The sequence below is a fragment of the Acinetobacter sp. S-1 genome, from assembly GCF_059579785.1.
This window is the reverse complement of the sequence record NZ_CM184207.1, coordinates 3,341,966-3,399,636: the sequence shown is the minus strand read 5'-3', so window position 1 is coordinate 3,399,636 and position 57,671 is coordinate 3,341,966. Positions and strand designations below refer to the sequence as shown.

The window sequence follows — 57,671 nt, the reverse complement described above, 5'->3', positions numbered from 1 at the left end:
GTGAACACAGTTCGCTGCGTTAATCTGGAAGCGTTTAGTACCATCATCATTTTCCATGATTTCGTAAACACCAGCAGGGCAATAGCGCTGTGCAGGCTCATCCCATTTCGGTAAGTTCACATTCACTGGGATTGAAGGATCAGTAAGCTTCAAGTGAGCTGGCTGGTTTTCTTCATGTACAGTGTTTGAGATAAATACTGAAGATAAACGGTCAAATGTAAGTTTGCCATCTGGTTTTGGATAGTTTGGCTTAAAGCTTGTTGCATCAACAGTTTTCAATGCAGCAAAGTCTTGCTTCAAGTCATGTAAAGTGAATGGCACTTTAAAGACATTCTGGTCGATAAAGTTAAATGCTCCACCCATCCATTGACCAAATTTATGCATCGCTGGGCCAAAGTTACGAGAGTTATAAAGCTCTTCTTTTAACCAGCTGTTGTTAAATTTGTCAGTGTATGAAGTCAATTCTTTAACGAATAAATCTTCGCCTTCAGTAACACGTGCAATCGCAAGATCACCGCCTTTTTCTACACCCGCAGCAATCGCTTCAAATACAGCTTCACCACATAACATGCCTGATTTCATGGCAGTGTGTGAGCCTTTGATTTTTGCAAAGTTTAAGAAACCTGCATCATCACCAATCAAGCAACCGCCCGGGAAAGTTAATTTAGGAAGAGAGTTGAAACCGCCTTTCACTACCGCACGTGCGCCGTAAGAAATACGTTTACCACCTTCTAAATACTGTTTAATCAGTGGGTGAGTTTTCCAGCGCTGCATTTCCATAAATGGATACATGTGTGGATTTTCATAAGACAAGTCCACAATCATGCCCAAAGTAACTTGGTTGTTTTCAGCGTGGTATAACCACCAGCCACCTGAAGAAGCTGTTTCTGCTAAAGGCCAACCTGCACCGTGCATGACTAAGCCCGGTTTATGTTTTGCTGGGTCAATTTCCCAAAGCTCTTTAATCCCGATACCGTAGTGCTGAGGATCAGCATCTTTATCAAGGTTGTATTTCGCAATTAGGCGTTTTCCTAAGTGACCACGGCAACCTTCAGCGAAGAGGGTGTATTTAGCGTGAAGCTCATAGCCTGGAGTAAAGTTATGCGTTGGTTCGCCATCTTTACCAATACCCATGTCGCCTGTTTGAATACCTTTTACAGTACCGTCTTCATGGTAAAGTACTTCAGATGCAGCAAAGCCAGGGAAGATAGAAACTTCTAGCTCTTCAGCTTTTTGCCCTAACCAGCGAACTACGTTACCTAAAGAGATCACATAGTTACCATCGTTATGCATGGTTTTAGGAACCATCCAGTGAGGTACTTCTTTAGAAGTGGTGTCTGAAAGTAAGAAGAAAGTTTTGTCTTCAGTTACAGGGACATTAAGAGGCGCGCCTTCTTCTTTCCAGTTTGGGAAAAGTTCATTGATGGCACGTGGCTCAAGCACAGCACCAGACAAGATATGCGCACCTACTTCAGAGCCTTTTTCAACTACACAAACAGAAAGATCGGGTAAGTTTTTTTCAATCGCTAATTGACGGATCTTAATCGCAGCAGATAGACCTGCAGGTCCTGCACCTACGATGACAACGTCAAACTCCATCGATTCACGTTCGATGTGTTCCATGTAGGACTCCTCAATACTTAAAGGTGGCAACCGTCATATTCAGATAATTCGGTGCTGCCGTGAGTGTTTTAATCCATAGGCGCAAATATGCTATTGTGCCTTTTATCGTTTGGGCTAGTATAGTTTTAAACCATGATCTAGCCAATTGGCTGAGTCGTAACATTTTTTCGTCAGCAAGGCATAAACTATGGTAAATCAAAATAATTCACCATCGGATATGGGAAAAATACCGTTATCTGATGATAAAAACTTAATGAACATTGCACAATACTTAAAAGGTGTACAGCAAAGTCACAAAAGGTCAATTCCACCTTTAGAGCAGTGGCATCCAAAGCATTGCGGCAAAATGGATTTGACGGTGAAATCCAATGGAGAATGGTGGCACGAAGGTCAATTAATCAAGCGCCAAGCTCTATTAGATCTGTTTACCAAAGTCCTATGGAAAGAAGAAGGCAAATTCTACCTGAAAACCCCTGTAGAACAAATTGAAATCGAAGTTGAAGATGAACCTTTATTAGTCAATCAGGCAGATCAGGTCGAAATTTCAGGTGAGCAATTTTTACAACTGACCACCACTAACCAAGATGTAATTTTGGTTGATGCAGAACATCCTATTTTTATGCGTGAATATGCAGGAGAGTTGCGTCCTTATGTGCATGTCCGTTTTGGGATTAATGCGCTGATTCAACGTCAGGCTTTCTATCATTTGGTGAACTATGGAACACTGATTGAAAACGATAAAGGTGAAACCATTTTAGAGCTAAAAAGTGGTAATTTGCTCTTGCAATTAGGCACTTGAGGTTTAAGCTTTAGGGAGTGAAATTTTCTGACACTTCAGTACAGCTATGACCGCCATACAACCTTTATTTTCCGAGTTAGAACCTATGCCTAAAGCATCAGCAGATGCCCCCATTGGTATTTTTGATTCGGGAATTGGAGGGATGTCAGTTGCAGCAGAAATTGCCAAATATTTACCAAATGAACGTATTGTGTATTATGCCGATACTGCCTACGTGCCTTATGGTCCTCGTTCTGATGAAGAAATTAGAGAACTCACGGCTCGAGCAGTCGATTGGCTATATCGTCAAGGCTGTAAAATTGCAGTCGTAGCCTGCAATACGGCTTCCGCATTTAGCCTTGATCATTTGCGTGAGCATTATGGTGAACACTTTCCAATTGTTGGATTGGTTCCAGCATTAAAACCTGCTGTATTACAGACTCGTTCTAAAGTGGTTGCTGTATTGGCGACGCCTGCTACTTTTCGTGGCCAACTCATTAAAGATGTTGTCGAGAAGTTTGCTGTTCCGGCGGGTGTTAAAGTGATGACCTTAACCAGCCTTGAACTTGTTCCTTGTGTAGAGGCAGGTCAGCAAATGGGTGAGGCATGTTTAAAGGCATTAAAAGAAGTTTTACAGCCCGCCGCTGAGCAAGGTGCCGACTATTTAGTGCTCGGTTGCACGCATTATCCTTTCTTAAATCAAGCAATTCATCATCTTTTTGATAACCAATTCACACTGGTTGATTCTGGATTGGCAGTTGCCCGACAAACAGCCCGTATTTTAATAAAAAATGAGTTATTATGTGACCAAATAGGTCAGAATGTTGCACGTATTGAATGTTATGTCAGCGGTAATAATGCTGAGGCACTGCAACCTGTTTTACAACATATGATTCCACAAGAGTTAACTTGGACACTTCATAATCTAAACTGATCTTTTAGCATCATTTAGAAAGTAGTGTTTTTTAGATTTATTATTTTATTTGGGGCGGTTCATGATCTTGGCTGATATTAAGTCACGGACAGATCATGGGGCGAAAGGGTATTGTTATGCTCGATACACGCTATCAGATTTTTATTTCAACATCCGGCCGCGATATGCAGCCAGAGCGGATGGTTCTGTCTCAAACCTTGGTAGGGATGGGCTTCTTTGCTTGGGGATTAGAACAACGAACACCCCTAACCACTACGCTTGCTCGTCGACAAATTGATGAATGTGATTATGTAATCCTACTTTTAGGCAGTCAGTATGGAGAGCAGTCGATTGCTGGTGTGAGTTATTTATCTTTAGAATATGAATATGCGTTAAGTCAGGCTAAACCCGTTATTGTGTTCATGCATGAGCAGCCCGAAAGTCGTGAAATACATTTACAAGAAACACATCCACAGCTTAAAGATAAATTTCTCGCATTTAGAAAAAAGTTATTACTTGATGTGAATCATATTTTTTACTTTAAAACTCCACGTGAACTAGAGTTGGCTGTTCGTTTAAATATGCCTTTAATAGTTGAACAGCATATGGGACAAGGTTGGGTTCCTGCTCATCAGGCTCATCACTTAGAAGATGAAATTAAGTTATTAAAAAATAAAATTTTACAGTTAGAACAGCAATTAACAGAGTCATCAGCTCAAGTAAATGAGGTTGCTCCTCAAGATGTTTTTGCATTTGAATATCAAATTCAAGCATTTCAGGATGGCAATTTTAAAGAGCTTAAACGACAACGACAAATGACTTGGTCCCAGCTGTTAAGTATATTAGCAAAGCAGTTTGAAACAGCGACACCAGAAGAGAATTTTGGGATATGTTTAAATGAATATTTAAATCAGGTTGGCCTAGAAGATGCTCGTCAGGAGTTACCTCGCGCTCATGCTGTTGCCTGCGCTCAGATTAACCATAAGGCATTGTTTAGGATCAAAAAGCAAATGCAGTCACAGGGCTGGATTGTTCCAACTCAGATTGAACAATCCTATAGCTTATGGAAAGTCACAGCTAAAGCTCAAAAGTTATTACTCAGCTATAAATGGAGCCATCGGGGTACTCGATTAAAAGCTTAGAGCGATTCAATTTATATATGACAATAAAAGCTGTTACATTAATGCCATAAGATGAACTGAAAGGCATTTACACATGTCGTTTGAACAAAAACCGAAAGTTACTGTCATTTTAGCGAATTTAGGTACACCGGATGAGGCCACTGTTCCTGCGGTTCGCCGTTTTCTAAAGCAGTTTTTATCTGATTCACGTGTAATTGAAATACCGAAATTCATTTGGTGGATTATTTTAAATCTGTTTGTTTTACCTTTTCGCCCAAAAAGGGTAGCACATGCCTATGCTTCGGTATGGTCAAAAGATTCGCCCATGCGTGAAATTGTGTTTGAGCAAACTCAACGTATTCAGGCTTATTTGCAGCGAGAAAATAATCAGTTTGATTTAACCGTGTTACCAGCAATGACTTATGGTAATCCGGGTATTGATGCAGTTTTAGAAAAACTGGCCGCTAACCCGCAAGAGCATGTCATTCTATTGCCTTTGTTTCCTCAATATTCAGCCACTTCTACAGCACCGCTATACGATGCATTTGCCAAGTGGATTCCAGCCCAGCGAAACTTGCCGGGTCTAACAATTATTAAAGATTATTATCAACATCCAATGTTTATTCAGGCATTAGCAGAAAGTGTTTTAGCCTACCAAGAGCAGCATGGGAAACCTGAAAAACTGTTGATGTCATTTCACGGTATTCCACAGCCGTATGCAGACAAAGGCGATCCGTATGCAGACCGTTGTCGCATTACTGCAAAGTTAGTCGCTGAAGCTTTGCATTTAAAAGATGATGAATGGGCAATTAGCTTCCAGTCACGTTTTGGGAAACAAGAGTGGGTTAAGCCTTATACAGACCAACTTTTACAAGATTGGGCGAAGCAAGGCGTTAAGTCAGTACAGGTATTAAGCCCAGCTTTTTCTGCTGATTGCTTGGAAACACTTGAAGAGTTAGCCATCCAAAACGCTGAGTTGTTTCAAGAGGCGGGTGGTGGTAGCTATGCTTATATTCCTGCTTTAAATAGCGATCAAGCTCATATTGATTTGCTTGCAGGGTTAGTTCAGGCTAATCTTGATGCCCTTACTTATACCTTAGCCCACCGTTAATTGCGTTTTAGCCAGAGGTTCTTATGCTGCAAGTCAAAATTGTTCCAGTTACTGCATTTGCCCAAAATTGTTCTCTTGTTTGGGACAGTGAAACCAAAGAAGCAGTTTTGATTGATGCGGGTGGTGACGCTTCAGTTTTGAAGAAAGAAGTTGAAGCCTTAGGTTTAAAAGTGAAAGCTCTTTGGCTCACTCACGGACATTTAGACCATGCTGGAGCGGTGGGTGAACTTGCCAAAGAATGGAGCGTTCCAGTTATTGGTCCCCATAAAGAAGATCAGTTCTGGCTAGATATGATTCAGGAAGTTTCAGCACGTTATGGCTTTCCAATTCCACAGCCTGTTAAAGTCGATCAATGGCTTGAAGGCGGTGAAGTACTAAAACTTGGTGAAGATGAGTTTGAGGTACGTTTTGCGCCGGGTCATACACCCGGACATGTTATTTTCTATAATAAAAATCATGGCTTGCTTTGGACTGGTGATGTCTTGTTTAAAGGCTCAATTGGCAGAACAGACTTCCCGCGTGGAAACCATGATCAGTTGATTGAATCGATTAAACGAGAGTGTTTTAGTTTGCCAGATGATACTCAGTTTATTTCTGGACATGGTCCAATGAGTACCATTGGCTATGAAAAACAATTTAACCCGTTTGTCGCGGGTAAAGCAGGTTAATCCTCGTAATCATCTTCATTTTGACTACCCTTGTTATGCTGAGGCGCATCTTGGGTAGGCAGTCTATACTCATCATTTGCCCACGCACCTAAATCAATTAATTTACAGCGTTCAGAGCAAAATGGACGAAATTCGTTACCTTCCCAAACACTTGGTTCACCACAACGTGGGCAGGGAAATGTACGTGGCATAAAGCGATATCCTCAAAGTGAAGAGAAATAGATTAGGCAAAAGTCAGGTGACTTGTTAGACTTATGCCGATTTTTATTTAGTTTGATGTGATTATGCAGATTCGTCAATTTCAAGCACAACGTATGCAAGCGCCTCGCGATTTTACCCCAATTGAAAATACCCCGATTTGTGTAGAAATTGGAGCGGGCAAGGGTAAACATGCTTTGCTTTTTAGCGGGCAACAGCCGCAGCACACATTGTATGCAATTGAACGAACCCGAGAAAAATTCTTGGCAATGCAAAAACAGCATGGTCTGGAACCAAGAGATAATTTAATCCCTGTGCATGCAGATGCTTTGCCGTGGGTGGTACATGCCCTACATCCTGCTCAAGTTGAACATTTCTTTATTCTCTATCCAAACCCAGAACCCCATAATCCAGCACAGCGCTGGTTGAATATGCCATTTTTTGAGTTCTTAATCTCTCGTCTGCAAACAGGTGGAACCATTACTTTGGCAAGTAATATTCCTGAATATATTGAAGAAGCTGAACAACAATTAATTAATGTCTGGAAGCTGCCTTACCAAAAAGAAAAAATTGCTCAAACATCTGCACGTACTCATTTTGAAATTAAGTATTTAGAACGTGGAGAACTTTGCCAACAGCTTGTGATCACTAAACCTGAAGGTTACAGCACACGTTTTGATGAGTTTGCCCCATTACAAGGTCAAGTGCATGGCGAATAAGCGGGTTGCCATTATTGGTGCGGGTCCGGCTGGTTTAATGGCAGCTGAGGTGTTGAGCCAATATGCTTATGAGATTGATGTATACGAGCAAAAGCCTTCAGCTGCACGTAAGTTTCTGATGGCAGGTAAAACGGGGTTAAACATCTCGCATGCTGAACCATTAGCGCAGTTTATTGAGCGCTATGACCATGCAGAATGGCTCAAACCGTGGGTTGAAAAGTGGGATGCAGTCTGGATTCAAAACTGGATGGAAAATCTGGGAATTGAATCTTATGTGGGTACTTCAGGTCGTATTTTTCCTGTCGAAATGAAAGCGGCACCTCTATTACGTGCTTGGCTAAAACGTTTGGCAGAACAGCAGGTTAAATTCTTTTATCGTCATCGTTGTATTAATTTGCAAGGCACAACGGTAACTTTAGAAAACCAAAATAATCAAAGCACTGAAAACTTTACCCAGCAATACGATGCAGTAGTATTGGCTTGTGGTGCTGTGTCTTGGTCACAATTAGGTAGTGATGGTGCTTGGCAGCAATGGGTTGATCAATCTGATATTGAGCCTTTCCAGCCAAGTAATGCAGGTGTACTTCACACTTGGACAGCCTTTATGGAAAGCTGTTTTGGTGAGCCTTTAAAACGTATCAATGCGTGGGTTGAACCCAGCCAAGTTACTCATGGTGATATTGTGATTACTCACTATGGTTTAGAAAGTGGTGTTATTTATAAACTTCGACGTGCCTTAAGAGAACAACAAAAACAAGGGCAAAGCTTAAATTTGTTTTTAGATTTATTGCCTGATGTAGAGTTCTCACAGTTAATTAAAAAATTGCAGGCTGGTAAAAAACAATCGCTCACTAATATCTGGCGTAAAGCAGGCTTAGACACGGCCAAAATTAACTTAATTCGAGAAGTTGTTGATAAAGCACTATGGAACCAACCAGAGGCTATGGCTCAGCGCATCAAAGCGCTTCAAATTAAGCTAGAGGGGTTTAGACCCATTGAAGAAGCGATTAGCTGTGCTGGTGGTGTTAAGCAGAATGCATTAACTGAAAGCTTAGAGCTTAAACAAACCTCAGGTGTATTCTGTTGTGGCGAAATGCTGGATTGGGACGCACCTACAGGTGGATATTTGCTTACAGCATGCTTTGCTACGGGACGAGCAGCTGGTGAAGGTGTGCATTCATTCTTAGAGAAATAACTGGATAATTTGGTGCTATGTTTGATATGTGAAAAGTGTTATTTTTGAGCGATCAATAATAATAGGAGTCGGAATAACATGTCTCAAGCATCACCAGTCTATCAGGGAAGTTGTTTATGTCAGGGGATTCGCTATGAAATTAAAGGCGATATCGGAGATATTGTTCAATGTCACTGTCAACGCTGCCGGAAAGCCAATGGAACAGCATTTGCAACGAATGCTCCTATTAAAAGTACAGATTTTAAAATTACTCAAGGTGAAGACCTCGTCAAAAAATTTGCTGTGAACGGTGTGTATCGCTGGTTTTGTAGCGAATGTGGTTCACCGCTTATTAGCTCGCGTGATGCCCAGCCTGAATTATATCGTTTAAGAATTGGGACACTTGATACAGCACTGGCCCAAAAACCAACGATGCATATTTTTGCTGCTTCAAAAGCAGAGTGGGAAAGCATTTGTGACAATTTACCGCAATACGATGAACGTCCATGATTTTAAAAAGTATGTTTAAATCAAATTCAAGATGATCTAATATACTTAAAACAGGGAGATGGCATTCCTCCCTTGAAAAACCGCCGTATTGGCTAATGATGCCTACGTTACCCTCATGTATTTATATCGCTGGGTACGTAGGTTGTTGCGTATTCTGGTTATTTTTTTGGAGTACGCCGTGTCATATTTTCCTTCATTATTTTTTGCTCTTTTAGCGTCTATCTAAAGGGGTGGTCCCATGTATTACTCTCTACTTTCAATTGCTTTAGGCTCAGTTCTAGGGGCATGGTTGCGTTGGTTTTTAGGTTTAAAACTCAATCCGATTTACCCGCAGATTCCACTCGGTACTGTCACTGTTAATTTGGTCGGTGGTTTTATTATTGGTTTTGCAATTGCCTATTTTGCTCAAAGTGATTTAAGTCCGAACTATAAGCTTTTTGTGATTACTGGTTTTTGTGGTGCTTTAACTACCTTTTCAACGTTCTCGATTGAGATCGTCACTTTATTACAAAGCGGTAAGTTGGGTATGGCGATGTTGGGGATTTCCATTCATTTAATTGGATCGTTAATTTTTACGTGTTTGGGGTTGGCGGCTTATCATTGGGTAGCGGGGCATTGAGTATTTGTTCTGGCTGAAATGTTTACTGCGGAGTCTTTTCAATAAAGTTTTATGTCTGGATTAGCCGTCGGCTCGACCTACTTTTGTTTCGGCAAAAGTAGGCAAAACCATTTTCATCAACAAAACCTGTTATCTGTTTACAATTATCAAATATGTCGCAGAAATATTATATTGCTGATTTGAGTTAGGCTGTTGATGACTTCCCGAGTATCCAATTTAAGAGATTAACTAAATAATTTAATTAATAATTAGTCATTCACTATCGTGACAGACGGCATGGATGCCGTCGTTTCGCTGTGCTACATGGATGTAGCATCAGCGTAACAAAGGGTTTTGTCACTTTTGCCCTCAAAAGTGAGGCATTGCCTATTAATAGGCTTTAGAAAATCTCATAATTTGAGGCTGTGCTAAAAAAATGATTAAGCTTTTTTAGTTAAAGCCTGACCTTCAAACTTCACACCATCCCAACCATTTTGCATAAACTGACGAATATTTTGATGGTCAGTTCCTTCTGGGGTAGCTAATACAGATGCGTAGTGCTCTGCAAATAAACTTAAAGTTTGTGCTTGGTCTAAACCTTGTAACTTGGCAAAAGAGAAAACTTTTGCACTGCCTTGATTTTCAGTAGCAGCGTTATGTTGCGCACCATTTTGAAAAGCCGTTGGAGTATGTTGGTAACGTGCCTCAATATGAGCTAAAACGTCTGAAAATTTTGCTGTGCCTGCTTGTAATTGGGCAAGTAACTCTTGTGCCATAATCTTAAACTTCCTATCAAATGGGGCTTAAGCATAGCATTGAATACATGCTTTGAAAGCTTGGCAATTATAAAAATTGAGGAGTTATTGAAAAAAATCAGAAGAGTTTTTAGACAACTTGTGGATAAGTTTTCTTTTATACACAGTTTAAAAATGATGAAAAAATACACATAAAAAAAGAAGCCTAAGTGGAGGAGATAGTCTTAGGCTTCCAATGATTTAAGTGTATTGGTCAAATCTTAACGCAAGATTAACTCTTACGATTAAAGCGAGCGAAGCGTTTATTGAAGCTCGCTACACGGCCTTCGTTACTTGCTTGACGTACTTCACCTGTGTAGAAAGGGTGTGATGCACTTGAAATATCAAGAGTGACATAAGGGTAGACTTTCCCTTGATATTCTTTGGTTTGTTTAGACTGAACAGTACTACCAATTAAGAAGTATACGTCTGCATTGGTGTCATGAAATAACACTTGTTGATAAGCAGGATGAATATCTTTACGCATGAGAGATTGTCCTAAATTATTTTTGATTAAAGAAATGTTATAACATAACAATTAAAAAGTCAATGTAACCCATAAAAGGCTACACTGATCAGTAAATTAAGTTAGTTAGAAGGTGGAACAAGCTCTTCAAATAGATCGTTTAGATTGTCATGAACTTTTAAGTGAATCAGGTTCCAGTAATGTCCTGAAATGGTTCTGTTGACCATTAAAGTATCTGGTGATGGTTTGAAAACATCCCAATACTTCAAAGATTTTTTCACAAGTAACATGCCATCATGATGTGATGAGTTCTCTGCAAAATTATAAGTGGTGGTAAGCGGACGTAACAATACTTCAATCCAGAGTTTATATAGATCACTCGGGAATTTGCCTTTTTCAGCAAGTGAATGTAGTTCAAATAATTCTGTTTCGATCAAATCGATATTTTCATGGCGAGCTGCATTTACTAAGCGTTTAAAGTGCTGCACGATTTCATTTGAAAGCGTTTTAACACTGCCATAGTCATAAATAATGACACTGCCATCTTGGCGGAAAGCAAAGTTACCCGGATGAGGGTCACAGTGAAAACGTTTTAAAAAGAACATTTCCTGACCTAAAGCACGAATCAAGCGGCGCCCAATGGTATTTCGAATTTCGATAGGCCAAGCGCTAGCAGTTTCAATGCTGTCACCTTGTTCGAGACTCAAGGTTAAAATACGTCTCGAAGAGTAATCTTTATAAACAGTCGGGATGATAATTTTGTCATCTAATTGGCTATGGAATGTTTTGAAAACTTCAAGGTTTTGAGCCTCGATTTCATAGTTAAGCTCTGCTGACAGACTATCTTGAATCTCTGCAAAAAGCTGATCTTGTAGCTTTTTATCAATTTTAAGTACACCCATTAAGCGAAGGGCTAAACGTACTTGTTTTAAGTCACTTTCACAGGCTTCATCAACACCGGGATATTGAACTTTAACAACAACTTGCTCGCCACTTGGCAGGACAGCTTTGTGAACTTGTCCAATTGAAGCAGCCGCAAAAGGTTCTTGATCAAAAGATTTAAAGGCAACATTCAGCGGCTTTCCAAGCTCACGTTCAACTTGTTGTTGAATAGCAGCAAAGGGCATAGGTGGAGCTTGGCGCTGTAACTTAGAAATTGCTTTAGCGACCTCGGGTGGGAAAATATCTTTATATTGTGATGCAATTTGGCCGACCTTCATGACGGCACCTTTCATTTCGCCTAAGGTGTCGGCAATTTGCAAACCAATATCCTGAAATAACTTGGTTTTTGAAGCCAGCTTTTGTTCTTCATCTGCGGTCAAGTTTCGAATCGAGTTAGAAACGGTTTTCGTTGCAATGCTCGCGGTCATTCCTGCAAGTTTCATAAATCGTTTGCCGGGTGAACTTGCATTCTTTGCCATATCTTCGATACCTCATTGACTACAACATAATATTGCCTAGTTTTGATCATAGGTGACAAAGCTTAAAAAGCCTATATGAAATTGTTTATCTCATGTAAGAAAATTTTCGGAAAACAAAATGTTATTTTTATAGTAAAAAATATGAAAAGCTTGTGAAAATCCATTTCATAAACAAAGCTTTAATATCTATAAAGTGCCTGTTTTTTTGGTGGTAATGTGAATGACAGGTTAAATAAAAATAGAGATAACAAAAGTTATGACAAGTTTAAGTTCGGCCCATGGGCGGTCTCAGGCGGTTCCTTTATCTGTGTTTGAGCAGTCAAAAGATGCGCATATTATTCGTTCTGATGAAGAAGCAATTGAGCTTGCCAAACAACTTGCTCAAGAGTTTGCACAAGAAGCATCTGAGCGAGACAGAGAGCGGCGTTTACCTCTAAACGAAATTCAACAGTTCTCACAAAGCGGCTTATGGGCTATTACGGTTCCCAAGCAATTTGGTGGTGCCCAAGTTAAATATCGAACCTTGGCTGAGGTCATCAAAACAATTGCGAGTGTTGATCCATCTCTTGCACAGTTGCCTCAAAACCACTTAGCTTTTATTGAGCATTTACGTCTTGATGCAGGCCCAGAACAACAACAATTTTTCTTTAACTTAGTGTTGAGAGGGATTCGTTTTGGCAATGCCTTTTCAGAAAAACATAGCAAAACGGTGGCTGACCTCACTACCACATTACGAAAGACCGAGCACGGTTATGAAATTAATGGCAAGAAGTTTTTTGCAACTGGTGCATTGCTTGCGCATTGGGTTCCTATTGTCGCTGTAAATGAAGAGGGGCAGCCTTACGCGGCACTTGTCCCTCGGGAAACTTCAGGAGTTAATATTATTAATGACTGGTCTGGCTTTGGACAACGAACTACGGCCAGTGGAACTGTTGAACTTAATCAGGTTCCAGTACGTGAAGAATATCTAATCCCGATTTATCAGGCTTTTGAACGTCCTACCCCAGCAGGTGCAATTTCACAATTTATTCAAGCTGCTGTTGATGCTGGTATTGCACGTGGCGCAATTGAAGAAACAATTCACTATGTCAAAAATCATAGCCGTGCATGGGTTGATTCAGGTTTAGAAAAAGCGAGTGATGATCCATATACGATTGCAAATATTGGTGATTTAAAAATAAAACTGCGTGCAGCAGAAGCGGTATTAGATTTAGCAGGAGATGCGATCGATCAAGCGATTGCCGACACGACAGAAGAACATGTAAATCAAGCGACATTATTAGTTGCTGAAGCAAAAGTACTCACTACAGAAGTTGCGATTTTAGCAGCGAATAAGCTTTTTGAATTGTCGGGAACACGATCAACCTTGTCTGAGCTTAATCTGGATCGCCATTGGCGTAATGCGCGTACTCACACCTTGCATGATCCAGTGCGTTGGAAATATCACATTGTCGGTAATTACTACCTCAATGGCATCCATCCACCTCGTCATGCATGGAGCTAAAGTGAAGAAAAAATAAGATTAGGAGAATAAAGATGACGATTACCCAAATTGAATTAGAAGAACTGTCTGTAGGCGCCGATTATGAAAAGGTCGCAAGTAGATTTCGCCCAGTTTTTGAAAAAATTGCCCAAGGTGCAATTCAGCGAGAAAAAGAACGAATCTTGCCTTTTGAACCGATTCAGTGGTTAAAAGAACTCAAGTTAGGTGCGGTACGTGTTCCGGTTAAATATGGTGGAGATGGGGTGTCATTACCGCAACTTTTCCAGCTTTTAGCAGAATTGGCGCAAGCAGACTCGAATATTGTTCAAGCTTTGCGTGGACACTTCGCTTTTGTTGAAGACCGCTTAGTTGCCCATAAAGAGCATTCGCAGGAGGTTTGGTTTCAGCGTTTTGTACAAGGTGATTTAGTTGGGAATGCATGGACTGAAGTTGGAAATGTGCAAATCGGTGATGTCGTTACACGAGTAACCAAAGATGCTTCGGGCAACTTGGTAGTGAATGGTGAAAAGTACTATTCAACCGGAAGTATCTTTGCAGACTGGATCGATTTATTTGCTTACGATGAAGTAAATGACCGCCACGTGATTGCTGCTATTTATCGCCATGAAACGGGCGTGAGTGTGATTGATGATTGGGATGGCTTTGGTCAAAAGACAACGGGTAGCGGTACTTTAAAAGTACATCAGGTTCACTTGCCGGCTTCGCACCTTATTCCATTTGACCAGCGTTTTAAATATCAAACTGCTTTTTATCAAGTCGTCCATCTTGCAACTTTAACGGGTATTGCCCATGCGGCAGTAGAAACTTTTAGTCAGGAGATTCGTGAGCGAAAACGTATTTTTAGTCATGGTAATGGCGACCTTGTTCGTCACGATCCACAAGTTTTACAAGTGGTGGGTAAAGCCTCTGCTCAAGCCTATGCAAGTCTGGCAATTACGATTAAAACAGCTGAAGCATTGCAGAAGGCTTATGAAAGTCACTTTAGTGAGTTAGAGGTGAAAGAACATCAGTTTAATGTAGATGCAGAGCTTGAGTCGGCGCAAGGACAGGTGGTGATTTCTAATTTGGTACTCGATTTAACCAGCCAATTATTTAATGCTTTGGGCGCGTCAGCAAGTAGTCAGGTCAAACAACTCGACCGTTTCTGGCGTAATGCTCGAACGGTGTCTTCACATAATCCGCTCATCTATAAAGAAAAGGTGATTGGAGATTGGGAAGTAAACCGTACCGATTTGCCCTTTGTCTGGCAAATTGGAGCAAGCCCGCGAGCCAAGTCTGCATAAAATAAAAAAGCCGATGAATAATCGGCTTTTTTATTAGGTTTTGCTTAAACGTTTGGTATTTAAATAAAGCCTTGAAAGTAATAAAACACAAGCAATGCTTAAACCAATAATTAAGCCTAACCATACGCCAGCTACACCCCAATGGGTATAACGTGCTAAATAAAGTCCGATAGGAAAAGCAATCACCCAATATGCCATGAGTGTAATCCACATCGGTGCTTGCGTATCTTGCATCCCTCTTAAACAGCCTGCGGCACTCACTTGCAATGCATCCATCAGCTGATAACCCATTGCAAACCAGAGTAAATACATGGCAACAGGAACTACATCTATATCTTGAGTATAAACCGAGACAATTTGTTCACGACCTAGAGCAATAAAAGACATGGTCAATAAGGCAAAAAATATTGCCGTGCTTAGACCAATCTTTTGGACTTGGTACATCGAAGCCCAGTTCTTTTCACCATAATAGGTTCCCACACGAATGGTCAGGGCAATCGCAAGTGAAAGCGGGATCATAAACAGCACAGAGGTAACTGAAATTGCAACTTGATGCGCTGCAATAAAGACTTCACCTAGTGGGCTAAGTACCAATGCACCTGTACTAAAAATACTGACTTCAAAGAACACGGCTAAACCGATGGGTAGGCCAAGCTGTAAGATTCTTTTTACCCAAGTCAGGTTAATTTTATCGAATCTGCTAAAAATAGACGTGTTACGGTAAGCCGAAGCTTTATAAATATAGCCAGCTAAAGTAATTAGCATGAGCCACTGTAAAATGGAGGTTGCAAAACCACAGCCTGCGCTACCTAATGCAGGTATTGGCCCTAATCCATGCATAAAAATCATGTTTAAAGGGATTAAAACCACTAAGGCCAGTAAGCTAATGACCGTTACAGGACGTGGATGGCCTAAAGCCTCAGAATAACCGCGTAGGGCTGCGTACATGGTCACAGCTGGCATGCCTAAACCAATCGCATGTAAAAATAAACTTGCTTTAGGCTGTAAGCTTTTTGGTACGCCAAACACATGTAAGAAAAACGGCATAAGCTGCAAAATGAGCATAGCCATTACGCCTAAAATGATGGCGACCCATAAGGATTGACGAACAATGACAGGAATTTGTTCTGTATTTCTTGCGCCCTTTGCTTCAGCGACCAAAGGTGTAGTTGCAATCATAATGCCACTGAACAGGAGCATGACTGGGATCCATAAGCCCACACCTACCGCAATTGCTGCTAAATCGGTTGCAGATAAATGCCCAGCCATAATAGTGTCAATTAACCCAAATCCCGCTTGAGCAAACTGGGTAATTAAAATCGGTAGCATTAAGTGGAAGAGTTGTTTTAATTCAGACCGAAAAGATGTGACATTCGACACAAAAGGTACTCTTTTTAAATATAAAAATGAAGCTAACGTTGCAAAGTGAGTAACACACCGACAAAGATGATCACGCCACCCAGAAACCGTTGCCATGTAACAGGTGTCTTTTCTGTACCTAACCAACCAAAATGGTCAAGCAACATTGAAATGAGCAATTGCCCAAAAACGACTAGCCCTGTAAAGGTTAAAAAACCAAGTTTAGGTGCAGTATAAATGCTCATGCTAATTGCATAAACCCCAAGGAATCCTCCTGTCCAAAGAAGCCATGGAATATTTGATATTTCACTTAAAGAGGGCTTTTCGGCACTTTGGAAAAAAACCATAACGGCTAAAACAATAGTACCTATGAAAAATGATAATAAAGCTGCCTGCAACGGTGAGTGTAGTTGCTCGCGCAGTTGAGCATTGATTGCAGTTTGAAAAGCCATGGCAACACCGATTCCCATAGCTAGAGGTAAGATCAGGAAAAGTTGACTAGAGAATTTCATCATTTTTATCAATATTTAAGTATGTTTAAAAACAGTCTAAAGCAATTAAGGTATGTTTTCATAAGCCCATTGATGCAGTCATGTTAAAATAGAAATATTGTGTAAATTGGACCTGCTCCTTGGCCGTATTAAACCCTGCTTCTGTTCCTTTATCTTTATATATCCATATGCCTTGGTGCGTGCGTAAATGTCCATATTGTGACTTTAACTCGCATGCCGTACCAGATGGAGCGCTTTCGGCAGAACTCGAGCAAACCTATTTAAAAGCATTGGTGGCCGACTTTGAAACTCAAGTTGAGATGGCTCAGGGACGTTCAATTCATAGTGTATTTATTGGTGGTGGAACACCTTCACTTATTTCTGCTAAAGGCTATGCGTGGCTGTTTGAACAGCTTAAGTCATTGCTCAAATTTGAAGATGGCTGTGAAATCACCCTAGAGGCAAATCCTGGAACACTAGAGCATGACCCATTTGCAGGCTATTTAGAAGCAGGTATTAACCGTTTATCGATTGGTGTGCAGACTTTTAATACAGAGCACTTGCAAAAGCTTGGGCGTATTCATTCAGCCAACAATGCTATGGATGCAATAGAGCAGGCACGACAAGCAGGCTTTAAGCGAGTTAATGTCGATTTAATGCATGGCCTACCTGAGCAAACGCTAGAGCAAGCACTTTATGATTTAAAGATGGCTGTAGAGCATGGCGCGACACATATCAGTTGGTATCAACTGACTATTGAGCCAAACACAGTATTCTTCCGTACGCAGCCCGTTTTACCTCAAGATGAAGTGCTAGAAGATATTCAAGAGCAGGGTGAGGCTTATCTAAAAGCCAATGGTTTTATAAATTATGAAGTGTCGGCTTGGCGTAAAGAGCAGCCTTCAGCTCATAATTTAAATTATTGGGAATTTGGTGATTACCTTGCAATTGGTGCTGGGGCACATGGCAAAGTCACACAACCAGATGGTGTGTACCGTTTCCAAAAAACTCGTTTGCCGAAAGACTATTTGGCTAAGGTTCCAGCCGAACATTTGCAAATGAAAAAGATTGAGGCAGAAGAGTTACCTTTTGAGTTCATGATGAATGCTTTACGTCTAAATGATGGCGTAAAAGCTGAGTTATATGAGCAGCGCACAGGTTTAAGCCTAGATCACTTAAATGGGGTACTCACTTCACTACGTGCTAGAAAGCTATTGGTAGAGGATGACACTCGTTTGGCTTGTACTGAGCAGGGACATATTTTCTTAAATTCGGTACTAGAAGAGTTCTTATAAAGAAGCAAATCAAAAAGCCGCACATTGAGATGCGGCTTTTTGATTTTAGCGAGTGGTATAGCCGCCGTTTGCAAAAATTGTTTGACCTGTAATCCACCAACCTTCGGTTACCAGAAAGCGAACTAAAGGTTCGATATCTTCAATTTTGGTGAGTCCACCTAAAGCTGAAGCTGATTTATGGTAAGCAACTGCTTCGGCAGATTCCTGGCCATAAAAGAAAGGTGTATCCATTGGGCCTGGTGCAACAGCAGTCACGGAAATCTGGCGATCACCAAATTCTTTTGATGCAGCACGTGTGTAATGCTCAACAGGTGCTTTTAAACCTTCATAGGTTGAATAGAGTCCAGTGTAGGCTGCTAGAAGAGAAGTCACGATTGAACAGATCTTGCCGCCATCATTTAAATGACGACCCGCCGATTGAATAAAGAAGTAGGCAATTTTTGAGTTGATATCGCTCATGCTATCAAACTCTTGTTCTGTGGTGTCTAAAAAAGATTTCTTTAAAACCTTTCCAACTGTATTAATGGCAATATCAATTCCGCCAAAATGCTGCTTAGTATCTAAGAAGAGTTTTTCAATATTATCAATATCAGTTAAGTCTGCTTGAATTAAAACAGCGTCTACACCGAATGCTCTTACATCTGCGAGCGTCTGTTCAGCATCTGCTTGAGTTTCAGCGCTATTGTAGTGAATCGCGATTTTGGCGCCTTGTTCTGCAAACCTGCGGCTAATCAGTCCACCTAAGTTTTTTGCACCGCCTGTAATCAATACAACTTTATCTTTAAGAGTATGAGTTGTCATGATGGTTGTTCCTATGCTGACTTGTTTTAATGTGTTTTTAGTCTAGATTGGCGGTAATTTTTGATCAATTATGCTAGTTTGGTTTAACTATTCAAAAAATACGAACAATTAAATGGATCGGTTGCAGCAATTTTTTATTTTTACAGAAGTCGCTAAACGACAAAGCTTTAGTGAAGTGGCAAATCAGCTTGATTTACCTCGCTCGACAGTAACGAGTGCTATTCAACAGTTAGAAACTCACTATGGAGTACGCTTATTTCATCGTACTACGCGTAAAGTAAGTCTCACTCAAGATGGACAACGAATATTACCTGAGTGTCAAAATCTATTATTTGATTATGAACAGCTCGAACAGCTTATACAGGCACAAAAGCAGCATTACCGTGGCACGCTAAAAATTTCAATGCCCAGCCGAATCGTACACCAAGTGATTATTCCTGAACTTCCCGATTTTTATAGTCGCTATCCAGATATCCATTTACAACTTCATAGCTCTGATGACATCACTGACTTAATCGAGAAAGGAATCGATTGTGTTGTTCGGGTGGGGCAGCTAGATAATAGTAGTTTAATTGCGAAGTTCGTTGGTAACTTGATTATGGTGAACTGTGCAAGTGCTGACTATTTAGAACAGTACGGTATTCCTGAACAATTAGAAGATCTATCTCAACACAAACTCATTAACTATGCGGGAGCAGTAGGAGAAAAACAGGGCGTATTTTTATATCAAGATGGAACTGTGATGATGGATAGTGCTTTAAGCGTAAATAATACGGAAGCCTATATTGCAGCGGCTATTGCAGGTTTGGGAATTATTCAACTTCCATACTACGATGTTCAGGATAAAATCGAGCAGAGAACTTTAGTTGAAGTACTAAGTGCCTACACTGCTCAATCACTTCCACTTAATATTTTATATCCGAATAGAAGCTATATTCCTAAACGTTTGGAAATCTTTATGGAATGGGCTAGGGATGTTCTATATAAGAAGTGCATCGTCATCTTTTAGTCATAAAACTAAAATACATTAACAATAAAAAAAGCCTCTCGAACTGAGAGGCTTTTTAGAATTTGGTGGGTCGTCCGCGACTCGAACGCGGGACCAACGGATTAAAAGTCCGCTGCTCTACCAACTGAGCTAACGACCCAAATAGGTTCAAAACAGATAAGTGGTGGGTCGTCCGCGACTCGAACGCGGGACCAACGGATTAAAAGTCCGCTGCTCTACCAACTGAGCTAACGACCCTGAACAAACATTCAAATATCATTTGAATGTGAAGTGCAAGATAACTAAAAGTTTTCTAACACCACCTTTGTTTTGATGTGGCGTATTTTAGCAAGTTATTCAACTAACACAAGAGGAAATTTAAAAACATTTGCATGATTGCCTATAAAAAGCACGATTTCCTCTTGTTTAGCTAAAAAATGAACTAAAAACGGTATTTATATGCCTGAATGTTGTCAAAAATTTCAGTTGTGATGTCACAGTAACTGCTTGCACCAGGTAATAAAGCGAGTAAACGTTCAGAAGTTTTGCTTGGATTAAACGCATCTTCCTTCAATTTATTCTTTTGGTACTTAAAAGTACCTGTAGTTTCAACTTTAGCTTGTATACGTAAAAACACTGGTACCGCATAAGCAGGTAAGCATTTTTTAAATACAGTCACCATTTCTGTTAAGTCAGTGTCATTTAACTCGGCACCATCAGCAAGTGTGATTGCTGCCATACCTGCACGACCATTGGTATTTGGAATTTCTACACCGTAAACCACAGCTTCAGCGATCTTGTCATATTCACACACCATGTTTTCAACTTCGGTGGTAGATACATTTTCGCCTTTCCAGCGGAAGGTATCACCTAAGCGGTCAACAAACTGGGCATGACGGAAACCAATATTACGAACAAGATCACCTGTATTGAAATATGAGTCACCTTTTTTGAAGACATCTTGCATAATCACAGATTTATTCTTTTCTGGGTCGGTATAGCCGTCAAACGGAGAGCGACTGGTGATTTTGCCTACCAATAACCCGACTTCACCAGCTTTAACTTTTTTGCACCAGCCATTTTTATCGCGTATCGGTTCGTTTTTCTCTTTATCAAATTCAATAATTGCGTATGGCGTAGGGGAGAAGCCTACTGTGTTGTCAAAGTTGAAAATATTACTAAAGCCGACATTGCCTTCACTTGAAGCATAGAGCTCTAGAACCTCTTCAACACCAAAACGCTGTTTGAATTTATCCCAGATGTTTGGACGCATGCCGTTACCAATCATTTTGGTTACACGGTGAGCACGGTCAAGTTCTGTAGTTGGGGCATCCATTAAGTAACGGCAAAGTTCACCTACGTAGCCGATTGCAGACGCATTAAACTTCTGAACATCTTTCCAGAATGCACTGGTCGAATATTTACGTCGAATGGCAAGGGTAGAGCTTCCTGCGATCACACCACACCAGCAAACCACCACACCTGTTGCATGGTACAGCGGTAAAGTGACATACATCACATCATCTGGGCCAAGGTTTAAAATATGGCCGTAAGTGCCATAGGCAAGTGTCCAGCGGCTATGTTTAAAAATAACTGCTTTTGGTAAGCCTGTTGTACCCGAAGTATAAATATAAAACAGACCATCATTTCCATGAACAGAATGTGTGGTCGATGGATTGAATTTCGGGAATTGATCAATTTCTATTGCGAGATTGGCATAACCTTGAGGTGCTGTTCCGGCATCTTGACGAGTAGCCTGATCTTCAAACCAGTGGAAACGGTCTTTAGGAACATTTAAGTCTTGACGAATTTCATCGATTGCAGCACGGACTTCTTCGCCCGCAATGACTGCAATTGGTTTTACAAGATTGATACTATGAGCGAGGACTTTACCGACTTGAGATGTATTCACAAGCGCAATCGTTACCCCAATTTTAGCTAAGCCCACAATAGTGGCAATAAGCTCAGAACGGTTCTCAACCATTACGGCAATCACATCACCTTTACGTGCGCCGAGAGATAAATAATAGTGAGAAATCTGGTTAGCCCATTCATTTAAAGCTTCGTATGAGTAACTTTGATCTTCAAATAATAAAGCAATACCTTTCGGATTCCGCTTAACAGCTTTCTCAAAAGCTACACCTAATCCAGTTGGTGTATTTGCTGTTCTTAAATAAGCCTGTTTAAGACCATTCAGGATATGGGGTACTTTGGGAATGAAGCTAGGAAGTCTGGTGGCAACATCCCCAAGCGTAATGATATCGGTCTGTGTTGTCTGGCTCATATCAATCCTATTTATTTTTCGATCAATCCAAAAAAGGTTGCGTTGGCAAAAGTACAGTATTTTTCATGGTTCACCATGCTTTTAAAACTTTTCTTCTAGTGCAATCAACCTAATTGGCTAAAAATAACAAAAAAAACCTAGTCATCGAAATGACTAGGTTTGTTTAAATTAGCTGCAATTGAGCAAATGATTTACTCAGCTACAGGATTTGCTTTCTTTGGTGGACGACCGCGAGGGCGACGAGGACGACTTGGTTTGTCCTTATCCGCTTTAGAATCTTCTGATTCACTCTCGGCAGGGGCTTCAGTTGGCTCTACAGCTTGTTCTGTAGCTGCTTTGGCTTTTGCAGCTGCTTTTGGCTGTTTTGCAACCGGAGCTTCTACTGCAGGTTCAGCTGGTGTCTCTTCTACATTAGCTGCTACTTCAACTTGCTGATCAAGCTCAAGCGGTTGTTGTTTTGATTCAACAGGTGCTTGTGTTTCAGTAGTAGGAGCAACAACGGCTTCTTCCACAGTCTCAGCTACAGGGGCAGCTTCTTCTGGTGCAGAATGTTGTTGTTTAACTTGCTCAAAAGCTTGTTCAGCTGCAAGTTTCGCTAAACGACGGCGTTCACGCGGATCATTAGCAACACGTGGTGTCGCTTCTTTTGGTGGCGTCAACGGAAGTACTGGCGCAGGTTCTGCTTCTTGTGAAGGCTTATTGCTTGGAAGCTCGGCATCACGAGTAACAGGCTTTTTGTCTTCAGCTTCAGTTGCGACTTCAGTCACTAGAGTACTTGCGTATTGCTCTGCAAATTTTTGCAATGCACGATTGAATGTTGGAACTAAACCAAACTGCTCAATCAATACTGTGCAGTCTTCACCGTAAACATGACGGATCAAGCTACCAATTGTATATTGCGCCAACGTTGGAATTTGCGATGGGGCAATTGATGGTGCAGCAGCTTTAGCACGTTTTGCATTGCGTTGTTCACGGCGACGCATACGAGGATCATTACTTGCACGTTGAACTTGCGGTTGAGTTTTCTCAGCCTTTGGTTGAGGAGCTTCTGCTTCAGCAGTTACCGTCTCTTCCACTGCCACAACTGGTGCTGGAGCTGATTCTTGAGTAGCTTCAGCAACAGGTGCTTTTTCAGTGCGTTCAACAGGTTGCTCAGGCGTTAAAGCAATAATTTCGCTTTGTGCTTGATCAACATTGATGACTAAGGCTGTATTCATGACTTCATGCTGTGGAGCATCAATCAAATCAACCTTAATTTGTTTTTCATCAACAACTGCTGGTGCCGGCGTATTTTGATTTTCATTTAATACGCTTGGATCGCGGTGGCGATTCGGGCGGTTTGGACGTTGTTGATTATTACGATCACGACGTGGTACAGCATGTTCAGCTTGTTGCCCATCATTTTGATGTTGTTGCGCATGCGGCTGATCTTGTTGCTGACGCTTTTGTTGACGTTTTAATTCACGTTGCTCTTGGCGTGATAACTGTACAACTTCTTCATGAACCTGTTGTTGCTGTGGTTCTTGATTGTGGTGGTGCTGATGTTGTTCACGTTGCTCTTTGTGCTTACGTTTTTTGTTGTTTGGACGTTGCTGTTGTACTTTATCGTCTTTTTCAACATTCTCACGTGCTTCCTGCTTAACAGGAGATTGAGAAATATAAGCATTGTTAGATGGAGCCGAAGTAACTTCAGCAACTGCTGGTGCTACAACTTGTCCAAACTGCCCACGGCTAACAGCGCCAGTATTCACCATTTGTTCAATTGCGGCAGCAGCATTTTGTGCTGAGCGAGATTGATCAACCGTTTGAGCTTGTTTTTGAACAAAAAGGTTTTCTAACCATGCACATGGGCTTGCTGCTTTTTGAGCGCTTGCCTGAGCAGCAGGTTGAGCCGCTTGATTTGCTTTCTTTTGATTAGCTGCGTTATTGGCAGCAGGGGCTGCATGAGTATGGCCATGATCAGCTTCTTCTAAATGCCATTCAGAAGATTCATAACCTAACTCTTTTTCACTTGAACGAGTTGCTTCAGTACGTTCGTAGCTAGATGGGGCAAATCCATCTGGATTGTACTGAATTTCGTAGTGAGGTGTTTCTAAGTGCGGGTGAGGCAAAACAGTCACACGAACACTAGAAGTTTGTTCTAAATAAACAAGACTATGACGTTTTTCATTGAGCAAGAATGCCGCAATTTCAACAGGTACTTCTACTTGTACTTCACCATGACGTTCACGAAGCGCGATCTCTTCTACTTTACGCATAATAGAAAGCGAAAGTGAGCGTAAGTCACGAACCATGCCTGTACCATGACAGCGAGGGCACACATAACCTGTTGCTTCTTCAAGAGATGGACGTAAGCGTTGACGGCTCATTTCCATTAAGCCAAAACGAGAAAGTTGGCCAAACTGAATACGTGCGCGATCGCTTTGAGTTGCTTCACGAAGTTTTGCTTCAACCATGCGTTGGTTGCGCTCTTTAGTCATATCGATGAAGTCGATTACAACTAAACCACCAATGTCACGAAGACGAAGTTGGCGAGCAATTTCTTCTGCTGCTTCTAAATTAGTATTAAGCGCAGTTTCTTCAACGTCATGTCCACGAGTCGATTTCGCAGAGTTAATATCAATTGAAACTAAAGCTTCGGTCTGGTCAATCACGATTGAACCGCCAGAAGGAAGTTTTACTTCACGTTCATAAGCAGTTTGAATTTGGCTTTCAATACCAAAATGAGCAAATAATGGCTCGTTTAAAGTATAAGTTTTGAGTTTGTCTAATTGACGAGGCATCACTGCTTTAACAAAGTTGTAAGCTTCGTTATAAGCCTGTTCGCTATCAATTAAAATTTCTGCAACATCATCACGTAAATAATCGCGGATAGCACGAGTAACAACACCAGCTTCTTGATGAACTAGCATTGGAGAAGGGCCAGAGCTCGCTGTGCCTTGGATTTGTGCCCAAAGGTCAAGCAAATGCTGTAAGTCTAACTGTAATTCTTCTTGGGTACGGCCAATACCAGCGGTACGTACAATAACGCTCATACCACGTGGTAAATTTAAAGAAGCTAGAATTTCTTTTAATTCTTCACGTACAGAACCTGAAATTTGACGACTAATACCGCCGCCTTTCGGGTTGTTTGGCATAAGAACCAAATAACGTCCTGCAAGTGAAATAAAGGTAGAAAGGGCTGCACCTTTATTGCCACGTTCTTCTTTTTCGACTTGAACAAGTAATTCAGTACCTTCAGTGATAAGTTCACGAATGTTTGAAGTTTGTCGTGGGTCTGCTTGGAAATAACTGTTAGCAATTTCGCGCATAGACAAGAAGCCTTGACGGCCTGCGCCGTATTCAACAAAAACAGCTTCTAAAGAGGGTTCTACGCGGGTTACATGGCCTTTATAGATATTGGATTTTTTCTGTTCTCGGGTACGATTCTCTAAATCAAAATCGTAAAGACGATTACCAGTGATAAGTGCAACGCGGACTTCTTCTGCGTGAGTTGCATTAATCAACATACGTTTCATGGGTGTGACACCTAATAGTGACCCACACAAACATATCGCACAAACTTAAAGGTTCTGAACGAACATCGAACATGACGGATCATTTCCCAGATCTCAAAATATTTGTGGTCTGAGTCATCTGTTACCGGCTACATTTAGCCTTAGCTTCGATTCTCGTCTGTGATGTAGGCAATACTGCTTCAACCTTTAAATCGGACTTCCTTAGTGCTTCACTGGCGGGTGAGCGGTGCATTGGTTAATGACTTTCACTGTCATTGGGCGCGAAGTGACTTCTTTTTGGAAGTTTGATACGGAATGCTCATCGTATCGGTGCTTTCGGCAGTTCCAATGCATCAACGCTTTAGCCTGAAGGCAACATTAAGGAGCGATTTGTCTGATGTGTATCAGTTTACGTTCCATAACCAACTAGAGTTGGTAACATATTTTTTTGAACAAACTGAATTAAACGCAACAGTTTGTCATTTTGCCGATATAATAAGCCTTCGGCGTCGGCATAATTCTTTAGGACCAATCCGAGCTGGTGATGAAAGCATCATTTTGATTGAGGTTTCAATCAGGGAAATTCCCTATTAGATGTTCACTTACGGCGGTATCCGTGCGCTGACTATATCAAACCTTGCAGCATCTGCCTATGGGCTAAGCTTAGATTTCTTGTGAAAAAACTAAGCTAATCGGTCATTTATTAATCAAATTTAGCAAAATTTCAGGTTTAAATATTAGTATGAATTCTACACAGCAATGGCAAAGTGTCACTTGGTTTGAGGTGGATGAACATCAAGCAGGACAGCGAATTGATAATTTCCTGTTTTCGCGTTTAAAGGGTGTACCTAAGAGTCGTATTTATCGTTTGATTCGTGAAGGTCAGGTTCGAGTAAACAAAAAACGTATTAAAGCTGAGACCAAATTAGAGATTGGAGATCAGATTCGTGTTGCACCTATTCGCTATGAACAAAAGGATGAAACCGCTGCTCCTGTGAGTGATAGTGTAGCACAGAGCCTGCTCAGCCGTGTGGTCTATGAAGATGAAGGACTGTTAGTCATCAATAAACCATCAGGTATTGCTGTACATGGTGGTAGTGGTGTGGCGTATGGTTTGATTGAGGCTTTACGCGCCGCGACAGGTAAAAAATATTTAGAACTAATTCACCGCATCGACCGTGACACCTCTGGGCTGGTCATGATTAGCAAGAAACGTAGTACTTTAAAGCTGCTACAAGATATGTTGCGTGAGCACAAAATTCGTAAGACTTATGCGGCAATTGTAAAAGGTCAGGTGAGTCTCGATAAACAACTCATTGATGCTCCTTTATTTCGTTACGAGTTAGCCAATGGCGAGCGTCGTGTACGTGTGTCCAAAGAAGGTAAGCCAAGTAAAACCGAATGGGTGGTTGCAGAGCGTTTTAAAAATGCCACTTTGGTTCATGCATCACCTTTATCAGGCCGTACTCATCAAATTCGTGTCCATGGTTTAAGTATTGGACATCCGTTGTTGGGTGATGATAAATATGGACACACCACTGAGTACGCAGGTCCGCAGGCACGACGTTTATGTTTACACGCGATGCGTTTAGATATTCCGGGTTATCCACCGATTGAAGCGCCGTTACCAGAAGACATGACCCAGTTATTAAAGGCTTTGAGAGTAGCAAAATGAGTCTGAAAACCGAATTAGTTATTTTTGACTGGGATGGAACTTTATATAACTCTGTTGGCCAGATTGTTGCCAGCTTACAACATGCAGCAGAGCAACATGAACTGCCTCTAAGCGATGAAGCCGCAAAAAGTATTATCGGTTTAGGCTTGCCTGAGGTGATGCAGACCTTATTTCCAGAAGCGCCAGAATTGCATGACTCGATCTTAAAGGCATATGGTGATCACTATATCGCAAACTCGACTAGTGATGCATGGTTTGAGGGTATTTCTGAACTACTCCATGATTTAAAAGCCCAAGGTTTAAAACTTGCAGTTGCGACGGGTAAAAATCGCCGTGGGTTAGACCGTGTAATCGCAAAAACACAAAGTACTCATCTTTTTGATGTGACTCGGGCAGCCAACGAAACACGTTCAAAACCAGATCCGCTCATGCTGCAAGAAATCTTAACAGCCACTGGAGTGAGTGTTGAGCAAGCAGTCATGATTGGTGACAGCAGCTATGATCTTGAGATGGCACAGCGTTTAGGAATGCCGCGTATTGGTGTTGGCTATGGCGTACATTCGGTTGACGTTCTGCAAAAGTTCCAACCTTTAACGATTGCTAAAGATGTACAAGAGCTTCACAGCTTTTTGAGAGGGTATGCTCAGTTATCTACTGTAGATGTCGCTTAAATTGAAATAGTATTAAAGAGGGAATACGTTCCCTCTTTTTTTAAGCTGAATAACAAAACAATAAGAAGAGAAAAATGAGCCGTTCAATTCGTCTATTAAATCTTTTACAACAGCTCCGTGAAGCCCGTTACCCAATCACAGCACAAGTCTTGGCTGAAAGCCTAAACATTAGTGTTCGAAGTGTCTATCGAGATATTGATAGCTTACGTGAGCAAGGTGTAAGAATTGATGCCTCAGCAGGCTTAGGTTTTCAGCTTAAAGAAGACATTGTATTGCCGCCAATGACACTCAATGAAAATGAAGTTGAAGCTATTTTTCTGGCATTGTATTGGTTAAAGAGTGTGCCTGATCAATCCTTACAATCGGCATCTACATCGATCTTAGCTAAATTAAATTCTGTTTTGCCTGAACATCGCCAATATTTGTTACAGCAAACGACTCTAAGAGCTTTTAACACATGGCTACCTGTGGATGAAAATCAAGTCGAACAAGTGCGCTTAGCTATTCGGCAGCAAGTCAAAATTTCGTTGCATTATCATGATGAGCAGCAACGAAGTAGTATTCGAACTTTGTGGCCTTTTGCCTTGGGATATTTTAATGACAAAATTGTGTTGGCTGCATGGTGTGAACTAAGACAAGACTTTCGACATTTTAGAATCGATCGCATTCAACAGTTGAGTTTAACTCAAGAATTATACCCATCATTTAAGCAACAACTATTTCAGCAATGGTGGGCACAGGAATCGAAGATTACTGACAAAAACTGACAAAAGTTATTTGTAAACTAGGAACTACGATAAACAAGGAGCAATAAGAATGAGCCTTAAACTTTATACTAACAAAGAGTCACGTGGTGTCGTTATTGACTGGCTTTTGGTCGAGTTAGGTGTTGAATGTGAAAGAATTGAGGTCGCATATAAGACCGAAATGAAATCGCCTGAATATCTAAAACTTAATCCTTTTGGAAAAGTACCGGTATTGGTAGATGGCGATGTGGTTATTTATGAGTTGGGTGCAATCTGTGCTTATTTGGCTGATAAGTTTAGTGATAAAGGTTTGGCACCAGCCTTGAATGATCCGAAACGTGGTTTGTACTACCGTTGGTTATTTGTGATGGCGGGCCCTTGGGAAGCTGCGGGTGTTGATAAAGCTTTAGGAATAGAAGTATCACCTGAGCAAAAAATGTTTGTTGGCTATGGCGATTACAACGATGCTTATCAAGCTTTAGTTCAGGGATTGAGTGAAGCGAATCCGTATGTATGTGGTGAGCAATTTACCGCAGCAGATGTAAGTGTGGGAGCAATGCTTTTATGGCAGTTAAAAATGAATGCGATTGAATCACATCCTGCTATTACCCGTTATGTTGAAACGATCAAACAGCGTGAAGGCTTAAAACAAAGTACTATGGGGCAACTGCTGTAAACCTAATATTCTTAAAAGTCATCCAAAAGGGTGGCTTTTTTGTTTTCAAATAAAGATTTTAATTGGTAAGAAAGCCAGCAGCAACGTTAATACAAATCGCTAAAATGGTGGTATTAAATCCAAAAGACAACACCGCGTGAAATAAATTTAAAAGACGCATGTGCTTGGTGGTAATTGACACATCCGCAGTTTGAGCAGAAGTACCAATAATATAACTAAAATATAGAAAATCAGGATAAGTTGGCTGTTTTGTGCCAGGGAAATCTAACCCTCCATTTTCTTCATTTCTAGATAAAGCTATATAAAAATCATGAGCATAATGTAGAGCAAAAACGGTATGCATAAAAAGCCATGCAGACACAATGGTGAGTAAAGCTAAAGCCACATGGCCTAACTTTGCAGAACTTTCGGAAGGGAGCTGTGACAGTTGAATTAGAATAGCAACCAGACACATGATTAATGCCAATAAAACAATCAGCATAATGACCCATTTGCTTTCATCTTGTTTTTTAGCTTGCTGTTGCATTTGTGAATGGTCGGCACTTTTCATGAGTTGCCAAACATGGAGTAAATATATGCTAACGGAAGCATTCCAGCTGACTAATAAAATAGTTGACCACTTCCATGATGTTAACCATGTCAAAATACCGGCTGTGACAATACCTATGAATAAAGCAATAAAGAAATGTGGGCGGTTTTGTACACTACGTCCTAGATGTTGAAATACGCCAACCATTTTCCTAGTCTCCTTTATTACACGGGAAATATATTATTTTTTATTAAATGGTGAAAATAATATATGGTTTTATATAGATTTTATTTCAATTCTTTTCATTTATATTCATGAGATTTTTAATTTTACCTATTAGGTAAAATAGGACATTACCGTGGATTAAACTGTTTATAAAAAGTATAAAATAAATAAAAGGAATATTTATTTATACTTTTTATAAAGATGATCTTATTAATCATGCGCTTAATAATAAAATTATTCGTAATAATTAAGCGTGGTTTAAGTTTTTATCTAAATGAAATACTTTAGTGAGCTGGTCAATGAATTTTTGAACGCCTAAAGACTGTGAGTTTTTACGATAGTTTACGAATAAATCAAGTGTTGGTAAGTCGACATCAAGTGGACGAACTATCGTGTTTTTGATGCCTAAAGGCGCAACATAGGCAGGTAAAATTGTACAGCCTAATCCAGAACCAAGAGAGTTAATGTTGAACAATATGCTGTCTGCTTTTTGAACAATATTCAGTTCGATGTTATGAGTTTTAGCGAAATCTAAAATGGTGTTATGTAAGGTTTGTGATTGTTCGGCTGCCGGAATGATAAAGTCAATACCTTGTAAAGCATGGACTGGGATTCGATCATATTGAGCAAGTGGATGATTTTTAGGAAGTAAGAAAATCAGGGGTTCAGTTAAAACAAATTGGCTTTGTATTTCATCACTATCTGTATTTTCACGGGTAAACGTAATGTCCAGCTCTCCTTTTTTTAAGGCTTTAAGCTGTTCAGTATTGTTTAAATTAGATAGTTCAATAGTAAGGTCGGGGTGTTGTAGTCGCAGATTAGGAAGTACATAAGGGAAAATTTTCATTTCTGCGATGGGAACGAAACCGATACGTAACAATTGCTGTTTAGCCTTAGAAACTTGTCGTGCCATAGCGACCGCTTTTTCAGCCTGAGCGAGGGTGAGTCGAGCATGTTCTAAAAATACTTCGCCTTCTTCTGTTAACTCAACTTTGCGTTTTGTGCGGTTTAAAAGTCGTACACCAACGTCTTCTTCTAAATCTTTAATTTGTTGGCTAAGAGAGGGCTGTGCAGTAAAAAGTTTAAGAGCGGCTTTACTAAAATTTAATTCTTCAGCAACGGTAATGAAATATCGGAGATGGCGTAGTTCCATAAGACTAATCCAAAAAATGTCTTACTATGATTTAAGTGAAGTATAAAGCATAAATAGATATAGCGTGAAGGTGATTTAGGTATTTATAAAATAAATGGAATTTTAATTTTCATTAAAGATTTAATATGGGAATATAAGCTCTAATAATTCATAAAATATATTAATAATTAAATAATAAATACATTATTTATAATTAATCAAAGAATTTTCTAAAGGATTTAAATATTCATTTAAGAAATTCTCATATTATGCAAAAACTAGAATAATAAAATAAATTTATAACCTAGAGGTCACTAAGATCTACCTAAATGTAATTGTTACTAAATATATTGTTTTCATTGCACAGAAGAATCTTAAGTTAAAAATTACGGGCGACAAAGATGAAATAGACAGGTTCTATGGCGGCTTTTCGTCATCTTCTAATTGTTATGTTATACAAGAAGTCTTAGTAAGAATGGTAATTATTGACGCATAAACTCAACACATCTAAGTGTTTTTTATGGCACTCTAATTTAACGTAGGTTGGCTATGACCACGATAAAATGGATATTTATATGATAAATAAGTGTAAGTGCCATAGCTTAATTTGTTTTAATCGTTAAGATAGAAACCTGATCACATCCATTCTGCTGATGCTAAAACATAGAAAAGCCCATGAAAGACAAGCCGACATTAACATATCAATTGCCGACTCAGTCCTGTTGGACGCATACATGGATAAAACCTCCTTTTTGTCATCCCGAGTCTGGGCATGAAACGGATACACGTTTTTATAATCAACAACCTAAATCACCTGCTCGTGGCTCAAAAGAGTTATTGCGTTGGTTGGTTACGCGTGAGTCTTTTACATGGAAAGTGGATATTCAAAATGAATATGAAACCCGTGTAAATACGGCTGTAGCTTTGCCGCAAAATCGACCTCAGGCAGATCTGGATGATTGGCAAGTCTGGTTTGTTGGGCATGCAACGGTATTGGTTCAGATTGGTCCTTATAACTTTATTACCGACCCAGTGTGGTGTGATTATGCAAGTCCTTCACAAGGGCGTGGCCCACGCCGTGTATGCCCGGCAGGTTTTGCACTAGAACAATTACCGACGATTCATGGAGTTTTGCTCAGCCATAATCATTATGACCATATGGACTTGGCGACGCTTGAATGGCTACATAAAAAATTCGCAATGCCAATTTACACTGGACTCGGGAATGGTTTTTATCTACCTAAAGAGTTCCATGTCATTGAGATGGATTGGTGGCAAGAAATACCTTATCACGAATTAAGAATAATCTATACACCTGCACAGCATGGTTCAGGTCGTGGTTTGCGCGACCAGAATAAGGCACTTTGGGGCGGCTTTTCGGTTGTGGCTAAAACAGGTCATTGTTTCTTTGCGGGTGATACCGGTTATGCGGGTCATTTTAAGCAAATACATGCCCGTTATGGCGCACCGCGAGTTGCCTTGCTTCCAATAGGTGCGTATGAGCCACGTGAACTGATGAGCTATGTTCATATGAACCCGCAAGATGCGCTACATGCGCACTTCGATTTACAGGCTCATCGTTCTATTGCGATTCACTATCGAACTTTCCAGTTGACTGATGAAGACCGAGAAGATCCAGAGCATGCTCTAGCACATGCAATTAAAGCTTCGTCAAAGCTTGCAAATCCTTTTTATTGCATTCGGGAAGGACACAAACTGACTGTTTAAAAAACGATGCTTGATATTAAAAAAGCCAGTTCAAATTGAACTGGCTTTTTACTATTTTGACTTAAATTAAGCTAAGTCAAAACGGTCAAGATTCATGACTTTGGTCCATGCAGCAACAAAGTCTTGAACAAATTTTTCTTTACCATCTGCCTGAGCATAAACTTCGGCTAATGCACGTAAGATTGAGTTTGAACCGAAGGCTAAATCATTACGTGTTGCGGTAAATTTTACTGCGCCTGTTTTACGATCTTTGCCTTCAAATACTTCGCTTGTTGAATCAACAGGTGCCCATACATTCGACATGTCGAGTAAGTTTGTGAAGAAGTCTGTGCTGAGTACACCAACTTGCTGAGTGAATACACCGTGTTGAGAGCCATCCCAGTTGGTATCCAGTACACGTAAACCACCAATCAATGCAGTTAATTCTGGTGCAGTCAAAGTCAGTTGTTGTGCTTTATCAATTAATAATGCCTCAGTTGTTGCGCTGACGCCCTCTTTTTTCCAGTTTCTAAAACCATCGGCAAGGCCGAGCAATAATTGGAAAGATTCGACATCAGTTTGACTTTGTATTGCATCAACACGACCAGGGGCAAATGGAACGCTAATGTTGAAACCTGCCGCTTGAGCAGCTTGTTCTACACCAACATTACCTGCAAGCACGATTAAATCAGCTAATGATAATTGAGTAGATGCTTTGAGTTCTTCAATTTTAGTTAAAGTCTCAACTGCTTTTTTATTTACGTCCCATTCACGTTGTGGCGATAAAGCAATACGTGCACCATTTGCACCGCCACGCTTGTCTCCACCACGGAAAGTTGATGCCGAAGCCCAACCAAGGGAAACTAGCTCACCAGCAGATAATCCCAATGCAACAATTTTTGCTTTTGCATCATCTATGCTAGCAGCAGATGGTATAGCGCTGGCAGCAGGTAATGGGTCTTGCCAGATTAAATCTTCAGCCGGAACCTCAGGACCTAAGTAACGTGCTTTAGGCCCCATATCACGGTGAGTTAATTTGAACCAAGCGCGAGCAAAAGCATTGGCAAATGCTTGTGGATCGTTAAGGAAACGACGAGAGATCTTTTCAAACTCAGGATCAAAACGTAAGGTCAAATCTGTAGTAAGCATTGTTGGCTTACGTTTAACTGATGGGTCGAATGGATCTGGAATGATCGCCTCAGCATCTGCTGCTACCCATTGAATTGCACCAGCAGGTGAGCGCTCTTGTACCCACTCGTATTTGAATAGGTTTTCAAAGAAGTAGTTGCTCCATTGTGTTGGTGTTTGTGACCAAATCACTTCTAAACCTGAAGTGATCGCATCTTTACCAACACCAGTGCCAAAACTGTTTGACCAGCCAAAGCCCATTTGTTCAATTGAAGCTCCCTCAGGATCAGCCTGAACATGGTCAGCAGAGGCAGCGCCGTGAGTTTTACCTAAAGTATGACCGCCTGCGATTAAGGCAACAATTTCTTCATCATCCATTGCCATATTGCCGAAAGTCGCGCGAATAAATGGTGCAGCTGATTTAGGGTCACCGCTGGCTTGTGGGCCTTCAGGGTTTACATAAATTAGACCCATTTCGGTTGCAGCTAGATTGCTGCCTTCCAATGCTTCAGAGTTGCGATGAGCTAACCATTCTTTTTCATCGCCCCAGTTTACATCGTTGTCTGGTTCCCAAACATCTTCACGACCTGCACCAAAACCGAAGGTGCGGAAACCTGAAGATTCAAGTGCGATGTTTCCAGCAAGAATAAATAAATCTGCCCACGATATTTTTTGACCGTATTTTTGTTTAACTGGCCATAATAAGCGGCGCGCTTTATCTAAGCTTGCATTGTCAGGCCAACTATTTAATGGCGCAAAACGTTGTTGACCACGACCAGCACCACCACGACCATCACCCATGCGATATGTACCGGCAGCATGCCATGCTAATCGAATAAATAAGCCTGTATAATTTCCCCAATCGGCTGGCCACCAATCTTGAGAATCGGTTAATACATTTTTGATATCAGCTTTGAGGGTGTAGTAGTCGAGTTTTTTAAATTCTTGACGGTAATTAAATTCTTTACCGAGTGGGTTAGAGCGTTCTGAATGTTGGTTGAGTAGGTCGACGCGTAGTTGTTTTGGCCACCAATGTAAACTAGGCGTGCCACCACCGACCGTTACCTCTGGTTTTGATTTATGGCCTGAAAAAGGGCATTTTGATTCGTCAGACATGGTTATATTCTCTCTGGGTAATAATTATTGAGCTCTTCGTAAAAATGTTAGGGCTCATTTTCCTGGACTTCTGGTTTAAAAACTCATGTTTACTAAATAAAGAAATGGGAGAACAAATGGTGAGGGAAACCGTTTAAAAAGTCTTTTCACTGAGATGTCGGCCATTATTTTTTATTTAATAATGCATCAGATTCCTTTACTTGTTATTCCTCCAATTTACTGCATGAAGGTTAAAAAACAAGAGGAAAAATAAGATGAAACTTGTAAATAACGATGCATAGAATTACCTCTTCAATTGTTGGAACAACGTAAGATCTTTTAATAACGCTCTGTAAATATACTAGGAGTAGAAGTCTTATTTTTCAAATGGATTAAACTGTCAATATTAATTTAAAAAACCGATTATATGTTTATTTAAAAGATTAAGATGGCGGCAATAGTGAGATGAAATTTTTTATATTTAGTTGTAGTAGACGTGATCTCAAATGAATAAAGGAGAGCATTGCTCTCCTTTATTTTTTATATATTAAACATTTACGATTCTATTTGATTTAACCATATCAGCTAAACCGTGAGTTTTAAAATAGTACTCAAGCCAACTTTTCACGATGAGTGGATTATTCATTTTCATGACATCTTCCAGCAATTTTTGTGCATCTGTCATAGGTACATGACAAATTGCTTTTCTTACTCGCAAAATGTTACTCGAACTCATCGAAAGGGTATTAAAGCCCATTGCCATGAGCAAAATTGCCGATAATGGATCACCTGCCATTTCACCACAAATACTGATTGGTTTTTTGTATTCATGGCATTCTTTAACTAAACGGCTTAGCGCACGTAGAATGGATGGGTGAAAGTGTGAGTAAACGTTTGCTACATGTGGATTATTACGGTCAACTGCAAGTAAATACTGGGTTAAGTCATTTGAACCGACCGAGAAGAAATCGACGAGTTCAGCAAACTCATCAATTTGTAGCAGTACGCTCGGCACCTCAACCATAATCCCAATTTTTGGTTTGGTAATTTTAACTTGCTCTTCTTCTTGCACTGCAATCCAGTCACGCTCAAGTAAATAAAGTACTTCTTCTACTTCACTGACTGTAGTGACCATTGGCAATAAAATATGCAAATTATTTAAACCAATACTGGCTTTGAGCATAGCGCGAATTTGCGAAGAAAAAATCTCGGGATGATCGAGCGTGAAACGAATACCACGCCAGCCTAATGCCGAGTTTTCTTCTTCAATACTGAAATACGGCAAGTCTTTATCGGCACCAATATCCAGAGTTCGCATCACTACAGGTTTATTGGCGAAATGGCTCAATTGTTGACGGTAGATTGCGCGTTGTTCTTCTTCACCTGGGAAGCGTTCCCGTAACATGAATGGAATTTCACTTCGGTATAGACCGACGCCTTGAGCACCGCGTTGTACTCCGCGTACTACGTCAATCATGAGGCCCGTATTCACATAGAGCTGAACAGACACACCATCTGGCGTAATCGCTTCTTTGGTCTCGTATTGTTTGAGATCTTTTGCGATTTGCTCATCTTCTTTTTGAATTTCTTTATAGCGTTGACGTAAACGACGTGGAGGGTTTACAAAAACACGGCCTTGATAGGCATCCACAATCATTTCTGCATCATCAAGTGTGTTCACTGGCAGTTCAGTTACACCAACTACGGTTGGAATACCTAATGCACGAGCCACAATCACCATATGTGAGTTGGCTGCACCTTCGGATGTCACAATCGCTGCAATATTGTCTACTGGCAACTCAACGAGAGCAGCAGTACTAATTTCTTCACCAATTAAAATACTGTCCGGACTCAGGTCACGATGGCTAGAGTCTTCTTCTTGCAGCGAGGCTAAAATGCGTCGTCCTAAATCTTTAAGATCAGAAACTCGCTCACGAAGATAGTCGTCTTCCATTTGTGCAAAAAGGGCAGTGTGTTTTTCAATGACACGACGTACTGCACCTTGTGCCCAATGTCCATCACGAATCAGTTCTTTAATTTCTGCAGGTAATGCATTTTCATCAAGCATTCTTAAGAAAACACTAAATAAAGCGCGCTCTTCGGCCATGAGTGAATCATGCATTTTTTCATCCAGAGAACGAATCTCTGAACGTACTGATGAAATGGCTTGATCTAAAATTCGAAGTTCATCGCTAATATCTTCTGCTTCACGATCAGGCACAGAACCCAAATCGGCAGGTGGATATAAAATAATAGCGCGACCTAAAGCAACACCGCCTGCACCTGAAGCGCCTTGAAAGGTTTTGTAGGCAGGTCCATTACTCGGCTTACGAAATACGTCAATATTACCCACTGCATGAGCATGAGCAATAACGCCAGAAAGCTGAGCACACAGCGTAACTAAAAAAGACTCGGCAGCTTCACTAAAATCTTGAGGAAGTTTGTTTTGGACAACCAAAACACCCATAACCTTACGACGGTACATGACAGGTACGCCGAGGAAAGAGTTATAAATTTCTTCGCCTGTTTCAGGTAAATACAAGAAACGCTCATGTTTTGGCGCATTGTCAAGGTTAACGATTTCTTCACGTTGCCCGACCAGACCAACCAAGCCTTCACCGAGTTGCAAAGATACGTGGCCTACAGATTCTGGATTTAAGCCTTTAGAGGCCATCAATACATAGCGCTGGTTACGTTCATCGAGTAAATAAATAGAGCAAACATCCACTTTCATGGCCTCAGCAACCTGATTAACCATGATGTCTAATGATTCATGCAAACTGACGGACGCATTAACCTCTTGGACAATGCGCCGTAGAGTGTCGAGTTGCATGTTTGACATGGATGTATACTCCAGTATTTTTTTAGACTATGAATGTATTTATAACAGCACTTTTAATAAAAATCATTTGCTAGATAAATGATTTTTAGGGTAATTGTTGCATCGGCAACTGTGTACACAACTCCACCATGGCTTTACGATAAACATCACGCTTGAAGTTCACCACTTGTCCAAGAGGATACCAATAGCTAACCCACTGCCATTCATCGAATTCGGGCGGGTCGGAAAGGTTTAACTGAATATTTTTTGCAGGCGCAGTTAACTTCAGTAAAAACCATTTTTGTTTCTGTCCGATACATACGGGGTCAGAGTCTGACCGAATGTACCGATGTGGCAAACGATAACGTAGCCATCCTTTGGTTTGCGCAATAATCTGGACATGTTCGGGCAATAAGCCGATTTCTTCTCTCAGTTCTCGAAAAAGTGCCTGTTCAGGGGTTTCTCCAAACTGGATGCCTCCTTGTGGAAATTGCCAAGCATTGTGACCAATGCGCTTTGCCCATAAAACCTGTCCATCATCGTTTGCCAAAATGATCCCGACATTCGGTCGGAAACCTTCTGAATCGATCATTTGGCTACCTAAATATTGTCTATATCGTTGACTTTAATCGCGGGGACAAACACTTTTTTATGTCCAGCTCGAAAAGATCAAAGTAAAATGTTTAAATTGCTACGATCTTAACGAATTTCTATCGACTAGCGGAGATAGATTTACATTTTTTTTCTTAAATTTCAGTTTAAACGAGAATTTTCATGAAACTGGCGTTGTTTGATTTAGACCATACCTTGTTAAATACCGATTCAGACCATTCTTGGGGTGAATTTTTAGTCAATGAAGGTTTGGTTGATCCGGTTCATCATCGTCAGATGAATGATAAATTTTATGAAGATTACAAAGCAGGCCAACTTGACCCATATGCTTATAATGAATTTGTTTTTGGATTTTTAACGCAGCATGACAATGACTACTTAACTGAGCTCCACCAATTGTTCATGCAAAAAGTCATTCGTCCGCAAATGCGTCCAAAAGGTTTTGATGCAATCAAAAAACATCAAGATTTAGGCCATACCATTGTGGGTATTACGGCAACAAGTGATTTTATTACTGCACCGATTTTTCGTGAATTTGGGATTACCGAAATTTTAGCAACCAATGCTGAAGTGGCTGACGGAAAATATACGGGTAAAGTTGCTGGTTTAGCATGTTATCAAAAAGGCAAACTTGCACGTCTAGATGCATGGTTGGAAGGCCGTAACGTGTCTGAGTCCTGGGCGTATTCCGATTCAATTAATGACCGTTTTTTACTTGAATATGCAACGCATGCAATTGCAGTAAACCCTGATGATCGTCTTGAAAAACTGGCTCAAGAACACAATTGGGACATTCAGGACTGGTCGATTTAAAATTGTGGAGTTGGAAGAACAATTTGAAAAGTTTTGAGGTCTTCCAACTCTTAACTATATTTAAAATCATTTTTTAATATCTCTTATAAATCTTAGCTAAAAAAAATATTGCTATGATTAATAAAATAAATTTTATCTTGGCAAAGATTTCAGAATATAAAAAAATTTAATTTAAAAATGAGGAAATAATGTCAAAAACAGCACAAATTAAATTACCAAAACAACTTTGGAATGATGAAAGTATTGATTTAACACGTCATAGCTATCAGGGGAAATTACTAAATAAAAGCGAAGGCTTCAAATTAGGTAAGGCTCAACGTAAAAAAGTTCCACGTGAACACCTATCAAAGCTTTCTGAACGACCAAAAGGTACAACTGCTTTAACGATCTATGATTGGAGTAACCAAGGTCGTTTAGAAAAACTCAAACCGATTCGTGCAAAACGGATGAGTGTTTCTCCATTTACATTTTATCGTGGCATGCCTTCTTTGATGCTATTTGACCAAGCGTGGGAGCAGGCAAATTCAGGGTTGTTTCAACAGATTTGTGGTGATTGTCATTTAAGTAATTTTGGTGGTTTTGCAAGTCCAGAACGTAACCTGTTATTTGGAATTAATGATTTTGATGAAACTTTAGTTGCCCCGTTTGAATGGGATGTAAAGCGTTTAGCAACCAGTTTTGTGATTGCGGCACGTGATATTAATCTTGCAGAGAAAGTCGGGTTAAAAGCAATTAAAATAATGCTGAATAGTTATCGTCAGCACTTATTAGAAATTACAGAACTTTCACCCCTCCAAGTTTGGTATGAAAAAGTTGATGCCAGTACATTATTAGAAAATACTGAGTGTCGAAAACTAAGAAAGAAACGCGAGAAGCATCTCGATTCAGCACACAAAAGAACGGCGTACTCTGTTTTGCCGAAGCTTACCCAGCAAGATCAAGATACAGGATTTCGTCGTTTTGTGGATGATGCGCCGTTATTATGGCATCCAAGTGCAAATGAGCCATTTGCTAAAGATGTTGATGTATTCTTTCAACAATACCGTGATTCTTTGAAATACGATCGCCAAGTACTTTTTGATCGTTATCAACGTACAGATGTAGCTTTGAAAGTGGTGGGTGTCGGAAGTGTTGGTACTCGATCAGCGATTGCATTATTTCAGGATGCAGATCGGGAACCGTTAATTTTACAAATGAAAGAAGCGAATCCATCAATTCTCAGCCCCTTATTTGTAGACAAGGTAAATCACGAAGGTGAGCGCGTAGTGCATGGTCAGCAGCTCATGCAGGCCGCAAGTGATATATTTCTTGGGTTCTCTTCTATATCAAATCAACATTTTCATGTACGCCAGTTACGTGATATGAAAATTTCGGTTGATCTTAGTGACATGGATGATGAGTATTTCTATGAGTATGCTGAAAGTTGTGGTTTAGCCTTGGCTCATGCCCATGCTAAATCTGGAAATGCAGATGTACTTATGGGATATCTTGGCGAAGGTAATACGATAGTAGAAGTATTACAAACGTATGCAGAAGAATATGCAGAACGTAATCTAAATGACTATCAGCAATTTATGAATGAAGTTGCAGATGGTAAGATTCAGCTCGCTGGAGATGATGCACTTTAATAATAAGTATGCTGCTACAGATGACATGAAATAATTCGAAAGGTTAGAGAAAAAATGTTTAGTAAAATTATGTCTGGTTTGGGTCTTCAAGGTGTGACGGTAGAAACTGTTTTGCAGAACCCAAGCTTGCAAGCTGGTAGCACATTGCATGGGGAAATTAGCTTTAAAGGTGGATCATCTGATAAAGAGATTAATGGTCTTTATTTGCAATTGGTGACGATGGCAGAAGTCGAATCTGGTGATCATGAGTTTAACCAACCTTTAGTTTTACAAGAGTGGTTAGTGAACTCTCGATTCCTCTTGCCGGCACATCAAGCACATTCTTTCCCTTTTAGTATTCAACTACCATTTGAGACACCAATTACTGAGGTTGCTTGTCGAAGAAATGGTGCACGTGTTTGGATTCAAACCCATATGGATGTTGATTGGGGACTAGATGCAACTGATCGTGATTATCTAAAGGTTCTGCCAACTCCAGCCATGCAAATGTTTCTACAGGCTATGCAGCGATGTGGCTTTGTTTTATCGACAGTAGATGTAGAAAAAGGGCAGCTTACTGCGCGAAATTTTAGATCAACGATTGGTTGTTACCAAGAGCTTGAATTTGTCTCTTCACATATGTTTAGCGGATTTAATGAGGTTGAAGTTTCTTTCGTTGCTGAACCTAACCAAACTCACGTTATGCTTGAAGTAGACCGCCATTTTCGATCAGATCAGCTATTAACGATGACGATTCCACATCATATGCTTGATGAAAACCAAATGGTGCAACAAATTCGAAGCCTCTTAAAGCTTGGATAAATTAAATTAGAGTAGATGCTTAAATGAGAGCCTTTTATGCATCCTGCATCATTTTAATTAACTCCTGCATGGCTCTAGATTGAGTACGTGCAGGATGCCAAACCATACCTAATTGACGATTCATCTCAACATTTAAATCAAGCTGCTGCATATCCTGATTCAATAGAGTTTTTGGTAAAACTGACCAACCCAAACCAATCGAGACTAACATGCGAATAGACTCAAGAGGGTTATTGCTCATGGTAATTTTTGGTTTAAGTCCTTGTTTTTCAAACTCAGCTAAAGTGATTTGAGCAGTATAAGTTTGTGCAGCGGGTAATAAGCTTGGATATTCAATTAAATCTTGTAAGGTGAGATTCTTTTTTTGTGCCAACGGATGAAAAGGGGCCGCAACAAAAACTAAAGGATCATTCCAAATCGTAATGTAGTTAAGACGCTCATCTCCTGAAGGAGGAAGCGTTAAAAATGCGAGTTCTAAATCACCAGCCAATACTTGTTCATGGGCTTGCTCTGAGTCAACAAAATGCACATCTAGAGTGACTTGAGGGAATTGCTGAACAAAATCCTTAAGCGGTGCGGGTAAATGATGTAAACCAATATGGTGACTCGTACCGACTTTTAAGCGGCCTTGTACCTGAGTTTGTTCATGGCTCAGTGTATGGTGAATATCACCCAGCTCATTTAGCCAGTTTTTAACTTTAGGTAGTAATGAATGTGCAGCATGAGTTGCTTGAACACCACGGCCTGCGGACTCAAATAGTTTTACGCCAAAATATTCTTCTAAGCTGTGAATTCTTTTGGTAACAGCAGGTTGAGTAATAAATAACTGATCTGCTGCCACAGAGATAGACCCTGTTTCCATAACTTTTACAAAAGCTTCAAAGGCTGCAAGATTCATAATACAACTCAACTTGGAATAGAAAAATCGAGGGGCTAAAGTTGCCGAGCCAAAATCGTATCATGCTTGCAGCAAAACGAGTGAGAAAGTTGTGAATTACCGCGCTAATCTTAGCCTAAGCCGTTGTTTCTTTTTCAGCTAAGGCTGATACGCGGCGATCTTTAGCAGCCCAAACTTTTTCATGGAAGAAAAAAGCAAAAGCTTGTACGGTTGGCTCAAGCATACTTAATGTTAAAGCCATCCAGATATTACCTGTTACAAAGTATGCAACTAGCATTGCTACAGTAATATGCATAATGTAATAGCTTAAGGTTTTCTTTAAGGTACGTTGATTATTTATAACGAATTTTTGGATATTAGCCATGATCATTCTCTTTAGCCACTTTAGATATTTTTAGTATAGGCATTAGAGTATAAGATTAAAAATTGATTATGCAAATGATAATCATTAACAAAAACGATTTATTAAATTTGATGCACCTTATGGAAGTTATAATTTATTCCAAAAAGTTTTCTAATTTATAAAAATGATAAATTAGATTTATGTGAAACTCTGGCTATAATCGAATAAAGATCAGAATTACCCAGTCCAATGGAGCAAGACGACATGGCAGGCAAAACTTTATATGACAAATTGTGGGATGACCACGTTGTTTCACAGCGTGATGATGGCTCATGTTTACTATACATTGACCGTCATTTATTGCATGAAGTGACAAGTCCACAAGCATTTGAAGGTTTGCAACTTGCGGATCGTCAACCATGGCGTTTAAGTGCAAACGTTGCTACACCAGACCACAATGTTCCAACATCTAAAAAGGAACGTGACCAAGGCATCGCTGGTATTGAAGATGATACATCTCGTATTCAAGTTCAAACCTTAGATGACAACTGTAAAGCCTTTAATATTGTTGAATTTAGTATTAATGATATTCGTCAGGGGATTGTGCATGTAGTTGGACCTGAACAGGGCTTAACCTTACCAGGTATGACGGTGGTATGTGGTGACTCACATACAGCGACTCACGGTGCTTTTGGTTGCTTGGCGCACGGTATTGGAACATCTGAAGTTGAACATGTGTTAGCAACACAGTGCTTGATTCAGAAAAAATCTAAAAACATGTTAGTTCGCGTAGATGGCGTATTAGGTAAAGGCGTAACACCAAAAGATGTTGTGTTGGCGATTATCGGTAAAATTGGTACTGCTGGTGGTACAGGCTATGCAATCGAATTCGGCGGCCAAGTTTTCCGTGATATGTCGATTGAAGGGCGTATGACGGTATGTAACATGGCGATTGAAGCCGGTGCTCGTGTCGGTATGGTTGCAGTTGATGACAAAACTATTGAATACGTGAAAGGCCGTAGCTATGCACCAAAAGGTGAGCAATGGGAACAAGCAGTTGCTTACTGGAACACATTGCATTCAGATGAAGATGCTGTGTTTGATGCTGTAGTTGAGTTAAATGGCGCAGAAATTGAACCACAAGTATCTTGGGGAACTTCACCAGAAATGGTTATTCCTGTTACTGAAGCTGTGCCAACTTTAGAACAAGCGAAAGATGATGTTCAACGTAATGATTGGACACGTGCTTATCAATATATGGGTTTAAATGCAGGTCAGGCATTAGCTGATATTCAGCTTGATCGTGTGTTTATTGGTTCTTGTACTAACTCACGTATTGAAGACATCCGTGCTGCTGCTGAGGTGGTTAAGGGTCGTAAAGTGGCATCTACCATTAAGCAAGCCATGATTGTTCCGGGTTCTGGTTTAGTTAAGCAACAGGCTGAAAAAGAAGGCTTGGATAAAATCTTCTTGGAAGCTGGCTTTGAATGGCGTGAGCCGGGTTGTTCAATGTGTTTAGCAATGAATGCAGACAAGTTACAACCAGGTGAACACTGTGCATCGACGTCTAATCGTAACTTTGAAGGTCGTCAAGGCAATGGCGGTCGCACTCACTTGGTGAGTCCGGCAATGGCGGCAGCGGCTGCAATCGCCGGTCACTTCGTTGATGTTCGTTCATTTTAATTCGGTCTGGAGCAAACCATGAAAGCTTATACAGTTGAACAAGGTATCGTTGCACCATTAGATCGTGCCAATGTTGATACAGATTTAATTATTCCAAAACAGTTTTTAAAGTCGATTAAACGCACTGGTTTTGGCGACAACTTATTTGATGAGCTTCGTTATTTAGATGAAGGTTATCCAGGACAAGACAATTCAGTACGTCCAAAAAATCCAGATTTCGTTTTAAACCAGCCTCGTTATCAAGGAGCAACTGTTTTAATTGCTCGTACTAACTTTGGTTGTGGTTCAAGTCGTGAGCATGCGCCTTGGGCGTTAAACGAATATGGATTCCGTACCGTTATTGCACCAAGCTTTGCTGATATTTTCTTTAATAACTGTTTCAAAAATGGCATGTTACCTGTCATTTTGCCTGAAGAAACAGTTGAGCAGTTATTTAAAGAATGTGCTGCTAATGAGGGATATCAATTAACAATTGATTTAGCAGCTCAAGAAGTACGTACGCCAACAGGTGAAGCGTTTAAATTTGAAGTTGATCCATTTCGTAAGCACTGCTTGTTAAATGGATTGGATGATATTGGTTTAACTCTTCAAAATGCGGACGCAATTCGCGCTTATGAAGAAAAAACTAAACAAGTTCGTCCTTGGGTATTCCAAGAGTTGAATTAACCTTTCGGTACATTTTAAACATAGCCATGGCGTAGCGTTCAAACTCTTGCTAACATGCTAAAGCATAAAAACACCTTAGAATTATGCACTAGATGAGGATTGGGCTTGAACAATGAAGAGGAACGTTACTCATAGCTTTTTGTTGAGCCTGTGCGCAATAACACTCAGTGCTTGTCAAAGCACTTACAATGTAGTGGATACTGTCCGCATTAAGCAGGCTGAACAAGAAAATTTGGGGCAGAATGCAGCAATATATTGTTCGGGCGCGAAGAGTTGTGAATTTGAACGACTAAATGATATTACTGTAGTGGATGCGCAAACACGAAGAATTAGTAATCAGGCAATTCATCAAGGGATTGTGAGATTACAAGGTTCAGTACTTAGCCAAACTAACAGCTTATATTTATCAGTGCCTGCTAAACAATATGAAGTGGTGATCCGTTTCTATCCGATCTCTCCGGATCGTGCAGAAACATTCCATGTGATTCACCAGTTTAATGCTAACCATCGCTATACATTTAAAATGTACCGAGACAAATCTAACCGTTCGGGTAGTTTGCTGAATGTTTCTGTACCAGATCCATTATGTGTCGATTTAGAACAAGATGGGCATGTCATTCGCCGTTTTTGTCGACCATTTGATGTTACAACAGGACTAGGTGAATTCCTTGAGCAGAAAAAACTAACACCGCGGTAGTTGTAGCACTGCTTGTCTTTGGAAAATGGAAAAAAGTTCATGTCTAAACAGATTTTAATTTTAGCTGGTGATGGTATTGGTCCTGAAATTGTTGGGGCAGCAGAAAAAGTATTAAATACAGTAAATGAAAAATTTAATTTATCGTTAACTTGGGAACATGGCTTATTAGGCGGCGCGGCAATTGATGCGCATGGTGAACCGTACCCAGCAGTAACAAGTGAACAAGCAAAAAAAGCTGATGCAATTTTATTAGGTGCGGTAGGCGGACCAAAATGGGACACTATTGAGCGCTCTATTCGCCCTGAACGTGGTCTTTTAAAAATTCGTAGTGAACTTAACTTGTTTGCTAACTTGCGCCCAGCGATTTTATATCCGCAATTAGCAGATGCTTCGAGCTTAAAGCCTGAAATTGTTGCTGGCTTAGATATTTTAATTGTTCGTGAATTGACTGGCGGTATCTATTTCGGTCAGCCGCGTGGTATTCGTGAACTCGAAAACGGTGAAAAGCAAGGCTATAACACTGACGTTTATTCTGAAAGCGAAATTAAGCGTATTGCAAAAGTAGCTTTTGAACTTGCAGGCTTACGTGGTGGAAAGGTTTGTTCCGTAGATAAAGCTAACGTTTTGGAAGTTACAGAACTTTGGAAGCAAACAGTTACTGATTTACAGCAAGCAAATTATTCAAATATTCAGCTTTCACATATGTATGTCGATAACGCTGCAATGCAACTTGTACGTGCACCGAAACAGTTTGACGTGATCGTAACGGGTAACTTGTTTGGCGATATCTTATCTGATGAAGCAGCAATGCTTACAGGTTCAATCGGCATGTTGCCATCGGCTTCGTTAGATGAAAATGGCAAAGGTATGTATGAGCCTTGCCATGGTTCTGCACCTGATATTGCGGGTCAAAATGTGGCAAACCCATTAGCAACTATTCTTTCAGTTGCAATGATGCTTCGCTACACATTCCGTGAAGAAGCTGCTGCAAAAGCAATTGAAGATGCAGTAGGTCAAGTGCTTGATCAAGGTTTGCGTACAGCAGATATTATGTCTGAAGGTATGACAAAAGTAGGTACGGCTGAGATGGGTGAAGCTGTTGTAGCCGCTCTTGCTTAAAAGCCTGTTATAAAAAATGCAGCTCAACGCTGCGTTTTTTTGTGCCTATGTTTTAACAGGCTTTACCCTCATATTGAATTGATTCGGCAACATCATTTTTAAGCTGGAAAATCACTTTGCAATTGAAATTAATATCATAAGAATTGCCGCTCAGATTTCCTGATTGGACAGGAATAGAGCTTCCTCTCATATCAACATTACTCACCATCGGAATAGGAATGCTTAAAGGACGCAAAATCGTATAGATGAGCTGATTGGATGTTTTTTGCGGAGAGTTGGCGACTTGAAAACCAAGACTACGTAGATTGATATCTTGTTGAATGGTCGCCGAGGATTTTCCTAAAAAACCTTTTAAATATTCCTGTAAATCTACGGATTGACGTGGGTGACTAGCACAACCGTTAAGACAAATAATGATAAAAGATAATAAGCCAATTTGGCAGCGGGTATATATGTTCATTTTTCTCACTATATGAAATTATATTTATTATTAAAGAACAATAGGTTGTATTTACAAGCTTGTAAAGCAAAAAAGGAGGATTAAGATAAATGGAGAATAAGTTTATTTAGAGATTCATACTAATATTCAAAAGGCTTTATAATTATTTTGTAAAAAACTTAAGGAAAACATGATGAAAAAAATATTTTTTGCATTTTTATGCAGCTTTGGCGTGACTTCAGTCTATGCAGATAACTGTGATAGTGCCCGCAATACTTACGATGATATTTACTGTACAAATAAAATTTATGCGAGTGCTGATGCTGATCTGAATAAGAATTATCAAGCACTGCGAGTAAAGTTAAACACCGCGCAGAAAAATATTCTTAAGAAGTCTCAGCTTGCATGGATACGTCAACGTGATGCCGAGTGTACAGATTCTAATAGGAATAGTGTAGACGTGCAATGTCGTTTACAGACAACGCAAGAAAGAAACCATTGGCTGCAAGAAAGATTGCGTGAATGCCAAACGGTGGGATGTAAAACCAGTCGCTTAAGTGAATAAATAACGCAATAAAAAAGCCACATCATAAAGTGGCTTTTTTGCATTCACTAATTAGCGAGCACGGTACGTAATACGACCTTTAGTTAAGTCATATGGAGTCATTTCGACTTTTACACTGTCGCCAGTAAGAATACGAATATAGTGTTTACGCATTTTACCAGAAATGTGTGCAATAACTTCGTGACCGTTTTCAAGACGTACACGGAACATCGTATTAGGAAGCGTTTCGGTGACAACGCCTTCGAACTCAATGAGTTCCTCTTTATTGGCCATAGCCTACCTGATGATCAAATTGGAAAGGCGCAAATTATAGTCAATTTTTTTAAAAAAAACAAGATAGACACACTTCTGCTAAAGCATCTGGTTAAAGTATGACTAATAAAAAAAGATGTAATTTTTTTCACAAAAGAAGTGTAATTCTGTTGTCAGTTTGGTCAATCAACGCTAATCTAAAATCATAGTTATTAGGGACTGTTAATTGCATAAAGGTCAACAGCCCTAAATATCAATGAAGTATCTACATGGAAGGGCACTGCGTGGGTCAGCTAACAGATGCATCAGTTGTATTACGCTTTGGCTACCAAGCGATTCGTCGTGCGGGTTTGCCAACAGAAGAAATATTAACCAAAGCGGGAGTTGCTTTAAATCAGGTCGATACCAATGCACGTACACCGTTAAGTGCACAGTACGCCTTTTGGACTGCCGCTCAGGAAGTCAGTAAAGATCCAGACATCGGTCTGCATTTAGGTGAGCATTTGCCTTTGTATCGAGGGCAGGTGATTGAACATCTATTTATTAGTAGTGAAACCTTTGGTGAAGGCTTAAAACGAGCCTTGGCTTATCAACGACTGATTAGTGATGCATTTGATGCAAAACTAGTCGTTGAAGAAGGACGTTGTTATTTAACCAATGGTGAACAGATTGGTGCTGACAATCTCGTCAATCGTCATTTCTCTGAATGTGCAATTTCGGGCGTGCTTAGGTTTTTTAAGTTCATTACTGAAGGACAATTTCATCCTATCTTCATCGATTTTAATTTTAGCGAAGGAGCTTCTGAGGATGAATATTTCCGTGTATTTGGTTGCCCAGTTAGCTTAGGTCAGAAAGAGACACGTTTATATTTTGACCCAGCTATTTTAGATTTTCAGCTTTGGCAGGCAGAGCCTGAGTTACTTCAATTGCATGAACAATTGGCGATTGAAAAGTTACAAGAACTCGCCCGTTATGATTTAGTGGGTGAGGTTCGTCGTGCGATTGGTTCGACACTTGAAAGTGGAGAAACGACGCTAGAAACCGTAGCGGCACAATTAAATATTACGCCGCGTCGTTTACGTACTCAGCTCAGTGAGGCAAATACCAGTTTTCAACAAATACTTTCTGACTATCGTTGCCGTTTGGCTAAAAAGCTTTTGGCAAATACCAATGAGAGTGTTGAGCGTATTGTATATTTAACTGGTTTCTCTGAACCAAGTACGTTCTATCGTGCATTTAAGCGTTGGACGAATGAGACACCAGTTGAATACCGTAAGCGTAAACAACACCGTTAATTTATTCTATGTCATGGCGGAGTCGTGCCATTGAGGCTTTAATAACTGGATTGGCCTTCAGCTAGAGTTACTTTTCTTTCGGGAAAAGTAACCAAAACCATTGTCATACGCAAAACCTGTTAGATAATTATCAATATCTAATGCATTGCAAAAACATATACTTATATATTTAGGGCAGGTTGCGTATGACTTTGTCGAGTATCATATTTAATGTTTTAATCTGGTAAATTAAGCCAATGTGGCCCAAGTGGTGGCTGCGGCAAATCAAACTGCTCAGGATAATTACACTGAATAAAATAAAGGCCATCGGGTGGGGCGGTTACCCCAGCTGCCTTACGATCCTGCGCCGTAAACATTGCATCGATATGATCAATCTCATACATACCTTGACCAATTTCGAGTAAGCAACCGACAATATTACGCACCATATGGTGTAAAAAACCATCTGCTTGAATATCTAAAACTAAATAGCGTCCATGTTCAAATAAACGGCAATGTTTTACATGTCGAACAGGCTGGTTTGATTGGCATGCTGCTGCGCGGAAAGTTTCAAAGTTATGCGTTCCTTCGAACTTACTAGCAGCTTTAATCATCTTTTGCACGTCTAGCTTTTGGTAAATGTGCGTAACTTGCTTATGTAATAGTGCTGGGCGATGAGGTGCGTTATAGATGATATAGCGGTAACGTCGGGCAGTCGCTTTAAAGCGGGCATGAAAACTTTCATCCATCAGTTTAATCCACTGAATAGAAATATCTTTAGGTAGTTGACTATTTGCCCCTCTTAACCACCCCGTTTCTGGACGAATAGCGTTCGTATCAAAGTGTGCCACCATATTTGTTGCATGTACTCCTGCATCAGTACGGCCTGCACCGTGAAGTGCAATGGGCTCATCAGCTATTTTGCTGAGTACACGCTCAATCGTTTCCTGAACGCTGGCAACGCCTGGCTGTTGTGTTTGCCAACCTCGGTATTGAACTCCGCTAAATTCAATACCGACCGCATAACGTTGCATAGCTTCACCTCTATTTAATGCAAATTTTCATTCCAATGGCTTAGCCATTGTTCTGGGGTTGGGTATTTTAAATAGATTTGAAGTGCTTTTGCATAGAGATCTGCATGGCTATGAGCATCACTGATGACAATTTTTGCAGTTTTGGCCCAGGCACTAATCGCATAACGTTGATCAATACCACCAAAAGTTACTTGTGTTGTCAAAATTGGAACACAACCACGTGTATAAAGCTCATCTAATGTTGCGAGTAATTCTTGGTTTACCGCAATATTACCCGTACCAAAACCTTGTAACACTAAAAAGTGCGGAGGGGCTGGAAGCAAGTGACGTAATTGCTGAACTAAGTACTCTGTTGCAATCGGTTGCATCATCCAGTTTAAAATCTGGAAGGAAGCCGCTCGTTCAATTTGGGTATCTTGTACGATCAATTCATTTTGCTGAGGCGTAAACTCAGCTTCACTACTTAACCCTGAAAATGCATCGAGTTCAGTCGTATGCGTTTTTAATGCAGTTTGAGCATGGAATACTTGATGGTGGAATGCGAGATAAGCACCTACAGGTAAAGCAATCACTTGTTCTAATGCTAGATATAAGTTCTCAATTGCATCAGTAAATTCACGGGTGTTATCGCCTTGAATATTGAGTAACGGGTATTGGCTACCGGTGATCACAATATGGCAGCTTTGGCCTAAAAAGCGGGCTAGGGTCGCAGCCGCATAACTAAGCGTGTCTGTACCATGAATAACAACGAAATGCTGATAACCTTCAAGTTGTAGTTGTTGTATGCGTTGAATCAGGCGTAACCAGTCAGGTGCCGTACATGCACTGCTATCAACAATATTGGGTGCGGCAAAGCAGTCAACTGTTAAGTGTGGGGGAATCACTTTTTCAAGTTGAGGCAAGAATTGCTCATAAGGCATAGGAGCTAGAGGTTCACCAATGCAACCAAAAGTACCACCCATATAAAATAAGGCTATTTTTTTCATATTTTTTGCAGGCATAAAAAAGCAGTCATCTCTGACTGCTTATGGTAAATCGAACAGTTCTAAGAAGCTATGCGATTAAGTAAGTTTTTCGCGCGTTGTTGTTGTTCTGTGTTGAATTTTTGCTCATTGCTTGCCAATAAGGCTTGAGCTGCTGGGTAGGCTCCTAACTTGATGTATTGCTCAGCTAGTTTTAAATCAAGTTCATTTTCATCTAACTGTTTTAATTCTGGAAAAGCTTCTACAAGGGGATCTTTAGTTTGATCTGGGGTAGTTTCTTCGCCTACTAGGTCTACAAGGTTTTGAGTTTCAATCTCTGGTGCTGTAACTAATGCAGGCTCGTCTAGCGAAAACTCAAGAGGTGCGATTGAATTCGAGTCTAATGGCGCTTGTTCTACCAATTTAAGCTCATCTAATGATGAGATCTGTTCATTAGGTTTTACTTCTGGATCTTCATGGGTTAATTCAAGATTAAAATCCAAAGCATTGGTGTTCTCTTGAGCTGCTGGTGCCGCTATTGTCTGGTTTTTTTCCTCAGATTCATGCAGAGGTGCCAAGTCAAAAGAAAACTCTAGGTCAGCTAGCTCATTTGTTTGTTGAGATGGCGATAACTCTGATTTCTGTGTTGGTTGGCTGGTACTTTCGGTAGTCGTGGTTTGCTCAAATGAAAAGTTAAACTCTAAAGGTTCAACTTCAACAGCAGGTTCTTGCTTTACAGGGGTATAGTCTTGCTGCAATTCATCAAAAGAATTTTCAGAAGAACTTGTTGTTAATTGGTCAAACTGAGCTGTTGCATCAGATGTATTTTTTTGCTCTTGGTATGTTTGAGCTTGAGGAAAATCGATCGCATCTGGTTGTCTTGATGACTCATATTCTTTTTGTCTGGCTTCTGCTTGAATGGCTATTTCATTGAGCGCTAAGCTACGAATATGGCTAATCAGTTGAGTTATTGCAAACTCATCTTTTTGTGCAATATGAATCTCAAGTAGCAATAAATAAAGTTCGTGTTGCGTATTATCTTTTTTTAGCGCTTGATTGACTTGAGCTTCAGCGGCTGAGAATTGTTTTTCTTGAATAAGTAGCTGAATCTTCTGACGAACAGCGTCTGGAACAGGACTGCTTTGTGGAGTAGAGGGAATAGATTCTTCAACTACATTTACTTTAGTTTTTTCACGCGAGTTTTTACTTGGTTTAGAGTTCGCTTTTTTATTGGTTTTTCTATTTATTGTTTTAGGGGAATTCGACTCTTGTTTCTGGCTATTTTCGCGTTTTTTTAAAATGACAGCGACCACGAGCAATATGATGAATGGAATCACATATAACATTACTTTCCCCTTAAAAAATAAATATTTGCAATATAAAGCGAGCTGACTCTGGTTTTAACTTAATGCTTTTGCTTATGAGTCTGTTGCTGTGCTTGTAACTGCTGTTGTAACTCTGCCAAACGTGCATTCAGAAGTTGAATACGTTGGTCTTTTAAACGTAAAGTTTGATTTAGTTTGGTTACATTCCTTTGTAATGTAACGGTTTTTTCTCTTGTTGTCATAACTTTTACTGCTAACTCAGTATTGTTTTGACTTTGTTGTGTGCTCTTTTTAGCACTTCCATGCGTAGAATTTTGACTGTTTTCAGCCACAATACTCATTTCGGCTTGTTGTAAACGGTATTTTGCTTTGCCAGAAGTTGATTTTGCAGTATGTGCGATATCTGTTTTTGACTTGTTTTGCTGAGGTTTAGCAGCAGGAGAGTGAGCTAGGTTAAGTGCGATTCCCTGACGCAAACGATTTACATCACCTTGAATAAAAGCATGTCGGTTTTGTGTTTGAATATCATGCATGACTTTCGCAACAGGTTGTTTTGTTTTTGCTGCAATACGATTAGCAATGCTCCATAAAGACTCATTTCGCTGTACTACATATTTACTTGATGGTGCTGGTCCTTTGTAGGAACTTAACGATTGTTTCTTCGCAGGATTTTGGTTAAACGCTTTTTGAGGTACTGATTTCTTTTGTGCTGTTAGATTTTTGACCGGAGTTTTTGGTGAATTATTTGTAGCTGTCTTAGCGCTGGTTGGTTTAATTTCTGTCTGATCTAGAGTAGTAGCTGTTGTAACTTGTTGAGCAAGTTGAGTAGAAGAATTTGCACTAAGTGTATTGGATGAATTTGTATTTATAGCTGGAGCAGTTCCAGAGTTAATATTAAGGCTATGTTCACTATTCGAATCAGTTGGAGTTGAGGCCAAAGTTGGTGATGCATATCGAGTACTTTCTGGCAGATTTAGAGCAATGTCTTTTTCATTGACAATAAACTGAGGTGACAAAGTACTTTCGTTATTTTCAGTCTTTTTTATAGAAGAAGGCTTAATTACGGTTTTGATATGCTGCAAACGTGTGGCAGAACCTTCACTAATTTTTACTACAATATTTAGTTCAGGATCAATCACAGGGCGAGATGAGGTAATAACAATAACCCCTGAGCCTTGACCGTTTTGGCGTGTATAAAAATTAAGATTTCCGGGCGGCTGATGAGTTACGCCTAAAGCGCTTAAATCTTCAGGAGTCGCTAGACTTACTTGTAGGGTAGCGTTGGGGTCAGCTTGTTGGAAATTCATTTCGGCATATAACAAATCGCCAGGTGCGGACTGAATTTGTATAGGGTCTAATGTAATCGCATAAAGAGAAGGCGAAGACATAATGGTGAAAATGGCAATTTTTAATTTGTTATAAACAGTCATCTCAATCCATGACCTAATAAGTCGTAAAGTCATTCAAAATTATACAATAATGAAATGTAAATAAATTGTAAAATTTTCACAAACCAGTTACGAAAAAGCCGATCTAATGTGATCGGCTTTTTATTTTGACTGAATAATTCAGACCAAATTATGAGCTCTTGTATTCTACTAAGATACGTAACATACGACGCAAAGGCTCTGCAGCACCCCAAAGTAACTGGTCACCCACTGTAAATGCACCTAGATATTCTTTACCCATGTTGAGTTTACGTAGACGACCTACAGGCACAGTTAAAGTACCAGTTACAGCAACAGGTGTAAGGTCAGTCATAGACGCTTCACGAGTGTTTGGTACAACTTTCGCCCATTGGCTTGAAGTACGAATCATATCTTCGATTTCATCAAGCGGTACATCTTTTTTCAACTTGATAGTAAGCGCCTGAGAATGGCAACGCATCGCACCAATACGGACACAGTGGCCGTCGATAGGAACAATTTGTGAGTTACCCAAGATCTTGTTGGTTTCAACCTGACCTTTCCACTCTTCTTTTGACTGACCGCTTTCGAGCTGTTTATCAATGTAAGGAATTAATGAACCAGCTAATGGCACACCAAAGTTAGCAGATGGGAAACCTTCACCACGTTGTAACTCGGCAACTTGACGATCAATATCCAAAATTGCAGATTTAGGATCATCTAACAATGTTTTAGTATTGTTGTATAAGTAGCCCATACCAGTTAGTAGCTCACGCATGTTTTGTGCGCCAGCGCCCGATGCTGCTTGATAAGTCATAGCAGTCATCCACTCCACCAAATTGTTTTGGAAAAGTGAACCTACACCCATCAACATAAGTGATACTGTACAGTTACCACCTACGAAAGTTTTGGTGCCGTTAACCAAGCCGTCTTTAATAACGTTAAGGTTTACTGGGTCAAGAACGATGATTGCATCATCTGACATACGTAAAGTTGAAGCTGCGTCAATCCAGTAGCCATCCCAACCAGTCGCTTTTAACTGTGGGAAAACTTCAGACGTATAGTCACCACCTTGACAGGTAATAATGACATCCATTTGCTTCAGACTATTAATGTCTGTAGCTTCCATAAGTGCTGGGGCAGTCTTACCACCAAATGAAGGAGCTTCACCACCTGCATTACTGGTAGAGAAATAAAATGGCTCAATATGAGCAAAATCATTCTCTTCAACCATACGTTGCATAAGGACGGAACCGACCATCCCGCGCCAACCGACCAGACCTACTTTCATGTCATTTTGCCTCGGTGCGTTAAAATTGTTAGGGGGAGTTGAGTGTATCAAAAGTGTCCACAACTGCAAGCGTTACAGAAACAAAACACCATCTTTATTGAGTAGAATATCTTGTTTATGTTACATACAAAATTGATAAAGATGACAAAAACTTTAAAAAACAAATCATCTTAAAAGAGAAAATTCAATGATTTATATCGAAGTTCTAGCTGGTCTGGTGATTTGGTTAAGTTTCTGGTCACTTATTCCTCGTGATGAGTGGTGGTTTCGTGGTGCCGACTTCCCTCGGTTGCAGATTCTATTTGTTGGTCTTTTAGCCTTTATAGGAATACTGTTTTGGCCCAACGATTGGAATCTCTGGCGTGAAGTCGTGCTGGCTGCGCTCATTGCTGCCATTGCCTATCAGCTTAAAATGATTTTGCCTTATACCTTGTTTTGGAAAAAACAGGTTAAACAGGTGAAGACATCTCAATTAGATCCACAAAAGCAGATTTCCTTAATTGTATCGAATGTGCTCACTCCTAATGATAAGTATCATTTATTGCTTGAACAGATCAGGACATTAAAACCAGATTTGCTGCTTACATTGGAAAGCGATACGACATGGGAAAATGCTTTAAGGGAGATCGAAGGTGACTATCCTTATCGCGTTCCTGTACCCTTAGATAACCTCTACGGCATGCATTTATATAGCCGTCTACCTTTATCAAATACTGAAGTTAAATTTATTCTCAGTGATGAAATTCCCTCTATTCATACCACTGTAACTTTACGGTCTGGTATGCCAGTTCAACTCTATTGTTTGCATCCTAAGCCCCCTAGTCCAACTGAGGCGAAGGATTCGACTTTACGCGATGCTGAACTTTTAATTGTGGGCGACCAAATTAAAGATCTAGATGAAAGCTGTATTGTGATGGGTGATTTAAACGATGTAGCGTGGTCACGTACTACACGGTTATTTCAACGAATTAGTGGATTACTGGATCCGCGTGTTGGGCGACATTTTATTAATACTTTTCATGCGGACTATCCTTTATTGCGCTGGTCTTTAGACCATATTTTCCATAGTACAGATTTCGGTTTAGTGAAGATGCAGCGTTTACCTCATATCGGATCTGATCATTTTCCTGTCTATGTGGTTTTGCAGACTGGTCGAATATTTGAGCATATTCAAGAGGAATTGGAACAAACTCAAGATGATGAAGAAGAGGCACAAAGAGCTATCCAAGAAGGAATTGCAAAGGCTGAAGCTGAAGAAAAAGTAGTAACTGATAAAATTGCACAGCCTTATAAATAAAAAGAATATAAAAAGTGATGTAAGCAATATCGTACAAAGATTTGAGTCTAGGGCGAATAGGCAGAGGGTTATAAAAACCTTATTCTACATTCATCGGCACACGGAACCGGGAATGGATAGTCCCACGTAAGGATACACAAAGCTGATATGGAATAGCATCACGGATCAGATGTTGGAACGGAAACGATAAAAATAACTATTAACCTGAAAGCACAACCTCATTTACCCGAGTTTTGCAGGATGCAGAACTCGGGTTGATATTTTTATATACCTTATTAAATTTATTGTAAATCAAATAAATATTTCCAATATTATTTTATTTTTAAAATCTATTTAATTCGCATTAAGCCTTCATAAATTTCATATACATCTGCGTAATTATTAATGAAAAAAGATACAAATTTTTTTTTATCTAAGTTTTTGTTTTTGTAGATTATTGATGAATAAATATAGGCTTTAATTTATTTAAAGATAAATTGGGGTTGTTTAATTAATAAATCTCAATAGAATGTGCCGATCGTTGACATGTTGGATCGTCAATAGGCATTGTTTTTTACTTCGCCGG

At 40.1% G+C, this 57,671-nt stretch carries 52 protein-coding genes, 2 tRNA genes and 1 riboswitch (1 of these 55 cut by a window edge); of the genes, 28 read left to right on the top strand and 26 right to left on the bottom strand.

The window, feature by feature from the left end; all coding sequences use genetic code 11:
* Window positions 1-1,623, bottom strand: the 5' portion of a protein-coding gene (locus AC52J8_RS16305; RefSeq protein WP_086611608.1) for an electron transfer flavoprotein-ubiquinone oxidoreductase. It extends 90 nt beyond the left edge of the window; the window shows 1,623 of its 1,713 coding nt (coding positions 1-1,623); its start codon is at window positions 1,621-1,623; its stop codon lies off the left edge, out of view.
* Between the two features lie 187 nt (window positions 1,624-1,810).
* Between AC52J8_RS16305 and AC52J8_RS16300 the strand changes: the two genes are divergently transcribed.
* The 5 genes from AC52J8_RS16300 (at window position 1,811) to AC52J8_RS16280 (ending at window position 6,214) form a co-directional block, all read left to right on the top strand.
* Complete coding sequence (locus tag AC52J8_RS16300; RefSeq protein ID WP_002114653.1) at window positions 1,811-2,422, top strand: DUF1285 domain-containing protein; 612 nt, start codon at window positions 1,811-1,813, stop codon at window positions 2,420-2,422.
* 46 nt (window positions 2,423-2,468) lie between these two features.
* The gene (gene murI / locus AC52J8_RS16295) at window positions 2,469-3,335 is read left to right on the top strand and encodes a glutamate racemase (RefSeq protein WP_005804179.1); all 867 of its coding nucleotides are present in this window, start codon (window positions 2,469-2,471) and stop codon (window positions 3,333-3,335) included.
* 116 nt (window positions 3,336-3,451) lie between these two features.
* A complete protein-coding gene (locus AC52J8_RS16290) occupies window positions 3,452-4,456 on the top strand; it encodes a DUF4062 domain-containing protein (RefSeq protein ID WP_086400312.1) in 1,005 nt (334 codons plus the stop codon).
* 73 nt (window positions 4,457-4,529) lie between these two features.
* A complete protein-coding gene (gene hemH, locus AC52J8_RS16285) occupies window positions 4,530-5,546 on the top strand; it encodes a ferrochelatase (protein ID WP_086400311.1) in 1,017 nt (338 codons plus the stop codon).
* A gap of 23 nt (window positions 5,547-5,569) precedes the next feature.
* The gene (locus tag AC52J8_RS16280) at window positions 5,570-6,214 is read left to right on the top strand and encodes an MBL fold metallo-hydrolase (RefSeq protein WP_017385667.1); all 645 of its coding nucleotides are present in this window, start codon (window positions 5,570-5,572) and stop codon (window positions 6,212-6,214) included.
* On the opposite strand, the gene AC52J8_RS16275 is transcribed toward AC52J8_RS16280, so the two are convergent.
* Window positions 6,211-6,405 carry a DNA gyrase inhibitor YacG gene (locus AC52J8_RS16275; protein WP_002114956.1) on the bottom strand — a complete coding sequence of 65 codons (195 nt, stop codon included), beginning with the start codon at window positions 6,403-6,405 and terminating at the stop codon, window positions 6,211-6,213. The two genes, AC52J8_RS16280 and AC52J8_RS16275, sit on opposite strands and share 4 nt — an antisense overlap.
* Window positions 6,406-6,492: 87 nt before the next feature.
* Here AC52J8_RS16275 and AC52J8_RS16270 point away from each other — a divergent pair, with 87 nt between their 5' ends.
* From AC52J8_RS16270 to crcB, 4 genes are all read left to right on the top strand, one after another.
* The gene (locus tag AC52J8_RS16270) at window positions 6,493-7,131 is read left to right on the top strand and encodes a class I SAM-dependent methyltransferase (protein WP_078224410.1); all 639 of its coding nucleotides are present in this window, start codon (window positions 6,493-6,495) and stop codon (window positions 7,129-7,131) included.
* Window positions 7,121-8,326, top strand: a complete 1,206-nt coding sequence (locus tag AC52J8_RS16265; protein ID WP_496538852.1) for a TIGR03862 family flavoprotein — start codon at window positions 7,121-7,123, stop codon at window positions 8,324-8,326. Before AC52J8_RS16270 ends, AC52J8_RS16265 begins: the two co-directional genes overlap by 11 nt.
* A gap of 78 nt (window positions 8,327-8,404) precedes the next feature.
* On the top strand, window positions 8,405-8,815 hold the full coding sequence (locus AC52J8_RS16260; RefSeq protein WP_086400309.1) for a GFA family protein: 411 nt from the start codon (window positions 8,405-8,407) through the stop codon (window positions 8,813-8,815).
* 45 nt (window positions 8,816-8,860) lie between these two features.
* Window positions 8,861-8,927, top strand: a riboswitch (Fluoride riboswitch).
* Window positions 8,928-9,053: 126 nt separating this feature from the next.
* Window positions 9,054-9,434, top strand: coding sequence for a fluoride efflux transporter CrcB (gene crcB / locus AC52J8_RS16255; protein WP_032056270.1), 381 nt, complete (start codon window positions 9,054-9,056; stop codon window positions 9,432-9,434).
* A gap of 419 nt (window positions 9,435-9,853) precedes the next feature.
* On the opposite strand, the gene AC52J8_RS16250 is transcribed toward crcB, so the two are convergent.
* The 3 genes from AC52J8_RS16250 to AC52J8_RS16240 all read right to left on the bottom strand — a co-directional run bounded on the left by AC52J8_RS16250 (window position 9,854) and on the right by AC52J8_RS16240 (window position 12,094).
* A complete protein-coding gene (locus tag AC52J8_RS16250) occupies window positions 9,854-10,189 on the bottom strand; it encodes a HopJ type III effector protein (protein ID WP_060465218.1) in 336 nt (111 codons plus the stop codon).
* 250 nt (window positions 10,190-10,439) lie between these two features.
* Window positions 10,440-10,694 (bottom strand): type B 50S ribosomal protein L31, encoded by a 255-nt coding sequence (locus tag AC52J8_RS16245; RefSeq protein ID WP_060465219.1) that lies wholly within the window; start codon window positions 10,692-10,694, stop codon window positions 10,440-10,442.
* Between the two features lie 101 nt (window positions 10,695-10,795).
* Window positions 10,796-12,094: an ABC1 kinase family protein gene (locus tag AC52J8_RS16240; protein ID WP_002115159.1), complete on the bottom strand. Its 1,299-nt coding sequence runs from the start codon at window positions 12,092-12,094 to the stop codon at window positions 10,796-10,798.
* Between the two features lie 256 nt (window positions 12,095-12,350).
* On the opposite strand from AC52J8_RS16240, the gene AC52J8_RS16235 reads away from it, so the two are divergent.
* Together AC52J8_RS16235 and AC52J8_RS16230 are read left to right on the top strand one after the other, a co-directional pair.
* On the top strand, window positions 12,351-13,598 hold the full coding sequence (locus tag AC52J8_RS16235) for an SfnB family sulfur acquisition oxidoreductase (RefSeq protein ID WP_086400308.1): 1,248 nt from the start codon (window positions 12,351-12,353) through the stop codon (window positions 13,596-13,598).
* A 32-nt stretch (window positions 13,599-13,630) separates the two neighbouring features.
* Window positions 13,631-14,881, top strand: a complete 1,251-nt coding sequence (locus tag AC52J8_RS16230; protein ID WP_005045012.1) for an acyl-CoA dehydrogenase family protein — start codon at window positions 13,631-13,633, stop codon at window positions 14,879-14,881.
* A 33-nt stretch (window positions 14,882-14,914) separates the two neighbouring features.
* Here the strand turns inward: AC52J8_RS16230 and abeM are convergent, their stop codons facing one another.
* A complete protein-coding gene (gene abeM, locus AC52J8_RS16225; RefSeq protein ID WP_005079254.1) occupies window positions 14,915-16,261 on the bottom strand; it encodes a multidrug efflux MATE transporter AbeM in 1,347 nt (448 codons plus the stop codon).
* 32 nt (window positions 16,262-16,293) lie between these two features.
* Window positions 16,294-16,755, bottom strand: a complete 462-nt coding sequence (locus AC52J8_RS16220; protein WP_005065993.1) for a DMT family transporter — start codon at window positions 16,753-16,755, stop codon at window positions 16,294-16,296.
* Between the two features lie 116 nt (window positions 16,756-16,871).
* On the opposite strand from AC52J8_RS16220, the gene hemW reads away from it, so the two are divergent.
* Window positions 16,872-18,026: a radical SAM family heme chaperone HemW gene (hemW, locus tag AC52J8_RS16215; RefSeq protein WP_086400307.1), complete on the top strand. Its 1,155-nt coding sequence runs from the start codon at window positions 16,872-16,874 to the stop codon at window positions 18,024-18,026.
* Between the two features lie 45 nt (window positions 18,027-18,071).
* Here hemW and AC52J8_RS16210 read toward each other — a convergent pair whose 3' ends face one another.
* A complete protein-coding gene (locus tag AC52J8_RS16210; RefSeq protein ID WP_086400306.1) occupies window positions 18,072-18,827 on the bottom strand; it encodes an SDR family oxidoreductase in 756 nt (251 codons plus the stop codon).
* Between the two features lie 112 nt (window positions 18,828-18,939).
* On the opposite strand from AC52J8_RS16210, the gene AC52J8_RS16205 reads away from it, so the two are divergent.
* Window positions 18,940-19,836 (top strand): LysR family transcriptional regulator, encoded by an 897-nt coding sequence (locus AC52J8_RS16205; RefSeq protein WP_086400305.1) that lies wholly within the window; start codon window positions 18,940-18,942, stop codon window positions 19,834-19,836.
* A gap of 63 nt (window positions 19,837-19,899) precedes the next feature.
* Here AC52J8_RS16205 and AC52J8_RS16200 read toward each other — a convergent pair.
* From AC52J8_RS16200 to AC52J8_RS16185, 4 genes are all read right to left on the bottom strand, one after another.
* Window positions 19,900-19,975: transfer RNA gene (locus tag AC52J8_RS16200), tRNA-Lys, on the bottom strand.
* A gap of 22 nt (window positions 19,976-19,997) precedes the next feature.
* Window positions 19,998-20,073 (bottom strand) — tRNA-Lys (locus AC52J8_RS16195).
* A gap of 184 nt (window positions 20,074-20,257) precedes the next feature.
* Complete coding sequence (locus AC52J8_RS16190; RefSeq protein WP_086400304.1) at window positions 20,258-22,099, bottom strand: long-chain-acyl-CoA synthetase; 1,842 nt, start codon at window positions 22,097-22,099, stop codon at window positions 20,258-20,260.
* Between the two features lie 191 nt (window positions 22,100-22,290).
* On the bottom strand, window positions 22,291-25,617 hold the full coding sequence (locus AC52J8_RS16185) for an Rne/Rng family ribonuclease (RefSeq protein ID WP_086400303.1): 3,327 nt from the start codon (window positions 25,615-25,617) through the stop codon (window positions 22,291-22,293).
* Window positions 25,618-26,338: 721 nt separating this feature from the next.
* Between AC52J8_RS16185 and AC52J8_RS16180 the strand changes: the two genes are divergently transcribed.
* The 4 genes from AC52J8_RS16180 to AC52J8_RS16165 all read left to right on the top strand — a co-directional run bounded on the left by AC52J8_RS16180 (window position 26,339) and on the right by AC52J8_RS16165 (window position 29,364).
* Window positions 26,339-27,271 carry an RluA family pseudouridine synthase gene (locus tag AC52J8_RS16180; RefSeq protein ID WP_005066005.1) on the top strand — a complete coding sequence of 311 codons (933 nt, stop codon included), beginning with the start codon at window positions 26,339-26,341 and terminating at the stop codon, window positions 27,269-27,271.
* Window positions 27,268-27,942: an HAD-IA family hydrolase gene (locus AC52J8_RS16175; protein WP_086400302.1), complete on the top strand. Its 675-nt coding sequence runs from the start codon at window positions 27,268-27,270 to the stop codon at window positions 27,940-27,942. The genes AC52J8_RS16180 and AC52J8_RS16175 overlap by 4 nt, the downstream gene beginning before the upstream one ends.
* Window positions 27,943-28,016: 74 nt before the next feature.
* Entirely contained in the window at window positions 28,017-28,709 is a 693-nt protein-coding gene (locus tag AC52J8_RS16170) for a helix-turn-helix transcriptional regulator (RefSeq protein WP_086400301.1), read from the top strand.
* Window positions 28,710-28,758: 49 nt separating this feature from the next.
* A complete protein-coding gene (locus AC52J8_RS16165; protein WP_005079230.1) occupies window positions 28,759-29,364 on the top strand; it encodes a glutathione S-transferase family protein in 606 nt (201 codons plus the stop codon).
* A gap of 58 nt (window positions 29,365-29,422) precedes the next feature.
* On the opposite strand, the gene AC52J8_RS16160 is transcribed toward AC52J8_RS16165, so the two are convergent.
* Together AC52J8_RS16160 and hcaR are read right to left on the bottom strand one after the other, a co-directional pair.
* Window positions 29,423-30,100 carry a DUF1345 domain-containing protein gene (locus tag AC52J8_RS16160; protein WP_017398770.1) on the bottom strand — a complete coding sequence of 226 codons (678 nt, stop codon included), beginning with the start codon at window positions 30,098-30,100 and terminating at the stop codon, window positions 29,423-29,425.
* 265 nt (window positions 30,101-30,365) lie between these two features.
* Window positions 30,366-31,271 (bottom strand): DNA-binding transcriptional regulator HcaR, encoded by a 906-nt coding sequence (gene hcaR, locus AC52J8_RS16155; protein WP_005066014.1) that lies wholly within the window; start codon window positions 31,269-31,271, stop codon window positions 30,366-30,368.
* Between the two features lie 654 nt (window positions 31,272-31,925).
* Here hcaR and AC52J8_RS16150 point away from each other — a divergent pair.
* Window positions 31,926-32,978 (top strand): MBL fold metallo-hydrolase, encoded by a 1,053-nt coding sequence (locus AC52J8_RS16150; protein ID WP_068930404.1) that lies wholly within the window; start codon window positions 31,926-31,928, stop codon window positions 32,976-32,978.
* A gap of 66 nt (window positions 32,979-33,044) precedes the next feature.
* Here the strand turns inward: AC52J8_RS16150 and katG are convergent, their stop codons facing one another.
* From katG to AC52J8_RS16135, 3 genes are all read right to left on the bottom strand, one after another.
* Window positions 33,045-35,201 carry a catalase/peroxidase HPI gene (gene katG / locus AC52J8_RS16145; protein WP_086400300.1) on the bottom strand — a complete coding sequence of 719 codons (2,157 nt, stop codon included), beginning with the start codon at window positions 35,199-35,201 and terminating at the stop codon, window positions 33,045-33,047.
* Window positions 35,202-35,727: 526 nt separating this feature from the next.
* Window positions 35,728-38,022, bottom strand: a complete 2,295-nt coding sequence (gene ptsP, locus AC52J8_RS16140) for a phosphoenolpyruvate--protein phosphotransferase (RefSeq protein ID WP_017482000.1) — start codon at window positions 38,020-38,022, stop codon at window positions 35,728-35,730.
* Between the two features lie 85 nt (window positions 38,023-38,107).
* Window positions 38,108-38,593, bottom strand: coding sequence for an RNA pyrophosphohydrolase (locus AC52J8_RS16135; protein ID WP_000567255.1), 486 nt, complete (start codon window positions 38,591-38,593; stop codon window positions 38,108-38,110).
* Window positions 38,594-38,775: 182 nt separating this feature from the next.
* Here AC52J8_RS16135 and AC52J8_RS16130 point away from each other — a divergent pair, with 182 nt between their 5' ends.
* The 3 genes from AC52J8_RS16130 (at window position 38,776) to AC52J8_RS16120 (ending at window position 41,855) form a co-directional block, all read left to right on the top strand.
* Entirely contained in the window at window positions 38,776-39,426 is a 651-nt protein-coding gene (locus AC52J8_RS16130) for an HAD family hydrolase (RefSeq protein ID WP_002115098.1), read from the top strand.
* A gap of 188 nt (window positions 39,427-39,614) precedes the next feature.
* A complete protein-coding gene (locus AC52J8_RS16125; RefSeq protein ID WP_086400299.1) occupies window positions 39,615-41,054 on the top strand; it encodes a DUF2252 domain-containing protein in 1,440 nt (479 codons plus the stop codon).
* A 54-nt stretch (window positions 41,055-41,108) separates the two neighbouring features.
* On the top strand, window positions 41,109-41,855 hold the full coding sequence (locus AC52J8_RS16120; protein ID WP_002115100.1) for a sporulation protein: 747 nt from the start codon (window positions 41,109-41,111) through the stop codon (window positions 41,853-41,855).
* A 34-nt stretch (window positions 41,856-41,889) separates the two neighbouring features.
* Here the strand turns inward: AC52J8_RS16120 and AC52J8_RS16115 are convergent, their stop codons facing one another.
* Window positions 41,890-42,753 (bottom strand): LysR family transcriptional regulator, encoded by an 864-nt coding sequence (locus tag AC52J8_RS16115; protein ID WP_086400298.1) that lies wholly within the window; start codon window positions 42,751-42,753, stop codon window positions 41,890-41,892.
* 115 nt (window positions 42,754-42,868) lie between these two features.
* Window positions 42,869-43,123 (bottom strand): DUF2061 domain-containing protein, encoded by a 255-nt coding sequence (locus AC52J8_RS16110; protein WP_017482004.1) that lies wholly within the window; start codon window positions 43,121-43,123, stop codon window positions 42,869-42,871.
* 237 nt (window positions 43,124-43,360) lie between these two features.
* Here AC52J8_RS16110 and leuC point away from each other — a divergent pair, with 237 nt between their 5' ends.
* From leuC to leuB, 4 genes are all read left to right on the top strand, one after another.
* Entirely contained in the window at window positions 43,361-44,779 is a 1,419-nt protein-coding gene (leuC, locus tag AC52J8_RS16105; RefSeq protein WP_002115007.1) for a 3-isopropylmalate dehydratase large subunit, read from the top strand.
* Window positions 44,780-44,797: 18 nt separating this feature from the next.
* Complete coding sequence (gene leuD, locus AC52J8_RS16100; protein ID WP_002114814.1) at window positions 44,798-45,445, top strand: 3-isopropylmalate dehydratase small subunit; 648 nt, start codon at window positions 44,798-44,800, stop codon at window positions 45,443-45,445.
* Window positions 45,446-45,557: 112 nt separating this feature from the next.
* On the top strand, window positions 45,558-46,142 hold the full coding sequence (locus tag AC52J8_RS16095) for a hypothetical protein (protein ID WP_005066026.1): 585 nt from the start codon (window positions 45,558-45,560) through the stop codon (window positions 46,140-46,142).
* 39 nt (window positions 46,143-46,181) lie between these two features.
* A complete protein-coding gene (gene leuB / locus AC52J8_RS16090; protein ID WP_002114882.1) occupies window positions 46,182-47,261 on the top strand; it encodes a 3-isopropylmalate dehydrogenase in 1,080 nt (359 codons plus the stop codon).
* Window positions 47,262-47,313: 52 nt separating this feature from the next.
* On the opposite strand, the gene AC52J8_RS16085 is transcribed toward leuB, so the two are convergent.
* A complete protein-coding gene (locus tag AC52J8_RS16085) occupies window positions 47,314-47,721 on the bottom strand; it encodes a hypothetical protein (RefSeq protein WP_086400297.1) in 408 nt (135 codons plus the stop codon).
* Between the two features lie 169 nt (window positions 47,722-47,890).
* Here AC52J8_RS16085 and AC52J8_RS16080 point away from each other — a divergent pair, with 169 nt between their 5' ends.
* On the top strand, window positions 47,891-48,265 hold the full coding sequence (locus AC52J8_RS16080) for a lysozyme inhibitor LprI family protein (RefSeq protein WP_002114916.1): 375 nt from the start codon (window positions 47,891-47,893) through the stop codon (window positions 48,263-48,265).
* Window positions 48,266-48,316: 51 nt separating this feature from the next.
* On the opposite strand, the gene infA is transcribed toward AC52J8_RS16080, so the two are convergent.
* A complete protein-coding gene (gene infA / locus AC52J8_RS16075; protein WP_001284370.1) occupies window positions 48,317-48,538 on the bottom strand; it encodes a translation initiation factor IF-1 in 222 nt (73 codons plus the stop codon).
* A 263-nt stretch (window positions 48,539-48,801) separates the two neighbouring features.
* On the opposite strand from infA, the gene AC52J8_RS16070 reads away from it, so the two are divergent.
* A complete protein-coding gene (locus AC52J8_RS16070) occupies window positions 48,802-49,812 on the top strand; it encodes an AraC family transcriptional regulator (RefSeq protein WP_005066032.1) in 1,011 nt (336 codons plus the stop codon).
* A 215-nt stretch (window positions 49,813-50,027) separates the two neighbouring features.
* Here AC52J8_RS16070 and truA read toward each other — a convergent pair whose 3' ends face one another.
* The 5 genes from truA to asd form a co-directional block, all read right to left on the bottom strand.
* Window positions 50,028-50,825, bottom strand: a complete 798-nt coding sequence (truA, locus tag AC52J8_RS16065; protein ID WP_208753443.1) for a tRNA pseudouridine(38-40) synthase TruA — start codon at window positions 50,823-50,825, stop codon at window positions 50,028-50,030.
* A gap of 14 nt (window positions 50,826-50,839) precedes the next feature.
* Window positions 50,840-51,811 (bottom strand): asparaginase, encoded by a 972-nt coding sequence (locus tag AC52J8_RS16060; protein ID WP_208753444.1) that lies wholly within the window; start codon window positions 51,809-51,811, stop codon window positions 50,840-50,842.
* Window positions 51,812-51,870: 59 nt separating this feature from the next.
* On the bottom strand, window positions 51,871-53,133 hold the full coding sequence (fimV, locus tag AC52J8_RS16055; RefSeq protein WP_214285095.1) for a T4P machinery localization factor FimV: 1,263 nt from the start codon (window positions 53,131-53,133) through the stop codon (window positions 51,871-51,873).
* Window positions 53,134-53,192: 59 nt separating this feature from the next.
* Window positions 53,193-54,542 (bottom strand): type IV pilus assembly protein FimV, encoded by a 1,350-nt coding sequence (locus AC52J8_RS16050; protein ID WP_208753445.1) that lies wholly within the window; start codon window positions 54,540-54,542, stop codon window positions 53,193-53,195.
* A 148-nt stretch (window positions 54,543-54,690) separates the two neighbouring features.
* Window positions 54,691-55,809, bottom strand: a complete 1,119-nt coding sequence (gene asd / locus AC52J8_RS16045) for an aspartate-semialdehyde dehydrogenase (RefSeq protein ID WP_005066045.1) — start codon at window positions 55,807-55,809, stop codon at window positions 54,691-54,693.
* Between the two features lie 187 nt (window positions 55,810-55,996).
* On the opposite strand from asd, the gene AC52J8_RS16040 reads away from it, so the two are divergent.
* A complete protein-coding gene (locus AC52J8_RS16040; RefSeq protein WP_086400293.1) occupies window positions 55,997-57,106 on the top strand; it encodes an endonuclease/exonuclease/phosphatase family protein in 1,110 nt (369 codons plus the stop codon).
* The last annotated feature ends 565 nt before the right edge of the window (window positions 57,107-57,671 follow it).

Excerpts from the sequence above, each read along its gene's own strand:
- AC52J8_RS16300 (WP_002114653.1), top strand. The coding sequence starts at position 1,811 with ATGGTAAATCAAAATAATTCACCATCGGATATGGGAAAAATACCGTTA.
- murI (WP_005804179.1), top strand. The coding sequence starts at position 2,469 with ATGACCGCCATACAACCTTTATTTTCCGAGTTAGAACCTATGCCTAAA.
- AC52J8_RS16290 (WP_086400312.1), top strand. The coding sequence starts at position 3,452 with ATGCTCGATACACGCTATCAGATTTTTATTTCAACATCCGGCCGCGAT.
- hemH (WP_086400311.1), top strand. The coding sequence starts at position 4,530 with ATGTCGTTTGAACAAAAACCGAAAGTTACTGTCATTTTAGCGAATTTA.
- AC52J8_RS16280 (WP_017385667.1), top strand. The coding sequence starts at position 5,570 with ATGCTGCAAGTCAAAATTGTTCCAGTTACTGCATTTGCCCAAAATTGT.
- AC52J8_RS16275 (WP_002114956.1), bottom strand. The coding sequence starts at position 6,405 with ATGCCACGTACATTTCCCTGCCCACGTTGTGGTGAACCAAGTGTTTGG.
- AC52J8_RS16265 (WP_496538852.1), top strand. The coding sequence starts at position 7,121 with ATGGCGAATAAGCGGGTTGCCATTATTGGTGCGGGTCCGGCTGGTTTA.
- AC52J8_RS16260 (WP_086400309.1), top strand. The coding sequence starts at position 8,405 with ATGTCTCAAGCATCACCAGTCTATCAGGGAAGTTGTTTATGTCAGGGG.
- crcB (WP_032056270.1), top strand. The coding sequence starts at position 9,054 with ATGTATTACTCTCTACTTTCAATTGCTTTAGGCTCAGTTCTAGGGGCA.
- AC52J8_RS16250 (WP_060465218.1), bottom strand. The coding sequence starts at position 10,189 with ATGGCACAAGAGTTACTTGCCCAATTACAAGCAGGCACAGCAAAATTT.
- AC52J8_RS16245 (WP_060465219.1), bottom strand. The coding sequence starts at position 10,694 with ATGCGTAAAGATATTCATCCTGCTTATCAACAAGTGTTATTTCATGAC.
- AC52J8_RS16240 (WP_002115159.1), bottom strand. The coding sequence starts at position 12,094 with ATGGCAAAGAATGCAAGTTCACCCGGCAAACGATTTATGAAACTTGCA.
- AC52J8_RS16235 (WP_086400308.1), top strand. The coding sequence starts at position 12,351 with ATGACAAGTTTAAGTTCGGCCCATGGGCGGTCTCAGGCGGTTCCTTTA.
- AC52J8_RS16230 (WP_005045012.1), top strand. The coding sequence starts at position 13,631 with ATGACGATTACCCAAATTGAATTAGAAGAACTGTCTGTAGGCGCCGAT.
- AC52J8_RS16220 (WP_005065993.1), bottom strand. The coding sequence starts at position 16,755 with ATGATGAAATTCTCTAGTCAACTTTTCCTGATCTTACCTCTAGCTATG.
- AC52J8_RS16210 (WP_086400306.1), bottom strand. The coding sequence starts at position 18,827 with ATGACAACTCATACTCTTAAAGATAAAGTTGTATTGATTACAGGCGGT.
- AC52J8_RS16205 (WP_086400305.1), top strand. The coding sequence starts at position 18,940 with ATGGATCGGTTGCAGCAATTTTTTATTTTTACAGAAGTCGCTAAACGA.
- AC52J8_RS16190 (WP_086400304.1), bottom strand. The coding sequence starts at position 22,099 with ATGAGCCAGACAACACAGACCGATATCATTACGCTTGGGGATGTTGCC.
- AC52J8_RS16185 (WP_086400303.1), bottom strand. The coding sequence starts at position 25,617 with ATGAAACGTATGTTGATTAATGCAACTCACGCAGAAGAAGTCCGCGTT.
- AC52J8_RS16180 (WP_005066005.1), top strand. The coding sequence starts at position 26,339 with ATGAATTCTACACAGCAATGGCAAAGTGTCACTTGGTTTGAGGTGGAT.
- AC52J8_RS16175 (WP_086400302.1), top strand. The coding sequence starts at position 27,268 with ATGAGTCTGAAAACCGAATTAGTTATTTTTGACTGGGATGGAACTTTA.
- AC52J8_RS16170 (WP_086400301.1), top strand. The coding sequence starts at position 28,017 with ATGAGCCGTTCAATTCGTCTATTAAATCTTTTACAACAGCTCCGTGAA.
- AC52J8_RS16165 (WP_005079230.1), top strand. The coding sequence starts at position 28,759 with ATGAGCCTTAAACTTTATACTAACAAAGAGTCACGTGGTGTCGTTATT.
- AC52J8_RS16160 (WP_017398770.1), bottom strand. The coding sequence starts at position 30,100 with ATGGTTGGCGTATTTCAACATCTAGGACGTAGTGTACAAAACCGCCCA.
- hcaR (WP_005066014.1), bottom strand. The coding sequence starts at position 31,271 with ATGGAACTACGCCATCTCCGATATTTCATTACCGTTGCTGAAGAATTA.
- AC52J8_RS16150 (WP_068930404.1), top strand. The coding sequence starts at position 31,926 with ATGAAAGACAAGCCGACATTAACATATCAATTGCCGACTCAGTCCTGT.
- katG (WP_086400300.1), bottom strand. The coding sequence starts at position 35,201 with ATGTCTGACGAATCAAAATGCCCTTTTTCAGGCCATAAATCAAAACCA.
- ptsP (WP_017482000.1), bottom strand. The coding sequence starts at position 38,022 with ATGTCAAACATGCAACTCGACACTCTACGGCGCATTGTCCAAGAGGTT.
- AC52J8_RS16135 (WP_000567255.1), bottom strand. The coding sequence starts at position 38,593 with ATGATCGATTCAGAAGGTTTCCGACCGAATGTCGGGATCATTTTGGCA.
- AC52J8_RS16130 (WP_002115098.1), top strand. The coding sequence starts at position 38,776 with ATGAAACTGGCGTTGTTTGATTTAGACCATACCTTGTTAAATACCGAT.
- AC52J8_RS16125 (WP_086400299.1), top strand. The coding sequence starts at position 39,615 with ATGTCAAAAACAGCACAAATTAAATTACCAAAACAACTTTGGAATGAT.
- AC52J8_RS16120 (WP_002115100.1), top strand. The coding sequence starts at position 41,109 with ATGTTTAGTAAAATTATGTCTGGTTTGGGTCTTCAAGGTGTGACGGTA.
- AC52J8_RS16115 (WP_086400298.1), bottom strand. The coding sequence starts at position 42,753 with ATGAATCTTGCAGCCTTTGAAGCTTTTGTAAAAGTTATGGAAACAGGG.
- AC52J8_RS16110 (WP_017482004.1), bottom strand. The coding sequence starts at position 43,123 with ATGATCATGGCTAATATCCAAAAATTCGTTATAAATAATCAACGTACC.
- leuC (WP_002115007.1), top strand. The coding sequence starts at position 43,361 with ATGGCAGGCAAAACTTTATATGACAAATTGTGGGATGACCACGTTGTT.
- leuD (WP_002114814.1), top strand. The coding sequence starts at position 44,798 with ATGAAAGCTTATACAGTTGAACAAGGTATCGTTGCACCATTAGATCGT.
- AC52J8_RS16095 (WP_005066026.1), top strand. The coding sequence starts at position 45,558 with ATGAAGAGGAACGTTACTCATAGCTTTTTGTTGAGCCTGTGCGCAATA.
- leuB (WP_002114882.1), top strand. The coding sequence starts at position 46,182 with ATGTCTAAACAGATTTTAATTTTAGCTGGTGATGGTATTGGTCCTGAA.
- AC52J8_RS16085 (WP_086400297.1), bottom strand. The coding sequence starts at position 47,721 with ATGAACATATATACCCGCTGCCAAATTGGCTTATTATCTTTTATCATT.
- AC52J8_RS16080 (WP_002114916.1), top strand. The coding sequence starts at position 47,891 with ATGATGAAAAAAATATTTTTTGCATTTTTATGCAGCTTTGGCGTGACT.
- infA (WP_001284370.1), bottom strand. The coding sequence starts at position 48,538 with ATGGCCAATAAAGAGGAACTCATTGAGTTCGAAGGCGTTGTCACCGAA.
- truA (WP_208753443.1), bottom strand. The coding sequence starts at position 50,825 with ATGCAACGTTATGCGGTCGGTATTGAATTTAGCGGAGTTCAATACCGA.
- AC52J8_RS16060 (WP_208753444.1), bottom strand. The coding sequence starts at position 51,811 with ATGAAAAAAATAGCCTTATTTTATATGGGTGGTACTTTTGGTTGCATT.
- fimV (WP_214285095.1), bottom strand. The coding sequence starts at position 53,133 with ATGTTATATGTGATTCCATTCATCATATTGCTCGTGGTCGCTGTCATT.
- AC52J8_RS16050 (WP_208753445.1), bottom strand. The coding sequence starts at position 54,542 with ATGACTGTTTATAACAAATTAAAAATTGCCATTTTCACCATTATGTCT.
- asd (WP_005066045.1), bottom strand. The coding sequence starts at position 55,809 with ATGAAAGTAGGTCTGGTCGGTTGGCGCGGGATGGTCGGTTCCGTCCTT.
- AC52J8_RS16040 (WP_086400293.1), top strand. The coding sequence starts at position 55,997 with ATGATTTATATCGAAGTTCTAGCTGGTCTGGTGATTTGGTTAAGTTTC.